Origin of the sequence: Streptoverticillium olivoreticuli subsp. olivoreticuli, assembly GCF_003391135.1 — a bacterium.
Taxonomy (GTDB): Bacteria; Actinomycetota; Actinomycetes; order Streptomycetales; family Streptomycetaceae; genus Streptomyces; species Streptomyces blastmyceticus.
The window spans coordinates 173,015-229,602 of the sequence record NZ_CP031455.1 but is presented as its reverse complement, the minus strand read 5'-3'; the positions used below and the strand labels follow the sequence as shown (position 1 = coordinate 229,602).

51 protein-coding genes and 5 pseudogenes (2 of these 56 running past the window's edge) are annotated in these 56,588 nt (G+C 68.5%); 36 read left to right on the top strand and 20 right to left on the bottom strand.

Translation table 11 applies throughout. The features are described 5' to 3' along the window. Together DXZ73_RS00920 and DXZ73_RS00915 are read right to left on the bottom strand one after the other, a co-directional pair. A protein-coding gene (locus DXZ73_RS00920; protein ID WP_425315804.1) for a serine hydrolase crosses the window boundary here: on the bottom strand, positions 1-820 show its 5' portion. The gene continues 53 nt to the left of window position 1, outside the view; only the first 820 of its 873 coding nucleotides appear in the window; the start codon lies at positions 818-820; its stop codon lies beyond the left edge, outside the window. Next, a complete protein-coding gene (locus DXZ73_RS00915) occupies positions 817-1,785 on the bottom strand; it encodes a LysR family transcriptional regulator (RefSeq protein ID WP_116209155.1) in 969 nt (322 codons plus the stop codon). Before DXZ73_RS00915 ends, DXZ73_RS00920 begins: the two co-directional genes overlap by 4 nt. A gap of 167 nt (positions 1,786-1,952) precedes the next feature. On the opposite strand from DXZ73_RS00915, the gene DXZ73_RS00910 reads away from it, so the two are divergent. From DXZ73_RS00910 to DXZ73_RS00900, 3 genes are all read left to right on the top strand, one after another. Next, positions 1,953-3,587, top strand: a complete 1,635-nt coding sequence (locus DXZ73_RS00910; RefSeq protein WP_116215339.1) for a penicillin-binding transpeptidase domain-containing protein — start codon at positions 1,953-1,955, stop codon at positions 3,585-3,587. 66 nt (positions 3,588-3,653) lie between these two features. Further along, positions 3,654-5,126 carry a peptidoglycan D,D-transpeptidase FtsI family protein gene (locus DXZ73_RS00905; RefSeq protein ID WP_116209154.1) on the top strand — a complete coding sequence of 491 codons (1,473 nt, stop codon included), beginning with the start codon at positions 3,654-3,656 and terminating at the stop codon, positions 5,124-5,126. Between the two features lie 85 nt (positions 5,127-5,211). Then, the gene (locus DXZ73_RS00900; protein WP_116209153.1) at positions 5,212-7,098 is read left to right on the top strand and encodes a D-alanyl-D-alanine carboxypeptidase; all 1,887 of its coding nucleotides are present in this window, start codon (positions 5,212-5,214) and stop codon (positions 7,096-7,098) included. Positions 7,099-7,149: 51 nt separating this feature from the next. Here the strand turns inward: DXZ73_RS00900 and DXZ73_RS00895 are convergent, their stop codons facing one another. Both DXZ73_RS00895 and DXZ73_RS38675 read right to left on the bottom strand, forming a co-directional pair. Next, positions 7,150-9,423, bottom strand: a complete 2,274-nt coding sequence (locus DXZ73_RS00895) for a transglycosylase domain-containing protein (RefSeq protein ID WP_116209152.1) — start codon at positions 9,421-9,423, stop codon at positions 7,150-7,152. Positions 9,424-9,805: 382 nt separating this feature from the next. Next, positions 9,806-10,762, bottom strand: a complete 957-nt coding sequence (locus tag DXZ73_RS38675; protein ID WP_205519072.1) for a hypothetical protein — start codon at positions 10,760-10,762, stop codon at positions 9,806-9,808. A 367-nt stretch (positions 10,763-11,129) separates the two neighbouring features. On the opposite strand from DXZ73_RS38675, the gene DXZ73_RS00885 reads away from it, so the two are divergent. After that, a complete protein-coding gene (locus tag DXZ73_RS00885; RefSeq protein WP_116209151.1) occupies positions 11,130-12,974 on the top strand; it encodes a hypothetical protein in 1,845 nt (614 codons plus the stop codon). A 972-nt stretch (positions 12,975-13,946) separates the two neighbouring features. On the opposite strand, the gene DXZ73_RS00880 is transcribed toward DXZ73_RS00885, so the two are convergent. Beyond that, positions 13,947-15,143 carry a choice-of-anchor A family protein gene (locus DXZ73_RS00880; RefSeq protein ID WP_162889929.1) on the bottom strand — a complete coding sequence of 399 codons (1,197 nt, stop codon included), beginning with the start codon at positions 15,141-15,143 and terminating at the stop codon, positions 13,947-13,949. A gap of 417 nt (positions 15,144-15,560) precedes the next feature. Here DXZ73_RS00880 and DXZ73_RS00875 point away from each other — a divergent pair, with 417 nt between their 5' ends. Further along, a complete protein-coding gene (locus DXZ73_RS00875; RefSeq protein WP_116209149.1) occupies positions 15,561-16,622 on the top strand; it encodes an Lrp/AsnC family transcriptional regulator in 1,062 nt (353 codons plus the stop codon). A 155-nt stretch (positions 16,623-16,777) separates the two neighbouring features. Further along, positions 16,778-17,407 (top strand): DedA family protein, encoded by a 630-nt coding sequence (locus DXZ73_RS00870; RefSeq protein ID WP_116209148.1) that lies wholly within the window; start codon positions 16,778-16,780, stop codon positions 17,405-17,407. Positions 17,408-17,565: 158 nt separating this feature from the next. Here the strand turns inward: DXZ73_RS00870 and DXZ73_RS00865 are convergent, their stop codons facing one another. Both DXZ73_RS00865 and DXZ73_RS00860 read right to left on the bottom strand, forming a co-directional pair. After that, on the bottom strand, positions 17,566-19,014 hold the full coding sequence (locus tag DXZ73_RS00865) for a Cys-Gln thioester bond-forming surface protein (RefSeq protein WP_162889928.1): 1,449 nt from the start codon (positions 19,012-19,014) through the stop codon (positions 17,566-17,568). Between the two features lie 414 nt (positions 19,015-19,428). Next, the gene (locus DXZ73_RS00860; RefSeq protein ID WP_116209146.1) at positions 19,429-19,836 is read right to left on the bottom strand and encodes a winged helix-turn-helix transcriptional regulator; all 408 of its coding nucleotides are present in this window, start codon (positions 19,834-19,836) and stop codon (positions 19,429-19,431) included. Between the two features lie 132 nt (positions 19,837-19,968). Here DXZ73_RS00860 and DXZ73_RS00855 point away from each other — a divergent pair, with 132 nt between their 5' ends. The 3 genes from DXZ73_RS00855 to DXZ73_RS00845 all read left to right on the top strand — a co-directional run bounded on the left by DXZ73_RS00855 (position 19,969) and on the right by DXZ73_RS00845 (position 22,796). After that, positions 19,969-20,379, top strand: a complete 411-nt coding sequence (locus tag DXZ73_RS00855; RefSeq protein WP_162889927.1) for an ester cyclase — start codon at positions 19,969-19,971, stop codon at positions 20,377-20,379. A gap of 83 nt (positions 20,380-20,462) precedes the next feature. Continuing rightward, on the top strand, positions 20,463-21,107 hold the full coding sequence (locus DXZ73_RS00850; protein ID WP_116209144.1) for a DsbA family protein: 645 nt from the start codon (positions 20,463-20,465) through the stop codon (positions 21,105-21,107). A gap of 183 nt (positions 21,108-21,290) precedes the next feature. Then, complete coding sequence (locus DXZ73_RS00845) at positions 21,291-22,796, top strand: alkaline phosphatase family protein (RefSeq protein WP_116209143.1); 1,506 nt, start codon at positions 21,291-21,293, stop codon at positions 22,794-22,796. A gap of 71 nt (positions 22,797-22,867) precedes the next feature. On the opposite strand, the gene DXZ73_RS00840 is transcribed toward DXZ73_RS00845, so the two are convergent. From DXZ73_RS00840 to DXZ73_RS00830, 3 genes are read right to left on the bottom strand one after another with little or no spacing between them, the layout of a single operon-like run. Next, a complete protein-coding gene (locus DXZ73_RS00840) occupies positions 22,868-25,195 on the bottom strand; it encodes an ABC transporter permease (RefSeq protein WP_116209142.1) in 2,328 nt (775 codons plus the stop codon). Beyond that, complete coding sequence (locus DXZ73_RS00835) at positions 25,192-25,884, bottom strand: ABC transporter ATP-binding protein (RefSeq protein WP_116209141.1); 693 nt, start codon at positions 25,882-25,884, stop codon at positions 25,192-25,194. The genes DXZ73_RS00840 and DXZ73_RS00835 overlap by 4 nt, the downstream gene beginning before the upstream one ends. After that, the gene (locus DXZ73_RS00830) at positions 25,881-26,405 is read right to left on the bottom strand and encodes a PadR family transcriptional regulator (RefSeq protein ID WP_116209140.1); all 525 of its coding nucleotides are present in this window, start codon (positions 26,403-26,405) and stop codon (positions 25,881-25,883) included. The genes DXZ73_RS00835 and DXZ73_RS00830 overlap by 4 nt, the downstream gene beginning before the upstream one ends. 496 nt (positions 26,406-26,901) lie before the next feature. Between DXZ73_RS00830 and DXZ73_RS00825 the strand changes: the two genes are divergently transcribed. The 3 genes and pseudogenes from DXZ73_RS00825 to DXZ73_RS00815 form a co-directional block, all read left to right on the top strand. After that, entirely contained in the window at positions 26,902-27,318 is a 417-nt protein-coding gene (locus tag DXZ73_RS00825; RefSeq protein WP_116209139.1) for an SSI family serine proteinase inhibitor, read from the top strand. A 367-nt stretch (positions 27,319-27,685) separates the two neighbouring features. Continuing rightward, positions 27,686-28,873: a protein-L-isoaspartate O-methyltransferase family protein gene (locus DXZ73_RS00820; RefSeq protein ID WP_240351040.1), complete on the top strand. Its 1,188-nt coding sequence runs from the start codon at positions 27,686-27,688 to the stop codon at positions 28,871-28,873. Next, a pseudogene (locus tag DXZ73_RS00815) lies at positions 28,840-29,298 on the top strand (transcriptional regulator); the annotation flags it as partial. The gene DXZ73_RS00820 and the pseudogene DXZ73_RS00815, both read left to right, overlap by 34 nt. Before the next feature lie 174 nt (positions 29,299-29,472). Here DXZ73_RS00815 and DXZ73_RS00810 read toward each other — a convergent pair. Together DXZ73_RS00810 and DXZ73_RS40430 are read right to left on the bottom strand one after the other, a co-directional pair. Next, on the bottom strand, positions 29,473-29,853 hold the full coding sequence (locus DXZ73_RS00810) for a peptidase inhibitor family I36 protein (RefSeq protein ID WP_116209138.1): 381 nt from the start codon (positions 29,851-29,853) through the stop codon (positions 29,473-29,475). Between the two features lie 658 nt (positions 29,854-30,511). Beyond that, positions 30,512-30,869: pseudogene (locus tag DXZ73_RS40430) on the bottom strand (DUF899 family protein); the annotation flags it as partial. A 199-nt stretch (positions 30,870-31,068) separates the two neighbouring features. Here DXZ73_RS40430 and DXZ73_RS00800 point away from each other — a divergent pair. After that, positions 31,069-31,951 (top strand): IS5 family transposase gene (locus DXZ73_RS00800; RefSeq protein ID WP_116209137.1). Its coding sequence is split into 2 segments (ribosomal slippage): positions 31,069-31,785 and positions 31,787-31,951, totalling 882 coding nucleotides; the frame shifts between segments, so codons are not numbered across the junction. Between the two features lie 31 nt (positions 31,952-31,982). Here DXZ73_RS00800 and DXZ73_RS00795 read toward each other — a convergent pair. Further along, positions 31,983-32,459, bottom strand: a complete 477-nt coding sequence (locus tag DXZ73_RS00795) for a CcdC protein domain-containing protein (RefSeq protein WP_116209136.1) — start codon at positions 32,457-32,459, stop codon at positions 31,983-31,985. 70 nt (positions 32,460-32,529) lie between these two features. Here DXZ73_RS00795 and DXZ73_RS00790 point away from each other — a divergent pair, with 70 nt between their 5' ends. The 10 genes and pseudogenes from DXZ73_RS00790 to DXZ73_RS00760 all read left to right on the top strand — a co-directional run bounded on the left by DXZ73_RS00790 (position 32,530) and on the right by DXZ73_RS00760 (position 40,249). After that, complete coding sequence (locus DXZ73_RS00790) at positions 32,530-33,147, top strand: TetR/AcrR family transcriptional regulator (RefSeq protein ID WP_162889926.1); 618 nt, start codon at positions 32,530-32,532, stop codon at positions 33,145-33,147. Positions 33,148-33,631: 484 nt separating this feature from the next. Beyond that, positions 33,632-34,342 carry a hypothetical protein gene (locus DXZ73_RS00785; protein WP_162889925.1) on the top strand — a complete coding sequence of 237 codons (711 nt, stop codon included), beginning with the start codon at positions 33,632-33,634 and terminating at the stop codon, positions 34,340-34,342. Positions 34,343-34,856: 514 nt separating this feature from the next. Continuing rightward, the gene (locus DXZ73_RS00780) at positions 34,857-35,138 is read left to right on the top strand and encodes a hypothetical protein (protein ID WP_162889924.1); all 282 of its coding nucleotides are present in this window, start codon (positions 34,857-34,859) and stop codon (positions 35,136-35,138) included. Between the two features lie 388 nt (positions 35,139-35,526). Continuing rightward, positions 35,527-35,682 carry a hypothetical protein gene (locus tag DXZ73_RS37780; protein WP_162889873.1) on the top strand — a complete coding sequence of 52 codons (156 nt, stop codon included), beginning with the start codon at positions 35,527-35,529 and terminating at the stop codon, positions 35,680-35,682. After that, complete coding sequence (locus DXZ73_RS00775; RefSeq protein ID WP_240351038.1) at positions 35,679-36,863, top strand: methyltransferase domain-containing protein; 1,185 nt, start codon at positions 35,679-35,681, stop codon at positions 36,861-36,863. Before DXZ73_RS37780 ends, DXZ73_RS00775 begins: the two co-directional genes overlap by 4 nt. A 560-nt stretch (positions 36,864-37,423) precedes the next feature. Next, positions 37,424-37,858 (top strand): hypothetical protein, encoded by a 435-nt coding sequence (locus tag DXZ73_RS00770; RefSeq protein ID WP_162889923.1) that lies wholly within the window; start codon positions 37,424-37,426, stop codon positions 37,856-37,858. A 191-nt stretch (positions 37,859-38,049) separates the two neighbouring features. Then, positions 38,050-38,541 (top strand): annotated as a pseudogene (locus tag DXZ73_RS00765) (helix-turn-helix domain-containing protein); the annotation flags it as partial. Between the two features lie 191 nt (positions 38,542-38,732). Beyond that, positions 38,733-39,143, top strand: a complete 411-nt coding sequence (locus tag DXZ73_RS37775; RefSeq protein ID WP_162889872.1) for a hypothetical protein — start codon at positions 38,733-38,735, stop codon at positions 39,141-39,143. A 360-nt stretch (positions 39,144-39,503) separates the two neighbouring features. After that, positions 39,504-39,950 carry a hypothetical protein gene (locus DXZ73_RS39010; RefSeq protein WP_240351037.1) on the top strand — a complete coding sequence of 149 codons (447 nt, stop codon included), beginning with the start codon at positions 39,504-39,506 and terminating at the stop codon, positions 39,948-39,950. After that, positions 39,914-40,249: a hypothetical protein gene (locus DXZ73_RS00760; protein ID WP_240351036.1), complete on the top strand. Its 336-nt coding sequence runs from the start codon at positions 39,914-39,916 to the stop codon at positions 40,247-40,249. Before DXZ73_RS39010 ends, DXZ73_RS00760 begins: the two co-directional genes overlap by 37 nt. Positions 40,250-40,529: 280 nt before the next feature. On the opposite strand, the gene DXZ73_RS00755 is transcribed toward DXZ73_RS00760, so the two are convergent. After that, positions 40,530-41,636: an IS4 family transposase gene (locus DXZ73_RS00755; protein WP_240351674.1), complete on the bottom strand. Its 1,107-nt coding sequence runs from the start codon at positions 41,634-41,636 to the stop codon at positions 40,530-40,532. Positions 41,637-41,944: 308 nt separating this feature from the next. Here DXZ73_RS00755 and DXZ73_RS00750 point away from each other — a divergent pair, with 308 nt between their 5' ends. Together DXZ73_RS00750 and istB are read left to right on the top strand one after the other, a co-directional pair. Then, the gene (locus DXZ73_RS00750) at positions 41,945-43,147 is read left to right on the top strand and encodes an IS110 family transposase (protein ID WP_116209131.1); all 1,203 of its coding nucleotides are present in this window, start codon (positions 41,945-41,947) and stop codon (positions 43,145-43,147) included. Then, positions 43,144-43,953 carry an IS21-like element helper ATPase IstB gene (gene istB / locus DXZ73_RS00745; protein ID WP_205519071.1) on the top strand — a complete coding sequence of 270 codons (810 nt, stop codon included), beginning with the start codon at positions 43,144-43,146 and terminating at the stop codon, positions 43,951-43,953. The genes DXZ73_RS00750 and istB overlap by 4 nt, the downstream gene beginning before the upstream one ends. Positions 43,954-43,976: 23 nt before the next feature. Here istB and DXZ73_RS00740 read toward each other — a convergent pair whose 3' ends face one another. Next, positions 43,977-44,306: a hypothetical protein gene (locus DXZ73_RS00740; protein ID WP_116209130.1), complete on the bottom strand. Its 330-nt coding sequence runs from the start codon at positions 44,304-44,306 to the stop codon at positions 43,977-43,979. Between the two features lie 192 nt (positions 44,307-44,498). Then, a complete protein-coding gene (locus tag DXZ73_RS00735) occupies positions 44,499-45,929 on the bottom strand; it encodes an ISL3 family transposase (RefSeq protein ID WP_240351034.1) in 1,431 nt (476 codons plus the stop codon). A 570-nt stretch (positions 45,930-46,499) separates the two neighbouring features. Between DXZ73_RS00735 and DXZ73_RS00730 the strand changes: the two genes are divergently transcribed. From DXZ73_RS00730 to DXZ73_RS40425, 4 genes are all read left to right on the top strand, one after another. Then, positions 46,500-46,886: an ester cyclase gene (locus DXZ73_RS00730; RefSeq protein ID WP_116209129.1), complete on the top strand. Its 387-nt coding sequence runs from the start codon at positions 46,500-46,502 to the stop codon at positions 46,884-46,886. Between the two features lie 682 nt (positions 46,887-47,568). Next, on the top strand, positions 47,569-48,720 hold the full coding sequence (locus DXZ73_RS00725; protein ID WP_205519070.1) for a glycosyltransferase family 39 protein: 1,152 nt from the start codon (positions 47,569-47,571) through the stop codon (positions 48,718-48,720). Next, positions 48,648-49,067 carry a hypothetical protein gene (locus DXZ73_RS38670; protein WP_205519069.1) on the top strand — a complete coding sequence of 140 codons (420 nt, stop codon included), beginning with the start codon at positions 48,648-48,650 and terminating at the stop codon, positions 49,065-49,067. Before DXZ73_RS00725 ends, DXZ73_RS38670 begins: the two co-directional genes overlap by 73 nt. 158 nt (positions 49,068-49,225) lie before the next feature. Then, positions 49,226-49,441, top strand: a complete 216-nt coding sequence (locus DXZ73_RS40425; protein ID WP_425315803.1) for a hypothetical protein — start codon at positions 49,226-49,228, stop codon at positions 49,439-49,441. A gap of 510 nt (positions 49,442-49,951) precedes the next feature. On the opposite strand, the gene DXZ73_RS00715 is transcribed toward DXZ73_RS40425, so the two are convergent. After that, complete coding sequence (locus DXZ73_RS00715; protein WP_162889922.1) at positions 49,952-50,290, bottom strand: transposase; 339 nt, start codon at positions 50,288-50,290, stop codon at positions 49,952-49,954. A gap of 131 nt (positions 50,291-50,421) precedes the next feature. Here DXZ73_RS00715 and DXZ73_RS00710 point away from each other — a divergent pair, with 131 nt between their 5' ends. From DXZ73_RS00710 to DXZ73_RS40235, 5 genes are all read left to right on the top strand, one after another. Beyond that, entirely contained in the window at positions 50,422-51,324 is a 903-nt protein-coding gene (locus DXZ73_RS00710; protein WP_116209127.1) for an SDR family oxidoreductase, read from the top strand. 488 nt (positions 51,325-51,812) lie between these two features. Continuing rightward, the gene (locus DXZ73_RS00705) at positions 51,813-52,166 is read left to right on the top strand and encodes a hypothetical protein (RefSeq protein WP_116209126.1); all 354 of its coding nucleotides are present in this window, start codon (positions 51,813-51,815) and stop codon (positions 52,164-52,166) included. A 155-nt stretch (positions 52,167-52,321) separates the two neighbouring features. Continuing rightward, positions 52,322-52,852 (top strand): hypothetical protein, encoded by a 531-nt coding sequence (locus DXZ73_RS00700; RefSeq protein ID WP_116215335.1) that lies wholly within the window; start codon positions 52,322-52,324, stop codon positions 52,850-52,852. Between the two features lie 128 nt (positions 52,853-52,980). After that, complete coding sequence (locus DXZ73_RS38665) at positions 52,981-53,151, top strand: hypothetical protein (protein ID WP_205519068.1); 171 nt, start codon at positions 52,981-52,983, stop codon at positions 53,149-53,151. Between the two features lie 97 nt (positions 53,152-53,248). Then, complete coding sequence (locus tag DXZ73_RS40235; protein ID WP_338059102.1) at positions 53,249-53,521, top strand: hypothetical protein; 273 nt, start codon at positions 53,249-53,251, stop codon at positions 53,519-53,521. Here DXZ73_RS40235 and DXZ73_RS00690 read toward each other — a convergent pair. After that, positions 53,423-53,929 (bottom strand): annotated as a pseudogene (locus tag DXZ73_RS00690) (aspartate/glutamate racemase family protein); the annotation flags it as partial. The gene DXZ73_RS40235 and the pseudogene DXZ73_RS00690 sit on opposite strands and share 99 nt — an antisense overlap. 352 nt (positions 53,930-54,281) lie before the next feature. Then, positions 54,282-55,217, bottom strand: coding sequence for an NADP-dependent oxidoreductase (locus tag DXZ73_RS00685; RefSeq protein ID WP_116209125.1), 936 nt, complete (start codon positions 55,215-55,217; stop codon positions 54,282-54,284). Between the two features lie 142 nt (positions 55,218-55,359). On the opposite strand from DXZ73_RS00685, the gene DXZ73_RS00680 reads away from it, so the two are divergent. Next, positions 55,360-56,334: a GlxA family transcriptional regulator gene (locus tag DXZ73_RS00680; protein ID WP_116215334.1), complete on the top strand. Its 975-nt coding sequence runs from the start codon at positions 55,360-55,362 to the stop codon at positions 56,332-56,334. 72 nt (positions 56,335-56,406) lie between these two features. Here the strand turns inward: DXZ73_RS00680 and DXZ73_RS40420 are convergent. Next, positions 56,407-56,497: pseudogene (locus DXZ73_RS40420) on the bottom strand (transposase); the annotation flags it as partial. A 14-nt stretch (positions 56,498-56,511) separates the two neighbouring features. On the opposite strand from DXZ73_RS40420, the gene DXZ73_RS39000 reads away from it, so the two are divergent. Beyond that, a protein-coding gene (locus tag DXZ73_RS39000) for a transposase (protein WP_240351032.1) crosses the window boundary here: on the top strand, positions 56,512-56,588 show its 5' end (the start). Its footprint extends 529 nt past the window's final position; 77 of the gene's 606 nt are visible here — the first part of the coding sequence; it begins with the start codon at positions 56,512-56,514; its stop codon lies off the right edge, out of view.

The following is a 56,588-nucleotide window of genomic DNA, read 5'->3' as shown; positions in this document are numbered from 1 at the left end:
CGTCGGCCGGGGGGAGCGTGGCGGCGGTGCTGGCGGCACGGGTGAAGACAGCGACGGCGTAGCGGCCCCCGTCGGGGTATTCGATGACGCCGACCTCGTTGCGCACGGTCGGCAGGCTTCCGGTCTTGCCCGCGACGTGGACGTCGTCGAAAGGGAAGCCCGAGGCCATGCGATGCGGCCAGACCTGCAGGCCGAGGAGGCGGCGGACCGCGGCGCAGTGTTCGGGCGCACAGGCTTCGTCACGCCAGACGGCGGCCAGCAGGCGGGTCATGTCGCGAGGGGTGCTGCGGTTGGTGCGGGCGGGGTCGAGGGCACGCAGCCGGGCGATGACGTACGGATCGGTCAGTGCCTGCGGGCCGCCGGGTCCCGCGTCCTGCCTGATGGTGGCGAGGATCCGGCCGAACGTGTGGACGGCGTGGGTATGGGTGAGGCCGAGCCGGGCGGTCGTGTCGTTGACGGCGTCGAGGCCGACGCGCTCCAGGAGGATGTCGGCGGAGGTGTTGTCGCTGACGGCCATCATCAGATAGGCGGCGTCGCGCAGGGACATGCGGACGGGGTCGAGCATGGCGGCCAGCCCGGTGGGCCCCAAGGTGCGGCCGGCCGGTGGGCACTCGATCTGTTCGGTGAGGTCGACGTGCCCTGCCGCGGCCCGCTGGTGGAGTGCGACGAGCAGACAGAGCTTGTGCACGCTGGCGGTGACGACCGGGAGATCGGCGCCCGCGTTGATCTCCGCGCCGGAGTCGATGTCGAGGGCGTGCAGCCGACCGGTGACACCGGCGGCGTCGAAGGCATCACGGATGCGGGCGAGGGTGCTGGTCACAGCCAGTACTCCGCTGCCGGGCGCAGATGGAGCGGGCGCGGGGGCGGGTCGGCACTCATGGCGGTGGTGTTCCGCAGCGCGTGCGTGGCCGCCTCGGCGAAGGCGCCGACGACCGTGTCGCTGCGCCCTTGCGGCCAGGCGACGGAGTGGCGCCAGACCAGCGGGGTCCCGGCGAGCGGGCGCCAGACGACGTCCGGATCCCGGTCGGCGGCACCCGCGGGGTGGGCGTCCCGCGGGCTGAAGGCGACGGCGTGCGCGGAGAGGATCAGGCCGCGGACGAAGCTGGCGCCCTGGCCGTGCCGGACGGCGGTGGGGGTGTAGCCGTTGCGGGCGCAGGTGGTCAGCACGTCGTCGTGCAGGGAGGGGGCGGCGGCGCGGTGGAAGAGGACCAGGTCGTATCCGGTGAGGGCGGTGAGCGGGACCTCGTCGAGCGCGGCGGCCGGGGCGTCGCGGGGGAGCAGTACCCCCACCTCGCGGTGGAGAACCGGGCCCAGCTCGAGGCCGGAGACGTCACAGGGGTGGTGGATGAGCCCGACGTCCAACTCGTGCGAGGCGAACTGGAGGAGTTGCTCGGTGGTGGACAGCTCGCGCAGCTCCAACTCCACCCCGGCATGGCGCTGCCGGAAGTCCGCCAGGATCGCGGCGACGGTCTCCCCGGGGATGTCGGGCGGCAGCGCGGCGCGCAGCAGCCCGCTCTCGCCGTCCCTGACCCGGCGGGCGGTGGCCATCAGCGCCTCGGAACGGGCGAGCAGTTCACGGGCCTCGTCCAGGAGCAGCGTCCCGGCCTTGGTGATCGTCACCTGTCGGCTGGTCCGCTCGAACAGGCGCACCCCCAGTTCGCGCTCCAGACGCTGGATGCGCTGCGACAGGGGCGGCTGGGCGATGCCCAGCCGCTCCGCGGCACGGCCGAAATGTGACTCTTCTGCAACAGCCACAAAGCACTCCAAGTGCCGCATCAGGTCCATAACCAGCAACGATATCCCAGATTAATCAATTCGAGAATGATACGGAACTTGGACACATGCCCGGGGCCGCTGCTCTTCTCCTGTTGAACACCACCAGCACGCCTCCCGATCTCTTCGCCACCCGGCAATGACGGGTGATGGATGAGCACAAGGACCAGGAATCCCCGATGCCTGAAACCCGAAAACGCACCACCTCCCGCCGCAAGCCCCGCAAAGCGGCCCGGTCGGCCACCGCGGCGGCTCTGGTGCTTGCCGTCGCCGCGGGCGGGGCGTACCTCGCCGAGCTGGGGCCCTTCGCCGCCGACTCCTCGGCCGCCGGCCCCGACCCCGCGGCCGTGGCCGAGGCACGGGCGTTCCTCGCTGACTGGGCCGGTGGCCGCATACCGAGCGCGGGCCGCCGCACCACCGACCCCGGCAAGGCCCAGGACGTGCTGCGCAATTTCACCGCCGGGCTCAGCATCGACAAACCGACCCTGACCGCGGCGAAGGCCGCGGTGTCCGGGAACGGCACCGTCAGCGTCCCCTTCACCGCCAAGATGCCCGTCACCGACCTGGGCGCCTGGACCTACGACTCGAAGCTGCCCCTGCGAAAGCAACAGGACGGCACCTGGAAGGTGGACTGGACACCGGCCCTCGTCCACCCGAAGCTGAGCAGCACCGAGAAGTTCCGTCTGGAGCGCGAGAACACCGACCGCCCCAAGATCACCGACCGCGGGGGCGCCGCCCTGTCAGGTGGAGAGCACCCTTCCCTGGCACCCGTGCTGAACCAGGTCGCCGGAGCCGCGGGAGCCGGCCCCCGTGGTGCGATCCAGCTCGTCGACCGGGCCACCGGAGAGGTCAAGGGCACGGAAGCCACCTTCGGCAAGAAGCCCGACCGCCCCACCGACCAGCCCATCCGCACCACGCTCGACTCCACCTGGCAGGCCGCCGCCGAGAAGGCCCTTGCTTCCGAGGCCAAGGGCAAGGACGCCGCACTCGTCGCCCTGCGCATCGACAACGGCGAGATCCTCGCCGTGGCGAACGCGCCTTCCTCCGGCTTCAACCGCGCCGTCTCCGGCACCTACGCGCCGGGATCCACCTGGAAGCTCGTCACCACCAGCGCACTGATGCTCAAGAACGCCGTCAAGCCGAGCGACATCGTCGACTGCCCCAAGTACCTCACCGTCGGCAAACAGTTCCACAACGTCGAGACCGGCGAACACCGCGACGCCACCTTCCTCCAGGACTTCACCGAGTCGTGCAACACCGCTTTCATCAGCCTGCGCGACAGGCTCGGTGACCGGGAGCTGGGCGACGTCGCCCGCAAGTACTTCGGAATCGGCCAGGAATGGCACACCGGCATCCCCTCGTTCGACGGCTCGGTCCCCGCGCCCCGCGACCAGACCGAGAAGGCCGCCTCGATGATCGGACAGGGCAGGGTACTGGCCAACCCGCTGCTCATGGCATCCGTCACCGCGACCGCGGTCTCCGGCACGTTCCACCAGCCCACGATCACCGGCGGAACCAAGGACACGACGACCACCGAAAAACTGCCACAGGACGTCGTCACCCAGCTGCGCGCGATGATGCGCGCCACCGTCACCGACGGCACGGCGAAGGTCCTGGCCGACCTGCCCGGCGGAGTCGGCGCGAAGACCGGCACCGCCGAGGTCACCGAGGAAGACCCCAACAACGGCTGGATCGTCGCCCACCGCGGCAATATCGCCGTGGCCTGCATCGTGGAGAAGGGGAAGACCGGCGGCGCCTCCGCGGGGCCCGTCGTCCGCAGCCTGCTGTCCGCCGTCACTGCCGACCCGTCATGACACTGCCGTTGTCGCCGGCCCTTCCCACGAAGTCGGCAACCACCGTGAGACCCCATCCGGAGAACCATGAACAAGCCACTGAGGCACATAGCCGTCTTCTGCGGGGTGCTGGTGCTGGCCCTGCTCGTGCAGGCCACATGGGTGCAGTTCGCCAGGAGCGACGAACTGGCCAGCGACCCGCACAACCGGCGGGTACGGATCGAGGCATTCTCCCAGCCCCGCGGCGACATCATCGTCGGTGGTGAATCGATCACCGGCTCCGTGCAGACCTCCGGCTCGGACTTCAAATACAAGCGCGTCTTCACGAACGGACCGATGTACGCACCGGTCACCGGCTACTTCTCCCAGGCCCAGGGCGCGACCTTCCTCGAAGGCGTCCACAGCGACGTACTCGGCGGCAAGGACAGCAGGCTCCTCAGCAGTCCCCTCTCCCTGCTGACCGGCGAGAAGCCGCATGGCGGCGATGTCGTCACCACCATCGACCCCAAGGCACAGAAAGCCGCCTACAAAGGGCTGACCGACCTCGACGCCAAGGGCGCGGTGGTCGCCCTCGACCCGCGCACCGGCAAGATCCTCGCCATGGTGAGCACGCCGTCCTACGACCCCTCCGTCTTCGCCGGTATGTCGGGCAAGGAAGGGGAGGAATTCCAGAGGCTGGACAAGAACAAGGACAAACCACTGAGCAACCGGGCGATCCGCGAGACCTACCCGCCCGGCTCGACCTTCAAGATCCTCACAGCGGCGGCCGCCCTCGAACACGGCACGGTCACCGACATCAACGCCCCCTCGGGCATTCCGGCGCCCTACCAGCTGCCGCTGAGCCGCACGAAGATCGGCAACGTCGTCCCCGACGCCCAGTGCGACAAGGTCTCGATGAAAACCGGCATGCAGTGGTCCTGCAACAACATCTTCCTCGACGCCGCCCACAAGACCGGCAAGGACCAGATGCGCGAGACCGCGGAGAAGTTCGGCTTCAACAAGGAGCAGTTCACCCCCGTCCGCACGGCCGCCAGTGGCTATCCCGGCGAACTGGACCAGCCCCAGACCGCGTTGACCGGCATGGGCCAGGGCAGCGTGACCAGCACACCGCTGCAGATGGCCATGGTCACCGCAGGGCTCGCCAACGACGGCAAGGTGATGAAGCCGTACATGGTGGACGAGCTGCGCGGCCCCGACCTGTCGACGATCGAGAAGGCCGAACCCGAGGAGCTGAACCAGGCCGTCTCCGACAGCGCCGCGAAAAAGGTGCAGGAGATGATGGAGTACACCGTGAGCGACGGCACCGGAAGCAAGGTGAAGATCGACGGCGTCACGGTCGGCGGCAAGCCCGGCACCGCCCAGCACGGCGCCAACGTCAATGACGAGCGACCGTACGCCTGGTTCGTGTCCTACGCCAAGCAGAGCGACGGCTCCTCCCCGGTCGCGGTCGCCGTCCTCGTCGACCCCAAGGACATGAACATCTCCCGCTCCGACATCGCGGGCGGCCGACTGGGCGCACCGATCGCCAAGGCGGTCATGGAAGCGGTGCTGAAGCGGTGAGCCGTCCCCGTACGAGGGATGGCCGAGCAACACGGGATCACTGGCTGGACCCGGGCCAGGCAAGCACAAGGCGGCAGCGCGACAGATGAGTGAGACACCAGCGGTGGGCGAGGAACCCGACAAGGCGGAGCAGAAGCGGCCCCCGGAGGGGACGTCGGCGAGCGGACACGATCCGCGAACCGCACCCACCCGCACACCGGAACAGCAACCGTCGGACTCGCCGGAACCCGAGAAGGATCCGGCAACCGAAAGCGGCGAGCGCGCTGCGCCCGATGAGCAGGCCGGGGTGTGTGACACCGAAGCCGGGGATCCAGCCGGGACGGAGGCCGGGGCGGCCGGACAGGACGCCGCGGCCACTGCCGGCGCCGAGGAGAGTCCTGCAACCGTCGCCCCTCACGGCGTGGACCGCTCGGGAGAGGACGAGGGCGAGGCCGCAGCAGAGAGCGACCCGAACGACGACGCCGAGGACGACAACGACGGCGAGCAGGCCGGCTCCGCCATCACCGACCACGGTAGCGAGCCGGCCCCGGAGAAACCCGGCCGCCCCGGTCAGCCTAGTGCGGCACATGAGAAAAAGACGATGGTCGCCGAGCCCGTCCAGAGGCCCGGGGGCGCCGCCGCGGCTCAGCCCAGCCCGCAGCCCGAGGCCGAGCAGCCCCCGCCGCCGACCCCCCTGGACCTGCTCGCACAGCTCACCAACACCCCGCCGCCGCCCGAGACCCCGGCCCGGACCATCGTCCGGCGGCTCAAGATCTGGACGCCGATCGCCGTGGCCCTGGCCGCCGTCCTCATGGCCGTGCAGGCGGTACGCCCCCTGCCCGACGCGACGCTCGAACTCGCCGGTGCGACCTCCTCCTACACCTTCGACGGACGGTTCGACATCCCGTGGCCCGAGAAGGGACAGGGCGCCGTCCAGGCCCAGGGCATGGGCAGCCTCGGCACCTTCGGGGAGCAGAAGCCCGTGCCGATCGCGAGTGTCGCCAAGGTGATGACGGCGTATGTGCTCCTCAAGGAGCATCCGCTCAAGAAGGACGAGGCGGGCCCGGAGATCGAGGTCGACGACAAGGCCGTGCAGGACGGCATGTCGGAGGACGAGTCACGCGTCGAAGGCCTGACGGCCGGCACGAAGTTCAGCCAGCAGGACATGCTGAAGATGCTCATGATCCCCTCGGGCAACAACATCGCCCGGCTACTGGCCCGTTGGGATACAGGAAGCGACACCGAGGCCGCGTTCGTACGGAAGATGAACGACGCGGCCAAGGCGCTCGGCATGAAGGACACCACTTACACCGACCCCAGCGGCCTCGACGCCGAAACCGTGAGCACCGCTGTCGACCAGCTCAGGCTGGCCGAGGCGATCATGAGGTTCGACGCGTTCCGGCCGATCGTCGCGCTGCCGAACACCACCATCGAGGGCCTGCCCCAGCCGATCATCAACAACAACGACAACCTCCTGCTCGCGGGCCTGAGCATCACCGGCATCAAGACCGGATCCAACACGGCGGCAGGCGGCGCCTTGATGTGGGCCGCCTACAAAACGGTCGACGACGGGACTCCGCTGGTCCTCGGCACGTTGCTCGACCAGCGCGTCGACGGCCCGGACCCCAACGGCGCCAACAGCCTCGTCCTGGTCAAGGACAACAGCAAGAAGGTCATCGAGGCCGTCCGTAGCGCACTGACCTCCTCCGTCGCCGTCGACAAGGGCCAGGTCGTCGGCCATCTCGACGACGGACTCGGCGGCCGGACCCCCCTCGTCGCGGCCAAGGACCTCAAGGTCCTCGGCGTGCCGGGCCACAAGCTGGACCTCCGCCTCGACGACGACGGCAAATCCCTCCCGCGCACAGCCAAGGCAGGAACCGAGGTCGGTGTACTGACGGCGGGCAGCGGGCCCGACACGTTGAAGGTACCGGTGGCCCTCCAGACGGATCTGGCCGAACCTTCCATCGGGTCGAAACTGACGCGATTGGGGTGACGTCCGCCCCGACGGATCCTGCTGTGTGCTTCAACCACCGGTGTTCTCAGATCAGTTGCCGCCAGGCGGTGGATCGACTGTCGGGTTGTGCGTCGGGCCGGTCGGGCCGCCCGTCGGGCGGCCCGGCGGTGTCTCCGTCGGCGGGTTCGTCGGGGGAGTCGGCGGGTTGTCCGGCAGGGTGGACGGGGTGTTCGGTGGGGGCGTGGGCGTCGGGACGCTGTCCGGCGTTCTCGACGGCAGGGGCTCCTCCGGCGTATCGGTGATCGTCGGGGTCGGTTCGGTTCCGGAGCCCTGGTCGGCCTCCAGGTCGAACTTGGCATGGTCGCCCCGCACCGCGTCGAAAGCGTAGGCCGCCCAGATCCTGGCCGGGTAGCTGCCACCGGCGATCCGGCCGTCGGCGCCCGCCGCGCCCGAGATGGTGACCTGACCACCCTTCGGGACGGTCACCATCTTGCCGTCCACCTTCATCTCACGGGGCCCGGCGGCCTGGCCCCACAGACCGACCGAGGTGACCAGGTTCGGGGTGTAGCCGACGAACCAGGCCGACTTGTTGTCGTCGGAGGTTCCGGTCTTGCCGGCCACCTGCCGGCCGCCCCGGTTGCGGGCGTCCCGCACCGACTCCTTGGCCGTGCCGTCGTTGACCACACCGGTGAGCACCGACGTGACGCCGTCCGCGGCCTCCCGGCTGATCACCTGATCGCCGATGGCACGCTGCGGGCTGTAGGAACGCGTCGGGTGCTGGGCTTCCTTGATGATGGTCGGGGTGACCTTCTCGCCGTGATTGGCGAGCGTGGCGTACACACCGGCCATCTGCATGGGGCTGGCCCCGTAGGAGCCCAGTGTGATGGCCGGGTGTGCCTTCTGCCCCTTGATGTCGGCCATGCCGAGCTCGTAAGCGTCATCCTGGACCTGGTCGAGCCCCACATCCACACCCATCTGGGCGAAGACCGTGTTGACCGACTCGTCCATGGCCTTCTGGACGGTGATGGGACCGTAGGAGATGTCGTCCTCGTTGGGCGGGGCGTAGCCGTTGCCGCCGGGACCCTTGACCGGCTGCTCGGTGTCACCGTTGTAGATGGTGTCGGCCGTGATCGGCTTGCCGTCCTGGGTCCGGGAGCCCGCGTTGAACGCGGCGGCGAGAATCGCGGGCTTGAAGGTGGAGGCGGGCTGATAGGTCGTGTTGGTCGCGTTGCTCAGCTGATGCTTGGCGAAGTCCTGACCGCCGTAGAGGGCGAGGATCTCGCCGTTGTTCGGGTCCACCGAGACCGCGCCGGCCTGAATGTCCGCGTCGACCTTGCGCTTGGCCGGGTCCAGCTTGCGGGTGAGTTCCTTGACGACCGCGTCCTCCAGCAGCTTCTGCTTCTTCCGGTCGATGTTGAGGGTGATCGTCCAGCCGCCCTGCTGCAACTCCTGATCGCTCACGCCCTGCCTGCGCATCTCGGCATTGGCCGCCTGCACCAGATAGCCGTTCTGGCCCCCGAGCCCGGCGGCGGGCTTGGCTTCGACGGGCGTCGGGAACTTCATCCCCGCGCGCTGCCCGGCGTCGAGCTCCTTCATCTTGACCATGTTGTCGAGCACATAGTTCCAGCGGTTGGTCACCAGCTTCTTGCCGGTGTCGGTGGCCACCGCCCAGTCGTACTGACTGGGGGCCTGGAGCACCGCCGCGAGATAGGCACCCTGCTCGACGGTCAGCTTGGTGGAATCGACTCCGTAGTATTCCTGCGCCGCGGCCTGGATGCCGTAGGCGCCGCGGCCGAAGTAGCTGGTGTTGATGTAGCCGGCGAGGATCTCGTCCTTGCCGAAGCGCTGGTCGACCTTGAAGGAGATCACCAGTTCCTTGAGCTTGCGGGTGACCGTCTGGTCCTGGTTCAGGTAGTAGTTCTTGACGTACTGCTGGGTGATGGTCGAGCCGCCCTGTTTGCCACGGCCGGAGAGGGTGTTCCACAGAGCGCGGGTGATCCCCTTGAGGTCGACGCCGTTGTCCTCGTAGAAGGACTTGTTCTCGGAGGCGACGAAGGTCTTCTGGACCGGTTCGGGGATCTCGTCCAGGCCGACGATGTCACGGTTGACCTGACCGGCCCGCGCGAGGACCTTGCCGTCGGCGTACCTGTAGACGTTGTTCTCACGCTTGGCCATCGCGTTCGCCTCGGGGATCGGCACCAACAGATGGAGGACGTAGAGGCCGCCCATCGCGAGCAGGCAGAGCCCGAAGAACGTGCCGAGCACCTTCTTCCAGGTGAAGAACCGCCGTATCCCCTTTTTCTTCCGCTGCCTGCCTCGGCGCACATCGCGCCGCCGGGCCCGCTGCCCTTCCACTCGCCCCATAACCTCAGTCGCTCGCCTTCACTTCGACTCGCCGGAGAACAGCTTTGACGGCCGCCCATGGAGAGTGCCCCTGGTTCGGCGGCTTTCATGTGGCGAGGGTGAATCCTCGATCAGCCGTCCCATCTATATCGCACCGGGCCTCAACTTCTCGACTTGATCAGCCAATTGGATCCGAAAGTGGATTCATGGCGCCGAAGGATGACACCTTCCCGGGATTTCCCGGGGCGAATGGCGCTGCCGCTGAGGGAAATACCGTGTGGGGAGCCGACGGGATCACCCGAGGGCGACCACCCGCAGTGCGTGTCGGTGACCCTGTTGTCACGGAATCGGGGAGCACCGGGCGATTCCCTGTGCTCCCCGAGGAGTTATGGAGTGTTCGTTGCTAAGGGGCGACCCCCTGCGATCCCGCGCCCGTGACGTCCGCGGCATTTTGGCCCTGCGGCGGCTTGGGATCAGTGGTGTGGCCGTCGGAAGTGTCCACACCACCCGTGCCGGTGCTGTCGTCCGCCCTGCCGCTGTCCGGTGTATGGCCGGGAACGCCGGGATCCGACTCGGCGTACGGGGTGGAATCGTCGCCGGGCGAGGGGGACGTCGAGGGGGACGGCGATTCGGTCCCCGTGCCGCCGTCGTGCTGTGAGGCGCTTGGGTTCGGTGTCGGGTCGTCGTTCTTCGGATTCTCCTTGCCGCTCCCGCTTTCCCGGCCGCCATCCTGGGAATGGCCCGGGGCAGGGGTCCGCTGGGGCATCGGGTCCTTCTTGTCCGGCGTCCCGCCGAAGATCCGGCTGACCGACGTACTGCCCTTGCCGCCCGACGCGTCCGAGCCCTTCGCCCACTCGACCATGGTGACCGCCCCCATGGCGACGACGAAGATCACGCCGGCGGCCAGCAGCGGGCGCTTCCATCCTCGCAACCGCGTTCCGTGCGTCGTCCTCTCCGTGAACTCATCGGAACGGCGGTCGAATTGCTCGTCAGCGCGCGTTGTGGAATACGCGCCTGAATCCCTGCCGATCCCGGACGCGGGGGAAGCGCCCGGCAACAGCCGGGTCGCGTCCTCGGCCGGGAGCACCTGCGTGGCGTCCATTCGGTGCGGCACCGTCGTCGCGGCGTCGCTCCTGCCCGCGTGGCGCGGTTTCGGCTTCGTCGCCAGGCCCGTGGCCTCACGGATCTGCTCACCCGTCCGCTTGAAAACATGCTGGAAGATCGTGCCGCCGGAGGTGGCCACGACGCTCACGACACCGGCGCCGATGACGGTGCCGTACACACCGAGTTGGCCCGCGAGCAGCGCGGCCACCACCGCGGCCAAGGCACTCCCGGAGACCTGGGCGAAGCTCAACTCCATGCGCTTGTTCTTCGGTTTTGCCTCGCTATCGGCTCTGCCGTCCATCTCCTGCCTCTGTTAGTTATTCATGATCGGACAGGAGATACGGTAGAGCGTCATGAACAGTTCCAACTCGGGCGAATGTGTGAGTCGCAACACGTGTGTCACGATGTAGTTGCCTGTGGCGAAGCCTCGCGGTGAACTTCTGGAATGCCGACCGCAGTAGAGACGTCAACTTGCGTCAATGCCAAAACGACTATAGGTGATACATCGTCAGTTCGTGGCACTTGTAGCGTTCCTGGTTCAGGCCACTGCCAATCGCAGGGGGTCTTTTCAGTGCGGCCGTCCGCCGTCGGTGCCGGCCCTGTTTTCGCGAGGGAGCAGAGAGATGAGCCAGGAAGAGTCTTACTCCTACGAGACGGATTACGACGTCTCCGTGCGCTATGACGAAGAAGGCGGTGAGCTCTACTGCCACGTCGGTGGTGTGGGCAGCGGGTACCGTTGGAAGACATCAGGGGTGGGCACACAGCACACCGTCATCATGCCGGAGCACTGCGAGCTCGGATGGGACGACCAGAAGGTCACCGTCAAGTGCGCGGAGAATGATTTCTACACGCAGGTGGAGATCACCGTCATGGCGAGTATGGGCGGCTTCAGCTTCGGTGGCAGTGGGCTGCTGGAGGCCGACGGCAGTGAGTACGCGGTGCAGCTCATCTCGGTCGACGGCGGTAGCGTATACGGCGGCCTGGACAAGGTGTTCAGCGCGTCCGAATGGCACAGCAGGATTCACTGTTTCCCCATTTCGGGTGATGTACCTTCCGGTCATTACGACCGGCAGGATGTCAAGGGATATGTCTCCGTGGCTGCCGCTTCCGCGGTTCGGGAATCAACCATCCAGGCTCCCGATGCCTCTTCGGATCTCAGCACATACGATCAGCAGGGCCGACTGGGCAAGGTCGTGCCCGTACTGGACCCGTCCGATCTGCTGGAGACGTTTGCCGAAGCCGGCAAGCAGACGATTGGCTACCTAGCCAGGAGGAACCCGGGGGCATTCACAGATGCCGCGGGCAGACCCATTCCGGCGGAGCAAGTGGTGGAGAAGCTGGAGGAGGCGTACAAGGAAGCGCTGCCGGCTCTTTCCAAGATCAAGCTGCGCACGGTCGTCATAAGGAGCGCGGGCGCGGGTGCCTCCAACGTGATCGGCGGCTGGGGCGTCTACTCGGCATTCTCCAACGACGACATGACGGCCTTGGATAAGGCGTCTGCGATAACTGGCCTACTTTCTTCGGGGCTTGATGCTGCGGCTGCGGCCGCCAAGGGGGTGGAGGCAGGTACGGTCGCCTTCAAGGGCACCGCAAAGGCTACCGGAAAGATTTTGGGCAACGTGGCCTATGGGGTCGGGGGCCTATCAGACTTTTTCGCCCTCTGGAGTGCGTACAATAAAGGCGATCAAGAGGCGATTGCGCTGGACGGGGCGTCTCTGGCGGGAAACCTCCTTTCGCGAATATTTCCCCCCGCCCTGCTGCTCAGTGTTCCGGCGTTGTACATGAGCCTTGAATCGCTCTTCTCCGACAAGGTGCCGGTAACCAAAAAAGACTTCCTTGACATGCTGGAGATCCGGGAAGAGCTGACCAAGAGCGTCATCGAGCAGGCCACCTCCCCGAAGGAGGACGTCATCACGCGGGCAACGGCGTACATGACCTACCAGAAGTTGGTGGCGTCGAAAATCATCGAGCTGCAGACGGAGCAGGAGCGTTCCGGCCTCGCCGGCGACCAGGCCGCCGTGACCGCGCTCGACAGCGAAGAGGAGCAGGCGCGGACCATCCTGGCGAGCAACGACTGGCCCGCGCAAGCTGTACGCGAGGTTGCCCGGGCTCACGTGGAGGCGGTGTGCGGCAACCACGATCTGGTCATGGAGGTCGTCTATGACGTCATGGACAAGCGGATCGATGGTTGGACCATCCCGCCCAGCATGGCTGTCCGCCTCGACATGGCGTCCCGTAAGCAGGGCCACGGGCCGGTTCCCGTCGGCGACGCGAATCGCCTCTACCGGCATCTCGTGAAGCAGGCCATTCGTCTGCACCCGGAGAAGCAGTTCAGGCCCGCGGCAACGGACCCGATGTTCACCTCCGTTGTGGAGTCCTGGGTGACCGCGGCACGGAACGGCCGGGACGACTCCGTCACTTGGCCTCTTCTGGAGGATCACACGGGTTCGTCTTGCATTCCCAAGTGAGCAAGTCTCGGTGATCGAGGGCGAGATCTGAACCAGCCACCTTTCGGTGTCCGGTGTCAACCTTCGGTCCGCTTGCTTGATCCACAAGACCACGCACAATGAAAGCGACCGGGGCGCCGGGGACTTGACCGGTAGGGGACTGTCGGCAGGTTTCCCGTTCGCCCGGGTCCTCTCGCCACCGGGTCGTGTTCCACTCCATGTACGCACACATAGGAGCACGGCCCGGTGGTCTGCCGAAACGCCTCTCAGCCGTACGTTGGACGGCCGCGGATGAAGCCGAACGCCCGGCCGCCCACTTGGTGGGACGGTCAGCGGCGTCTCGGGCGGCGAAAGGCGAGCAGCGCTCCGACGGAGAGCAGCACTGTAGCCAGGTCGAAGTACAGCGGCAGGTAGCCGTTGTCCGTCGTGGCGGGGTCTTCCGCGGGTGTGGCACCGGGCGAAGGCTCCGACGCCCTGGGGTTGCTCTGCGGCTGTGTGCTGCCAGAGCTCGTTTTCGCGCGCTCCGCATGTGAGTCCGGTTGTGACGGTCGCGCGTCGGAGCCCGAGTATCGACCGAGCGGCCCTGCCGAGACCGGTCGGCCTTCCGCTGGGTCGGCCTGTGCCGTCATGCGGAACGGACCCATCAGAAGCACACTGCTGACGATGAGCAGGGCGAAGGAAGAACGCGCGAACATATCGGGTTTCCCTGGAAGACAGAGGTTGCCGGGCCGATGGTAGGCACGTGCTCGGGCTCCCTCGGAGCGCCGATGGTCGACACTTCACTGCGAGAGTCGACCTTTGGCCCACTCCGCCGAAGACCGGCCGGCCCCAGTCTGCCCGGCTCCCGCGACGAGGCCGGGCCGTGTGGCCGGTGATCGAGCTCCTGCCCCGTCCCGCACGTCACGTCACGGGTCGGTCGGCGTCCAGCGGCGTCATCGCCGCCGGACGGACGAGGACCGTCCCGGTGCCGGTCGGCACCAGGGGCCCGCGTACCTACTGGGACGTTCCGCGCCGCTTCGCGTACCGGATGGCGAGCAGCGTACCGGCGGCGATCATCGATCCGCCCAGGCCCATGTACAGGAGCATGCTGTCCCCGCCGGTCGAGGCAAGGTTCCCCACAGGGGCGGCACTGGGGGAGTGCTGCTCGGACGGCTCAGGATCAGGGTTGTCCTCCGGGCCCGGCCTGTCCGGGCTCGGAGTGCCGGGCTTCTCGGGATCAGGCTTCTCCGGCCTTTCCGGATCAGGCGTGCCCGGCTTCTCCGGGGTCGGCGTCTCGGGATCGGGCGTTTCAGGGTCGGGCTTCCCCGGCTTCTCCGGGTCGGGTATACAGCCTCGGAACGACATGTGATGGGTCTCCGCACCGGAGATGCTGGTCATCTCCTTGGCGATGACGGACCCGTTGACATGACCGGGGCCGACCTCGCCGCCCTGACCCGTTCGGCCCAGCGCCACGGAGGTGTTCGGCGCAAGGATCGTCCCGGGCCAAGAGGTGTAGTTCTTGAGGACCTTGGTGGCTTGGGGGAAGTTCCACAGCAGCTTGCTGCGTGCGGACTTGAAGGCGTCGCTTCCCGCCTGGTAGTCGTCCTGCACGTACCGTCCCGCGGTGTGGTCCCACAGAGAGACGCCGTAGGTGGCGTTCGCATGCATGTTGTACGACGAGCCAAGGACGTTCACCAGAGCGGTGGCCCCCAGTGGAACCTTGATCTTGATGTGCCGGGCCTTTTCCAGCTCGGCGGCCTGGACGGAGAAGACGTTGAATCTCTGGTCACCCTCGAGCACCAGGGTGTCCGGCTGCTCACTGCGCACCGTCCCGGTGGCCGCCAGCTCGCCCCACGCGGAGGAGCTCGACCTGAGCTGCGAGAATTCCTTCGCGAAGTCGATGGGGGAGGGCCCGGCCTGATGCGGCCCGTCGATCGCGAAACTCGCACCGGGGGCCTCGATGAGCTTCTGGTAGACCGCCTTGCCCCGCTTGATCACGACTTGATTCGCCGTCAGCTCGCCGCCGACCACCAGGGAAGCACCACCGGGCAGCGCCGAGACCTCGCTCCCACTGAGCCGGCTGCCGATGGAGAAGCCCTCCTTGCGCTCCGGATCGCCGAGGGCCGCGTCGCCGCCGATGGCGACCGCGCCTTCCGAGTCCGAGACGCGACGTGAGGATTCGGCGACGAACTCGGCGTACTGGCCCGCCAATCCCAGAGGTGACGGCAGACAGGTGTCCGTCGGGGCGGCCTGAGCCGTTCCGCTGAGCGGGCCTGTGAGGAGCCCGCCGCCAACGGCTAGCAGGGCCAAGGATGAACGCGCGAGCATGAGGGACTTCCCGGTAGAACGGCGGTTGGCGGACCCGAGGCTACGCGCGCGCCCCGGCTCTGATGATCACCGATGGTCGACACCATGGTGGCGAGGGTTGACCGGTGAGGCACTCGACGGTCAATCACGCGGCTCACGTTCGGTGCGCCCCAGCCGATCCGGCAACTCCGTCAGGCAGAAGGGGCATTGGAACGGAGATGCTCCGGACGGCTCGGCCTGTTGCGCCCGCCATGTGTACATACCTGCCCCCTTCCTTCATATACAGGGTGAAATGGTAGGTAGCGGCTACGCTGATCCTTGATGGATTCCTCCCGTATCACTCCAATTGACCTCAGGATCCTGCATGCGCTGCAGATCTACCCCCGGGCCTCCTGGGCTCTCCTGGGGGAGGCCCTGGGGATCAGCCCTGCCACCGTGGCCCGGCGTTGGGCGCGGATGAAGGAAACAGGTCTGGCCTGGACGAGCGCCTACCCTTCCCGGGTGCGCGACGGCGCGGCCGACATCGCCGGCGCGTACGTGTTCGCGTCGTGTGCGCCCGGTACCGCGCTGGAGACGGCCAGTGCTCTGGCCCAGCACCCCGAGGCGCTGTCGGTGGAGCTGACCGTGGGCGAGCGGGACCTGTTCATCACGATCGCCGCACCCAACCGCGTCGCCCTCGGGGAGTACCTGCTCGGACCGCTGTCGACGGTTCCAGGACTGCTCTCCTTCGACACCACTCTGCTGGCCAGACTCCATCTGGAGGGCAGCCAATGGCGACTGCGTGCCCTGCCCCCGGACATCGCCCACAACCTGCGCGCGGCGGCAGGACGGCATGAACGGGTTCCGCCCCGACGCCCCGCGGACGAGGTGGACCAGCAGGTGCTGGACGTCCTCGGCGAGGACGGCCGCGCCTCGTACGCCGTGATCGCCGCCGCATGCGGGATCAGCGAGAGCATGGCCCGGCGCCGTACCGAGTCACTGCTGGCGAGCGGTGGAATAACGGTGCGCTGTGATGTGGCCTGGGAGATCGCGGGCTGGCCGGTCTCGACGACACTCGCGGCGCGCGTACCGCCCGAGCGACTGCCGGAGACGGTGCGGGCCTTCACGGTGCTCCCCGAGGCGCGGTTGGTGGCGTCCTGCGTAGGAGTGGCGGACCTGCTGGTGAGCCTGTGGCTGCCCTCGGTCCAGGACATCCCCCGGATGGCGGCCGCGATCGCCGGCCGTTTCCCCGACACCGAGACGCGCCGGTGGCTGACGGGAGTGCGCGCCGTCAAACGTGTCGGCCGCCTGCTGGACGCGCAGGGTCGGGCGACGGGTTGGGTGGCACCGTTCCAGCCCGCTGCCCCGCCCCCACAGGAGGAGATGAATGGGCGGGCCGGATGAGATGATCGCGCGGAGTGCGCGCATCGCTCGTGGAAAAACGACTGGCTCTGGTATCGGAGACTGCCCATGAAAAGGCGAACGCCCGGCCGGGGTGGTCAAGCGAGCCGGGGCCGCGCGCGAAAGGGCGGCCAGGGACCGGGAGCCACCGGCCCGTGATGTCCACGACCGTGTTCACCTCCGACCTCTCGTGGCTGAGCCCCCACCACCTGATCGGTGAGTTCGGGCTCATCGGGATCCTCGCCGTCGTCTTCACCGAATCCGGCCTGCCGATCGGCTTCCTCCTGCCCGGCGACTCGCTGCTGTTCACGACCGGTCTGCTGGTCACCACCGGTGGGATCGAGGAGCCTCTGTGGCTGGTGTGCCTGCTGGTGGTGATCGCGGCGATCCTGGGGGATCAGGCCGGATACCTCCTCGGCCGCAAGGCAGGCCCCGCCATCTTCAAACGCTCCGACTCTCGACTCTTCAGAGAGGAGAACCTCCGCAGGAGCCGCCGGTTCTTCGACAGACACGGGAAGAAATCCATCATCCTGGCCCGCTTCGTAGCGGTGATCCGTACCTTCACACCGATCGTCGCCGGCATGAGCGGGATGGACTACCGCTCCTTCCTCACCTACAACGTCATCGGCGGCATCATCTGGGGCGCCGGGCTGACTCTGCTGGGCGCCGGACTGGGCACCATCGCATTCGTTCGTGAACACCTTGAGCTGATCATTATCGCCATCGTGCTGCTCGCGGCCCTGCCGATCGTCACCGAGCTGCTCCGCTCCCGTTCGAAGAAGGGGTGACGTCCGTCAGTTGACGCGGGGGTTCATGGCGAATCCGCCGCCCTGGCCGGCCCCGGCTCTGGTCCGGCAGTCGCCTTTTCGGCCTTACGGCGATGGTCTGTGTAGCGAGCGAGGTCCCGGCTGCCGAGGTGAAAGCAGCCGGGAGCCTCAGGGGGCGATCAGTCCCGGGTGGCCTTGCGGCGCTTGCGATTGAGGAACACTGCGGTTCCCCCGCCCAGGATCAGGAAAGCGGCCAGAGCCGCCAGGGGCGTGGTGAGGCTGTTGCCGCCGGTGGCGGCCAGGCTGCCGTCCACGTCCTCCTCGTCCGAAGGACGGTCGGTCGGGCCCGTACCCGAGGTCGTGTCCGCGCTCGGCGTGGGAGAGGGCTTGCCGCCGCCGTTGCCACCACCGGATGCGCCTTCACCGGGCTTGCCCTCGGTTTCGCAGTCCAGGATGCCGCTGAACTCCTGGGTCTTGCCGCCAGGCAGGGTGACCACGATGCGGTAGGTCCGGTCCTCGCCAACCGGGACGGTCACGGTCCTGGAGCCGCCGGGCGCGACGGTGTGGCTCTTGCCCTCCACGGAGAAGGTGTACTGCACGTCACCCTTGTTCGTCGCTGTGATGTCGACGCCGCCCTTGGCGCAGTTCTTCTTCGCGGACACGGCCGGCACAGGGGTCGGCTTGTTGCCCTCGATCCAGTTCACCGTCGTCGACGCCGTGACGGTGCTGGTGGTGGAGCCCGCGAGGATCATCGTCTGGCTGCCCTTGTGCTGGCCGATGCCGGTGAACACGCATCCGATGGGCACCCTCGTGGTGGCCGTGGCCTTGATCGCGGCCGCGCCCCCGGCGGTGCCCTGGGGGATGTCGACGTACAGCCGGGAGCCGTTGGCGGCGGAGGTGACGGGCTTGCCGTCGCCGCCCACCAGGGTCACCTTGTCGCCCGCGGCGTCCGTCTCCAGTGACACGTCCACCGTGTCGGCGCTGGTCTCCACCGACACCGGTCCGAGCTTTTCACCGCTCTTGCCGGACAGCGTCCGGGGGTCCAGCGCCAGCGACGCGACGGGTTCTGTCAGCGGCTGGGCCTTCTCGTGCAGATACATGGCGAGCTTCTGCGCCACCGGATCCTTGGCCCGGGCGTCAATGTGATCGGAGTAGCGCCAGATCGCGGCCTGAGTACCGGCGGCAGCCTGCTGTGCGGTGAGAGCGGGGACGCCCGCGGCGGCGGCGAGCGCGCCCAGGTCGTTCTTCTGCGGGTAGGAGTTCTGCAGAATCCAGCGGATCTTGCCCGCGTCCGGGTTGTTGTGGAGCGAACTCTCCTTCCACGGTGTCTCCTGGTAACGGGCCCTGGGCTGGGTGGGGTTGAAGGCGTCGATGCAGTATGTCTGCAGCGTGCCCCCGCCGTCCACGGCGAGGTCGAAGAGCCCTCCCTGCACGGTGCGCCACTTGGCGCCCTCCTTCAACTCCACGTCTCCGTAGGTCTTGAGACCGCCCAGGGTCGCGGTGGCGCCGTCGTCGTCCCGTCCATCAGCCGACGCCGGGGCGGCCGTGGAGAGCAGGAGCGACGCCAGAGCGACCGCCGTCACAGCAGCGGACTTGCGAAAGCGCTGCTTTTTGTGGGCACAGAGCATGGGTTTCCCTCACAAGAAACAAATGAGCGTCAGTCGGGGGCTGAAAGGGGACGTGGACCGTGCATACGTCACCAAGAGACACCCCCGGCCGGACGGCGGGCCTGCTCGTCCGGCATCACGGACCGGGCGCACAGCCCGTCGCATCCCTGCGCGGCCCGGTCGATGGAAATGCTATGAGGGCATTCCGGAGAGCCGGTCTCCCATGGGAACAGAGCGGCGGCCAAAGGATGACAGCGTTCACGTCGATCGGTCGGCCTCGTGGCTGTCGAGGGGCGGGCCGACTTGTCTGTCCGTCAGTTCACCTCGGCATGCCGCCTGTTCGGCTCGGGTCCGGTGCCTTGGCCGGCCAGTCACACGGGGCTGTTCGCCGGATGGCCTTCATCAACCCTGCCCAGTGGCCTGCGCGGCCTGTGGTCAACGGGGTTTCTGAGCCGCCTGGTCGTGGGCGGTGCGGTTGCGGTGGATTTCGGTGGCGTGGGTTTCGGCCCATTCCTGGACGGCGAGGAACGGCTCGATCAGGCTGGCTCCGAGCGGGGTGAGGGTGTACTCGGTGCGCGGCGGGACCTCGGCGTAGACGGTGCGGGTCACCAGGCCGTCGCGCTCCAGGTCGCGGAGGTTGGCGGTCAGGACCTTGGCGGAGATGCCGACGACTTCGTCGCGCAGGGCGGAGAAACGGCGGGTGCCCGAGGCCAGCGTCAGGATGATCAGGACGCTCCACTTGCCGCCGAGACGGTCCAGCGCGTCCCGGCTCGGGCAGTCGGGGTTGCGTAGATCCCCCCTACTGGGGAGCCCTGCACCCGCTCTGACCTCATTGGTTTCCATTTGGGAACTTTAGCACTTTGAAGATATTAGTTCCCTTGAGTAACCATGCAGGAGTGGGGCCGGTTCGAACCGGCTGCGGGACCGTGTTCCGCATACCTCATCGCTCCGTTTTTCGTTCGCAAGGAGTTCTCCATGAGCACGATTACCGACCCTCGCGCTGTCGCCGCCCGCGTCTACCAGCTCTTCGACGCCGGCGACGTCGCCGGTCTCGACGAGGTCCTGGCCCCCGGCCTGGTCGATCACAACCCCGTCCCCGGGGCGGCCTCGGGCATCGAGGGCATGCGCATGCTGGTCGCGGCCGTCCGTGACGGATTCACCGGCACTCGCCACGAGGTGATCCACCAGGGCGAGACCGGAGACGGCTGGGTGGTCAGCCACTGGCGCATGACCGCCACCCACACCGGCGATTGGTTCGGCACCCCCGCCACCGGACGCCCGGTCTCCTTCACCGGTACCGACCTCATGCGCGTCACCTACGGCAAGATCACCGAGATCCGTCACGTCGAGGAACTCCTGCAGCTCCACCACCAGCTCACCGTCTGACCCACCCCGACCGCGGGGCGCCGGCGCCTGTCGGCGCCCCGCGGTTCGCACCCCCCGCCACCACCCACAGATCCGGAGAACCCATGGTGAACCCCGTCCGAGGCCATGTGACCTACGTATTCGACGCCTACTGCGGCTGGTGCCACGGCTTCACCCCATGGCTGCGCGAGGCGCTCGCCGACCGCCCGGAGGTGACAGTGGAGGTGGTGTCCGGTGGCCTGTTCACCGGCGCCCGGCGCGTACCCATCCGCGAACTCACCCACATCCCCACCGCCTGGCACCGCGTCACCCAGGTCACGGGCGCGGCTTTCGGCCCCTCCTTCCTGAAGCTCCTGGAGCAAGGGGACTTCGTCATGGACTCCCAGGACGCTGCTACCGGCCTGGCCGGGCTGCGTGCTCTGGCCCCGGCCAGGGCCCTGGACTTCGCGGCCGAGATGAGCCACGCCTTCTACATGGAGGGCCTGAGCCTGTCCGACCCCGCCACCTACGCCACCCTCGCCACTCGGCACGGCCTCGATGCCGCCACCGCGGCGGCCGCGCTGAGCGACCCGGATCACCGCCGACGAGCGCACGCCGAGTTCACCCGGGCCCGGGAACTGGGAGCCGATGCCTTCCCCACGATCTTCACCGACAACGGCACCGGGCCGCAGCGCCTGCACGGCCTGGGCGCCTCCCCGAAGGACCTCGGCCGGCACACCGACACCGCACTTGCCCCGGCGGGCGCTTGAGGGCGGCGTATTGTCTGAACGCGGCTCAGGTGCATGCCGCGAGGGTTGCTGCGCGGCCTGGAACGGACGCGCACGCTACATCCGCCGGATGTGAGCCATTCACCTGCACGTTCCGGAAGATCCCCAGGGTCATGAATTAGAGCCTTCTGAGGCGAATTCTCTATATCTACCTGATGGGTTGCAATGTCCAAAACGCTCTCTCGTCGTACCGTCCTCGCCACCACAGCCTCCGCTGCCGTCCTGGCGGCAACTGGCTCCTTCGCGGCCCCTGCCGGTGCTTCCGTGCATGGCCGCAGCCGGAACAAGGTGCTTGTCGTCGGCATGGACGGCCTGTGTCACGACCGGCTCGACCGGGCGGAGACACCGCACATCGACTTCCTGATCGCTGGTGGGACGTTCGGCACCAGTCTGTTGTACGCCCGGCCGATGGCCAATACGGATTCGGGGCCCGGCTGGTCGACAATCTCCTGCGGAGTATGGCCCGACAAACACCGTGTGACCGACAACGGCTTCGGAGGTGACTACGGCACCTACCCGCCCTTCATGACCCGTCTCGCCGAGGTGCGTCCCGAGCTGTCGACCTATGCCGGCCTGTCCTGGACCCCGCTCAAGGACCACGGCACCTTCGCCGGTGCCAAAGAGATCTACGCACCTTCCGGGGCAACCCTCGAGAAGGACAGGCTGGTCACTCAGCGCACCGTGCGACTGCTACGGGAGGAAGAACCCGACGTCCTCTTCGTGCACCTCGACAACACCGACTCGGTGGCGCACGCGTCCGGTGTCAACGGCGTCGACTACTTCCGGGCCATGGCCACCGCGGACGCACTGCTCGGCGAGATGCTGGAGGCCATTGCCTCCCGCCCCGACCGGGATCGTTGGACCGTGATCGTCGCCACCGACCACGGACACGTCCCCCAAGGCGGTCACGGCGGCAGCTCCATCGACGAACGCTCCACCTTCGTTCTGGCGAAGGGGCCGGGCATCCCGGCCGGCGCCCGCCCACGCGACACCCGGCTCGTCGATGTCGCGGCCACGGTGTTCCACCAGCTCGGCATCGTTCCGGACAGCCGGTGGGAGTTGGACGGCAAGCCCCTCCAGCAGCGTGCCGACGACGACTTCGAGGCGCTGTACGCCCGTCTGCGCGCACGCAAGGACGAAGACGGGATCCCCAAGGGCATACGTGGTTGGACTCATGCCGCACCGTCGGGCTGGTCGGTGATCAACAAGGCGATGGGCAAGGGTGGAACCGCTGAATGGCGTGGCTGGTCCTTCGCCACCGACGATTTCTGGAGCCGCACCCGGCGCGACGAGCAGCGCGAGCTGAACATCCGCGCTCGTGGCATCTTCGCTGTCGCCGATGCCTCAGGCTGGGCCTCCCGCAGCCACTCCGGCCGTTTCGATTCCACGCTGGTGAGCCCGGCCTACCCCGTGCGCGGCGAGGGACGTGTGCGTCTCGAATACACCTCGCTCTACCGGCACGTCGACGGCCAGAGCGCCGAGGTGCTCGCCTCCTTCAACGGCCGGACTCCCGTGGTGATCGACACCCTCACGGAGGACTGGCGTTCCAAGGTCCGTTCGGTGACTGTTCCCGTACCGGGGGAGGCGTCGGCCGTCAGCTTCCACTTCCGTCTCACCGGGGACAGAAGCTGGTTCTGGACGGTCGGCACGGTCGAGGTCAGCGCGGTGTGACCCCGACCGACAACGCGCGATGGGTGCGCTGCTGAGGCAGGACGGTCGGCGATCTGCCTCAGCAGCGGTGGCTACTCCGTACGCAGGCCGTCCGGTCGCATCAGGCGCCACAGCGGTGGCAGCGACAGCGCGGTGACCAGCAGGACGACTCCACCGCCCATTCCGGCTGTCGCCGCCACCGGCAGCCAGTCCACCGTGACGGGTCGGCCGGTCATCCGCAGCAGTACCGCCCCGAGGACGAGGCCGATGCCCGTTGCCAGAGCGAGGCCGAGCATTACCGGGACAGTGGTCTGCCACAGGACCGACCAGCTCAGCGTGGTGCGGCGGGTGCCGAAGGCGACCAGTGCGGAGAGCAGCTTCTTGCGGTCGCGCAGCTGCTCCAGCATGGAGACGAGCAGGCTCGCCCCGATCAGGATCAGCACGGCAGTCGCTCCGATGTACAGCCCGTCGCGCACGTTGGCGAACTGGTGCGTGGTCCCGTACTCGCGCAGCACCCGGGCCCGCTCCAGCGGGTCGTTCGCGGCGGCCGCGTTCAGCACCCGGTCTTGAGCCTGCCCGTCGTGAGGGTCGAGCTGCACGTACGTGGTGTAGAACACGGGTGTCCTCATGGCGTTCGCCACCGCACCCGGGGTGGCGAGGATGCCGCTCCGGTGTGCGCCCGCCGGGTCGGGCCGCGTCTGCGCGTCCCGAATGTTCGCCGGTACTGTCCAGGGGAGCGCGATGCCCTTGTGGTCGTCGAGCGAGGGGTCGAAGTAGAGCTTGGCTCCGGAGCGGACAGGGTTACTGGAAGACGCTCCGCCCTGTGCGAGGAAGACGTCTCCGTCCTGGCAGGAGGGCAGCTCGGCGACTTCGCTCAGCTCCGTACAGCTGCCTATGGTCATGTCGGTGGGGAGGCTCGGGTCCCTCGGCCTGTCTCCGAGCTCGGCGCTGCCCAGCGTAGTGGTGCCGGTGACGCCCTTGGTTTCCTGGAGCGTCCTGATCTGCCGGGACTTCTCGACGGGGGTTAGGTGGCCCATCGGTACTTCCATCTGGGCGCGGCTGGTGTCCGCTCCGGTGCGCTTCACGTATTCGGCCTCGAGCGCGCTGAACAGCATCTGCAGCGCGATGGCCCCCGCCACCGCGACGGCGATGCCGTTGGTCAGCCGGGCCGCTGTGCCGGAGGACATCTGGAGCCTGCGGACGGCGAGTTGCCAGCTGACACCGCCGCCGCTGCCGAGCCTTCGCACCACCGCCTCCACCAGCCATGGCAGGAGCGCGGTGACACCGATCAGGAGGAGTGCGGCGCCGGAGACCACCTGGACCTGGTTGAAGGTGCCGTGATCGCGGCCCCGACCCATCAGCGGGGCGAGCATGCCGAGTCCGGCCAGCGGCGGCAGCAGCCGCCACCACATGCGGCGTCGGCGTGGCGTCGAGGCACGCACGACACCGAGCGGCTCGATCACCACGCCGCGCAGCGCCAACAGGGTGACCCCGACCGCCGCCGAGGGGACCGCCAGCGCGACCAGCATGGCGAGCAGCGGGCTCGGGTCTACGTCGCGCGGGAAGACGTTGAGGTCGCCGACCGAGATGTCACCAACGAACTGGCGGCCCATCAAGAAGAATGCCGTGCCCAGCGCGAGGCCGAGCACCGAGCCCGCGAGGGCTTCGCCCGCCGCGATCCGGCGGGCGCCACGGCGGTCCGCGCCGACCAGGCGCAGGGCCGCCAGACGCCGGTCGCGCCGCTCGCCGCCGAAACGCACGGCCGCCGCGATGAACACCGCCACGGGCATCAACAGCACCACGAAGATGATGACGATCAGCAGCGCGAGGACGGGGTCGATCTTCTGCTGCGCGCCCTGACTGTCAAACGCCTTCACCCGGGTGATCCCGCTCCTGTCGCCGCTCGCCGCCTTGCGGGAGGCGAGGGTGTCGCTGCCCGCGTAGTAGGCCATCTCGCGTGGGCCGAGCAGTCCGGCGTCCTTGATCGTGCCGGTCACCCGGTACGGCAGCCGTTCACGCAGCAGTGCGCCACCGGGAGAGTCCAGTACGGACTTGAGCGCCGGTGAGACCACCATTTCGCTCTTGCCGGGCAGAGCGGTGACCCCTGGTGGCACGGGTGCTTCGGGGCCCTCGGGCTGCAGCAGTCGGCCGCGGATCCACTTGCCCTGGTAGGACGTTTCGGCGAGGCCGATGAGCAGGGTGTCGGCGCCGGAGCCGGCACCGACACCTGCCGTGGGGACCTCGCGGGCGGTGTTCCGGGCCGCCCGCTCGCTCAGGGCGCCGGGGATCGCGGTCGTCGCGAGCAGCAGCGCCACTCCGAGCCCGACGCCGACCGCGGTGAGCAGCGTACGGGTCCAGCCTTCGCGGCCGCCGAAGAGCGCGAACCTGGCCCCGAGCACGAGGGCGGAGAGCCGGCTCATTTGGTGCGCTCCAGCGTCATGTCACGGGCCTTTCCGTCCCGTACGACGACCTCGCGGTCCGAGTAGGCGGCCACCCGTACCTCGTGGGTGACGAGGACGACGGCCGTGTTCGAAGACCGGGCTGCTTCAGTCAGCAGCGTCATCACACGCTCGCCGTTGAACGAGTCGAGCGCGCCGGTCGGCTCGTCGGCGAAGATCACCCGCGGCGAGGTCACGAGCGAGCGGGCCACAGCCACCCGCTGGCCTTGGCCGCCGGACACCTCACCAGGGCGCTTCGGGCCGAGATCGGCGACCTCCAAGCGGTCCATCCAGTGCAGCGCCGTACGCTCGGCCTCCCTGCGCTTGACGCCGGTCAGCCGCAGCGGCAGCGCGACATTCTCCACGCACGTCAACTCCGGTACCAGTTGGCCAAATTGGAAGATGAATCCGAATTCGGTGCGGCGCAGGGCGGAGCGCTCGGCGTCCGGCATCGCGGACAACCCGCGGCCGTCGTACGTGACGGTGCCGGAGTCCGGTGTCACGATCCCGGCGAGGCAGTGCAGCAGGGTCGACTTGCCGGAGCCGGACGGACCCATCACAGCGACGACCTCACCCGTGCGGACGGAGAACTCCGCGCCGTCGAGAGCCGGCGTCGGCCCGTACGACTTGCGGAGCTCGCGGGCTACGAGCAGGGGGCCGCCGGACATCATGCGCGCACCTCCGCGGTGAGCTGGTCGAGGCGTGCGGCGGTCAGTTCGAGCCAGCGCAGGTCGGCTTCGAGGTGGAACAGGGCGTGGTCGCAGATGAGTTGGTCGGAGAGGTCCCCGTGCCGCTTGCGTTCGGTGAGGGTGCGCATCAGTCGCAGATGCTCGGCCCGCTGGGCATCGAGCAGGTCGCTCGCGCCGCGCCCGGTGAGCAGGGCGAGGACGACCTTGGTGTAGAGGGTCGACTGCAGATACGGATCGGGCTTCTCGGGTTGTTCGAGCCACTTCTCCACATCGGTGACACCGGCGGCGGTGATGGCGTACCTCTTACGCTCGGGTCCGCCTCCCGCCTCGATGCCGTCGACCTCGACCAGGCCGTTCTTCAGCAGCCGGGACATGGTCGCGTAGACCTGCCCATAGTGCAGCGGCCGGTCGTGCCCGAACCTCTCGTCGAAGGCCCGCTTGAGGTCGTACCCGTGGCGTGGGCCCGACTCGAGCAGCCCGAGGAGGGTATGGCCGATGGACATGGAGTTGAGCCTTTCCGTTGGTCGTGCCACCGATGACTTCCGTGGGCCTGCGCGGGAGTCGTTCGCGCGGAGGAGCGCCGCATCGGGTGGTTGCGCGTCCGGGTTTCGTGGCCGCCGGGGAGAGCGCGTCATGTGCCGGGGCCGTCGTGAGAGTTGCACACCCAGGGTGTACGTCGTGTGTATACCTGGAATGTATAGCACTGTATCCGGCTTCAATAGGTGGAAGTGAACGGGCAGATGCCATACGGGAAATGCGCGGTATTCGTTCCACCGTATTGAAAGGGCTGAGTCAATTAGCCATAAGTTGATTCTTCGTAGACCTTGTTGGATCGACGTGAAGCTTCTGGGCGCCGGGAGTCGCATACGTGAAATTCAAGGTCGGGGAAACTCTCGACAGTCGGTTGCACGAGTGGTTTGATCATGGCCGTCCGTGACCTTCCGGTCCGGGAATCAAGTCGAGCGGGGCACGTCCCGTACGGCCCTGCAAGGAGGTTTCATGTCCATTCGCTGCTCCGGAGCCGGGCGTCTCATATCGCTCGCCTCGATGGTGACCGCGGCCCTCGCGGTGCTCGCGGTCACGCCGGCCCAGGCCGCGACGGCTCAGGCCCCGTCGGCCGAACTGGGCATCCTGGTGTTCCACGGGGACGACATCCGCCAGTACTCCCTGGACTGCGGCCCTGACGATGGTTCGCATCCGGATCCGCGCACGGCCTGCGGCCAGTTGCGGAAGGTCGACGGTGACCTGACCACGCTCCGCCCCGGGGCCGACCCGTCCTGCAAGGCACCCGAGACCGACCCGGTGGACGTCGAGATCATGGGCACGTGGAACGGCATGATCACGGTGTTCAACGAGCGCTACCCCAACCCCGCCTGCGCACAAGCCTCCGCGGGCCTGGTCGTCCCGATCCACTAGGGAATTTCAGCGTTGCTTTCCGAGCCTGTGGGGAGTAACCCTTCACGGGCTCGGTATCACCGGCAGCGCTCACCCGGCATTCGCCACTGAAGGTTCCGTTGTCGGGAACGGCCGACTCGATCACTGCGGACGGATGCGTGGTGTGCGGCTGATGGCATCCTGGCTGGAATCCGGGCTCTGCGGTGGACCGGAAGGTCTGCGGGGGCCCGCTGTATTCCTCTACCGTGGGCGGGAGACCCGGGGAGGCAGACGTGGACGTCGTGCAGGCCAAGCACCGCTCGCCTATCGGAGATGACGGGCATCAGCCCAACCGGCCCGTCCCTCCACCTCCGCCTCCGCCGGCCCCGGAGAAGAAGTAGCCACCGCCGTGAAGACCTCCCCGGCTGCGCCCACAGCTCACGCCGACCGTCTGCTGGCCGATGTCACCGAACTCCTGGGTCGGCAGCTGCCGCCCGGATATGAGCGCGCGCTGCGCACGGTTCCACGGCACCTGTTCCTGCCCGGCCGACTGTGGCTGCGCGACGGCGAAGGCGGCTACCGGCTCTGCGACCGTTCGACGGACCCGGACGGGTGGCTCACCGCGGCCTATTTGGACATCCCGCTGGTCACCCAGTTCACCGACGGGCTCCCGTCGTCGTCGGCTTCCATGCCGTCCATGGTGCTGCGCACCCTGCTGCTCGCCGGTCTCGATGGCGGCGGGGCCGGGGCGGGGAGGGTACTGGAGCTGGGCACCGGCACCGGCTTCAACGCCGCACTGTTGTGCGCGTTCCTGGGCGAAGGCGTGGTGAGCACGGTGGAACTGGACCCTGTGCTCGCCGCACAGGGGGAGCGGAACCTGGAAGCCGCAGGTTTCGCACCAGCGGTTTCCTGCGGCGACGCGGCTGAGGGCTGGCCGCCCGGAGCGCCCTACGAGCGGGTGATCGCGACGTTCTCCGTCGACCGGGTACCTCCGGCCTGGCTGGAGCAGACCACGGCGGGCGGACGCATCGTCACCCCGTGGACATCGGCCTGGTGCCGCTACGGAACCCTCGAGCTGACAACCGGCCGGGACGGCACCGCCCACGGCCGGTTCCACGCGTTCGCCTCGTTCATGCCCATGCAACGCCCCCGGTCCTGTCAGGGCACGGGCCCTGCCGCCCCCGGGCACGCGCAGCACAGGGGGGTGACGAGCCTGTCGCCGTGGCGGGTTGCGGGCGGAGACCTCGATGCGGAGTTCCACCTCGGCCTGACGGTTCCGGGCGCGTCTTTCGCCTGGGACACCAGCGGTGAATACGCCCCCACCCGCCTGCACATCGCCGATGAGGAAAGCCCGTCCTGGGCAGCCGTCGACTACGACGGCCGCAGCGCCGACCGGTTCACGGTCACCCAAGCAGGTCCGAGGCTGCTCTGGGACGAGATCACCACCGGATACACCTGCTGGGAGATGCTTGAGCGCCCCCGCATCGGACAGTACAGACTGAGCGTGAACATGGCTGGTGATCACACAGTGACGGTGGAGACAGGACGCGGCACATCAGAGATCGCCAACCCCACATGGCGCGCCTGCATTACCTGACGAAGTCGGCCCACGCGCGCAACGCCGCACAGGACGCGGGGCTGACGGTGACCGACCGCACCTTGAAGACATGGCTGGAGGGCAGACGGTCATCATCAAAGGCCAGCCTGGGCAGGATCGACGCGGTGTACCGGGCAGTGCGCCGTCACAACGTCGCCCGCCACCTCCTCAAGCGCCTGAACCGTGACGGACGTGGCACTCGGGTGGAGATCCACCCGCTCGATCAGTCCCGGGTCGTCCGGCCGTTGCAGCGGGTGGTGGCGTACCGGACGATGGACGTGCGCCGTTGGGACAGGATCGTCGGTTCCTGGGCCGTCGGCGACTACCAGGGCCTGGACGATGTGTGGACCACCGATGTGCTACCGGATTTGGGCTCGCAGTGGGGCCAGTACGAGTTCTGTGCCGGCGTCGGCTTCGCGGCGTAGAAGCCGCTGGCGGGAGGTGATCTCCGGCGCCCGTTGTAATGGCGTGCGGTGGGGGCTGCCGGCGTGGGGTGGAGCAGCTCGGTGGCTCGCTGAGCTCATGACCCGGAGGTCTTTGAACCGGCGAACAGGCGGCCGCCCCCGGGCTGTGCGGCACGGGGGCGGAGCGCGGGCCCTTCAGCAGTTGGTGACCGACCAGACGGGACGCCAGTTGCCGTGGGTGTCGTGGGAGCCGGGGCCGTCGTCCGAGTAGACCCACTCGCCGTTCTTGCCGTACATCGAGGCGATCATCGTCCATTGTGTCTGGTTGTTGTACCAGGACCCCGACCCGCCCCAGCCGGACCCCAGCAGTGGGTGGTTCCCGCAGGGCCCCATCCGCTGTTCCTTGCCGGTGTAGTTGACGCCCGTGTAGGCGCAGAAGTCCCCGTAGGGGCAGACGTATGCCGTCACGCTGGTCACGGGGCCGCGCGTGGTCGCCAGGTCGCGTACGTACTTCTCGCCAGGCACGACCAGCCGCACCGAGACGCCGTGGCCCATGTCGATGAGGTTCGCCGCCACCTGCCGGCCTCCGGACTCTGCGATGGTGGCATCTGCCTGCCGCTGTAGCTCTGCGTTTTGCTTTTCGGTCAGTCCGGCCTGCCGGCTTTGCGCCGCGAACACGGAGTGTGTGCCGGGAGTGGCCGACGCCATGGCGGCAGGTGTGGCAAACGCGCCTATGGTCGCCACCAGGGCTGCCGCTGTGATGGAAGTGCGCAACCGAAGTCTCACTTCGGCGCTCCTCTCGTTTGCTTTCACGGGAAGCATTCGGAACGTGCCGTTCGCCGTAGGGCACTGTTGGCCACGCTTGTTGCCGCTGTCCGCCGACGACCAGACGGAGGGTAGACCTCTGGGCTGGCAGCGCAACAGGGACGTGCGAGTCAAACCAGCCACCGTGCTTACCGGGCAGTCGGTCCGTTCGCGGTCGCCGCAGATGGCGGTTGCCCGTTGTGGCCAGTTGGCCAGGGACGATGTCGAGTGCAAGGACCAGGGGATGAAGCTGGCTCAGCTCGGTGTGTTGACCGGTTTCTCCGCGGCCCGGGTCTCCCTGTACGGGCGCGGCCTCTCGCTTTGGCGGACGTCACAGTGCTGGGGGTCTTCGCCGACGTGCTCGGCATTGCCGCCCCGGGTTCTCGGCCTCGTTCCTCAGCCGGATGTTCGACATGGGTGCGAGATCGGGTCAACCGTCATATATCCCCGGCTCCTGGGTGGCGGGTATGGCTGGACGGGGAGGGTGATGAGGGCCCGGTGTGGCGACGGTAGTTGCCGGCATGCCTGGCGGCCACGGCTGCCGCAGCCGCAGGTGCTCCCGTCTTGACCAGCGGAACCAGCATGCCTGGTGGCCCTCGGACGGGTACCCCTCGCGGACATCGCCGATCACGGGCCGGCCCTCGGAGTTGTCCTCCCATGCCTCGCCGCGGCCGTAGGGCATCATGTCGAGCAGGCCGAGGGACCCTGACGGGCTCGCCGCGGTCCGTCGTGGAGTAGGTGAGGTACGCGCGGTCGCCGTCGCGTAGGAAACAGGTGGTGTGTCCCATTCCGTCGCACGACGTACGACGGTCACCGGAACGGACTCGCGACCCGGCCGGAACTTCATCGCGGCATGGGGCGCCCTCGGTCGAGCCTGCACGGACCACGTCGGGCTGACAAGTTCACAGACGCGCTCTGGCTGGGGGTGCTAGGCAGTGTCCGATGGGTCGTGTGACCAGGGCCAGCATTCATATCGTTCCGGCTGTTGTGGGGCGGGGTGATCTGTTGGATCAGGAGTGGGCGTGGCTGGAGCTGCACTTGCCGAGGAACGTGGGGCGGGGCGGGTGTTGGAAGAGTCATCGCGGGGTGATCAACGGCGTTCTCTTCCGGCAGCGGACCGGTGTCCCGTGGCGTGGTCCGCCGGCACGGTTCGGGAAGTGGAAGGCCGTGCACGACAGGCATCGCAGGTGGTCGGCGGGCGGCACGTGGGAGAGGATCCTGCGGGCCGTCCAGGCCGACGCCGATACCGAAGGCCGGATCGACCGGAGCATGGCCAGTGTGGACTCGGCCTCGGGCCGTGCCCATCAGCACGCCGCGGGCGCCCGCACCGACGCGCCGCGTACCCGTGGACGACGCGGCCGACCTGTTCAGCATCGTCCGGACGAGGCCCTGGGCCGCTCCCGTGGCGGGCTCACCTGCAAGATCCACCTGGCTGGTGAGGGCGGCCGACGTCCGCTCGCGTTCGTCATCACCCCAGGCCAGCGGGGCGACGCCCCGCAACTGATCCCGGTCCTCGAACGCATCCGCGTCCCACGCCGGGGCGGCGGTCATCCGCGCACCCGCCCCGGTCACCTGGGCGGCGGCAAAGCGCACTCGTCCCGCCGGAACCGCCGGTACCTACGGCGCCGGCAGATCAAGCACACCATCCCCGAACGCAAGGACCAGCGGGCCAACCGCCGACGCCGCGGCAGCGCGGGCGGCCGCCCCCGCCGGCTTCGACAAGACGATCTACAAACGCCGCAACGAAGCCGGGCGAACGATCAACGCCCTGAAGGGCTTCCGCGCCGTAGCCACCCGCTTCAACGAAAGGGTGTACATCTTCCACGGCACCGTGACCGTCGCTGCCATCCGCCTCTGGCTCCGACCGTGACCCGCCGGACGGTGCGGGGTATGGCGGTGAGTCAGCGAGTACGTGCCGGGGCGAAGGGGATCCCTGAAGCCATGCCGCGCCAGCCGACCATGAGGGACTCGCCGAGGAAGCTCACGCCGATGGAGAGCTGGAGGGGGCGTGCGTTCTCGTGCATGCCCATCTTCACCGCCAGGACATTGAAGCCGGCCGTGACCGCCAGGGCGCCGATCAGGGTGAGGAAGGTGCGGCCGGTGTATCGCTGCCACAGGACGCCTCCCTTGTCGCTGAGTTGGATGGTGGCGCCGCGGAGTGCGCCGAGTGCCACACCGAGGACGGCGCCCGTGATGACCCAGGTGAGGTCGGCCCCGGTCAGATCCGTCTTCTTGACGAGGGACAGGATGCCTATCCCGGTCAGGATCGCCGGGGTGATGAAGAGGTCCTTCGCATTGACCGGTTCACCGATCATTCGTTTGATCACGACCACGATCACGACCGCCGCGATGATCGCAGCGAGCAGCCAGGGGTTCACGCAGATACCATCCATCCTTGTAGCACGGTTGCGCTAAAAAAATTTAGCTCGGTCGTGCTATAAAGGCAAGGTGCCAAAGATCGTTGATCCCGTGGCCCGCCGCAGGGCGGTGGCGCAGGCCGTCCTGTCCGTCGCCGCCCGGCATGGGCTGGAGCATGCGTCGCTGCGCAACGTCGCCGATGAAGCCGGACTCGCCATCGGCTCGGTCCGCCATTACTTCGCCGACCACGACGAGTTGATGGCCTTCACGATGAGGGAGCTGAGCCGGCGCATCGGCGACCGTATCCGCACCCACGCCGAGCGGCTCCTGGCTCCCGACGGCGGCATCGACCGCCGGGCCGGAACAGAAGAGCTCCTGGCCGAGTTCCTCCCCCTGGACGAGGCCCGCCGCCAGGAGTCCGCACTCTGGCTCGCCTTCACTGCCGCAGCACACACCCGCCCCGAACTGCGGCCCTGCGCTGCCGAGATGCAAGCCGACCTGCACACCCTGATGATGCGCGTGCTGCACGAAGCCCGACGCGTCGGCGGGCTGCCAGGCAGCATGGACATCGAACTGGAAGGCACGCGACTGGCCGCCCTCCTCGACGGACTCAATCTCCAGGCAACGCTGCTGCCGGACCGCTATCCACCCAAGCTGCTCCGGCAGGTACTGCGACGGCACCTGGACGCCCTCAGGACCGGCAACTGACCTCCGGCCAACGCGTTTCGCGTGCACGCTTCGCAGGCGCCAAGGGCTCACCGATCACCCGGCCGGCACTTCCTCGCGGTTCGCCACCGTGCCGGTGTGACAGGCAGTAGCCCGCAGTCTCCACATCGACTGTCGACCAGCGCGGGCAGTACCGCGGTGCGATGCTGCCCGTCGGCTTCACTCCCTCACTGAGGACGGGCAGCGCAACCTCAGCACGCTCGGCGTCGACCATATGCGTCCGAGCCGCTTGGCATGGAGGCCGATCCCCGGTCGGCCCGTCGCCACTCGCACGACGGTCTGACCCATTGGACAGGGCCTGGTTGGGTGGGCTGATCACAGTGTTCGGCAGGATTTGGACCTGTGGCCTGGGGCCTGATCGGGGAGGCTCGTTCTTCATGGGTGGGTGGGGCGTGAGGGGGAGAGCGTGATCGAGCTCGTTTTCAGTGTGCAGGATGTGGCGCGGACCCGGTTCAGCAGTTCACCGATGGATCATTTGCTCCTGGGCGCCATCGGGGCAGGTCGGGATCATTACGTCGGTGTTTCGGGTGCCCGGGAGCGGTGGTGGCGGCGGGTACGGGCGAATGTGCCCTGGAGGGCAGCTCCGTTCATCGAGCTGGTCAATGCGAGCCGTGAGGGGATGCCGGACTTCCTCGGCGCGGACGTCCCCACCGGCCGTCGGCGCCTGGGTGACGAACTGGACCACATCGTCGCTGTCTGCGATGACAGAGTCCGAGGCGACCTGGCCAGGTACGACGACATGCCGCAGGTACCCGGAATCGTCCAGGAGCTGCGTGACGAAGGTGGCCGGGGCCTGCGCCGTGTGGCGGACGCGGCCTGGGCGCTGCACCGTGCGTGCCTGGCCCCGGACTGGCACGACATGGAGCGTGTGATTCAGGCCGATACCCAGCGGCGGGCCCGCACCATGGCCGAGCAGGGCGTCGGCAGGATGCTCGATACCCTCCACCCCCGGCTCGCCTGGCACGACCGCGGTGTGTTGGAGTACGCCGAGCCGTCCGGATTCGACGAAGGTGTCTGGTCCGTCCCCCTGGAAGGGCGCGGTCTGGAACTCCGCCCCTGCCTGTTCCTCCAGGATGGCGTCGGCTTCCTGCTCCAGGACGGCCGTCGGCCAGCCCTGTTCTATCCCGTCGCACCCGACTTCCACCAGGACCGGCCATCACCCGCGGCCGACGCCTGATCGCGCTCCTCGGTCCGGCCAAGGCCAGGGCGCTGCGAGCCGTCGGCCCCGGCGTGGGCACTGCCGAACTCGCCGCGTGTCTGGGCATCAAGCCTCCGGCGGCCTCAGCACACGCAGCGGCGCTCCGCACGGCCGGACTGGTGGCCACCGTCCGGCAGGGACGCAGCGTGCGACACACACTCACCCCACTGGGTGCCGGACTGCTCGATGCCAACCCTGGGTGAAGTCCCCTTTCCTGGCAGAACTATTCGCTGCTGATCCGAATAGATGGCCCCGTCCGCCGGCCTGCGGTGCAATGTCACCGGGCGATCTGAAAGAGCGTCACGTGGGTCCCCAGGCCCAGTCAAGGCTTCGGCGTCGTCAGGCTCTGGCCGGGCCGCCCTCATCGTTGGTTCTTCTTCGCCGGGAGGCAGATATGTGGTTCAAGCTCGGACATCGCACCGCGATAGTCGCCGCGCTCACCGCGGGCGGATTGGCACTTGCCGTCGGGAGTGCGTCGGCAACGGTTCCGGTCGTGAACATCGCCCTGACCGCAGGTCACAATGTGGGGGTCTACCAGGAGTCCACAAGCATCAGTCCCAAGACGGCCTCGGACGTCATCCAGCCCGGTTACGTCAGCGCCGACTGCTGGAAGAGAGGCCAGGACATCAACGACCTGGGCAACGTCTGGTACCACGTCTTCCAGGAGCACTACAGCAACGGCAGCACGCAATACCAGTACGGCTACGTGTACGGGGGCTACGCGGACAACAACAAGACGTTCCACGACAACGTGATTGTGGAATGCCCCTGGTAGGGCTCTTCCTCCTGCGCATCTATGGTCGGAATCCTTTCATGGCTGACAGTCGCCTCTCATCGGCTGTCCGGCCCGACGCGTCGCTTGCAAGGCCGTCCGTCTCGACGGCATCGGGGCCCGGGGCTGCCGGGGACGGCCGCAGACCAGAGGGAGTACGGCCGTCCTCCGGCACGTCGGCCGTTGGCAACGGAGGCGACGCCGTCTTCCCGGCGTCCGCCTGGCCGCGCCGGGGACACCCGCCTGGACCCCCGGTCGCTCGTTGCGCACCTCCAAAGCCCCTGGGGGCTTGGGCTTTTGCGTGCGGCTGGACCTGTCCTCCGGTCTCCGACGGCGCCTCCGACGCGTGGTCTTTCCTGCACTCCGCCCCGCCCGTACTGTGGTCTGCCTCATGCGACGGGATGAGGTGGGGCACATGGGCCGGCACGACAAGCAGGATGACAGCGGCAAGGGTGACAAGTTGCCGGGTCAGCCGTGGACACCGCCGAAGGAGCCGCCCACGACGGACGGCGGCTCCCCCGACGGTGGTGGGAAGCACGGGAAGTGACCACCACGGGCAGCTGGCGGGGGCTGGTCGCGCGCCTTGCCGCGGACGGTATGCTGGCCGCCGGGTGGCGGCCGGTGTTCGAGGGCCTGCCCCGGGCCGGGTTCCTGCCCGATGTCATCTGGCAACACCGCGTGCGGACCGGGGACGTGGAAGCCGTGGAGCGGGCCCGGGAGCCGGAGCGGTGGCGGGCGGCGGCCGAGTCCGACGATCCGCTGGTGACGCAGTGGGACGACGGCGGACACCAGGGGCTGGAGCAGGGGCGGGTGGCGTCGTCGTCGGCGTCCGCTCCGTCCGTCGTCGCCGCGATGCTCGCCGATCTCGACGTGTACCCCGGGCAGCGGGTCCTGGAGGTCGGCACTGGCACGGGGTGGAACGCCGGTCTCCTGCACCGGTTCGGGGCCGGGGCGGTGACCACGGTCGAGGTGGACCGGGCCCTCGCGGACGCCGCCCGGGCGGCCCTTGAGCGGCAGAGCCTGGGGGCGGTCACGGTGGTGTGCGGGGACGGCTTCCAGGGGCATCCTGCCGGAGCACCGTATGACCGGGTCATCGCCACCTGCGGCGTGCACACCATCCCCGGCGCCTGGCTGGAGCAGTGCCGGCCGGGGGGCCGGATCGTGGTGCCGTGGGGCACGCGCTTCACCCGCACCGAGGCGACGGTCGCGCTCACAGTCGCCGCGGACGGGCGGACCGCGAGCGGCATGCTCACCGCGCTGGTGCAGTTCATGAGCCTGCGCGCCCAGCGCCAGGACCTCCCCGCGTACGGGGACTACGTGACCGCCGAGTCCCGGGAGAAGGCCGAGCGGGGCACCACGGTGCTCACTCTGGGCGCGACGCTCGCGGGCGAGTGGGACATCTCCCGGTTCGTCCTCGGCCTCCTCGTCCCGGACTGTGCGGTCGTCTTCGACGCGCCGCAGGACGGCCGGCAGCCGGTGTGGCTGTGCAGCCTCGGCGGCGACCGGTCCTGGGCGTGCGTGCTGTTCCGCGAGGACGAGAAGTCGTCCACGGTGTACCAGTACGGCGGCCGCCGGCTGTGGGACGAGGCCGAGGCCGCTCACGCCTGGTGGGACGGGCAGGGCCGACCCGGGCTCGGCCGCCTCGGCCTGACGGTCGACGGCCATGGCCGGCAGCACATCTGGGTGGACACTCCGGACCACGTCGTGGGGCTCCCGAGCGCAGTCTGACCCTGCGGCCCGTGCCGGGGCCGGACCGGCAGGGCATGGAGGGCAGGCAGGTTACCCGAACCGCCCCGGCAACCCGGCACATCAGACGCCGGTGCAGGGCCCGGGCCTTGTGAACCCGTTATCCGCCAGACACCAGCCACCCAACGCCCCCCAGGAGACCAGCGGCCTTCACGCCCCGGCCTTCCCCTCGGCAGGACGCAAGAACGCCGGCCCGTCCCGGACAAGCGGCTCCACGAGCCTGCCCAGCTCCAGGACCCGGACTTCGTCCAGCGGTACCGGCTCACCGCCGAGCGACTGCGTACAGCGCTCGACAGCCGGCCCGTCCGCGAGCCCGTGGGCGGCGGTGGTCGGCCGCCGAACTCGTAGTGCCTGGCGGGCTCCAGGAGCCGTGCCGGAACCTGCGATTCGTAGGCTGCTGGTCGGTGCTCACGAGCTCCGGGAGGGTTGCGGTGAGCTCCTTGGGGTGACGATTGGGCTGATCAGGTGACCTCTGATCTCTTGAACCGTTTATCGCAGCGTGGGCGAGGAGTGGTTCCTCGTCATGTCTGCGAAGGAGCGAAATGTCCAACAGGACGACCTGTGTCGGCGCGTCCATGCTCGCCGTGGCTGCATTGTTCAGTGCAGCCGCCACGGCTCAGGCACATCCGGCCGGCTGGGAGGAGCGGCCTCACCCGACGCGTCTGGTGACCTACCAGGCTGCCGTCAACGTCCTGCCCCTCAGCACGGCCGGGCTCAAGGCGCTCCTCATCGACGCCCTCACCAACAAGCCGGTGGCGGGAAAGCTCGTCACGTTCACCAACAGCGGCGGCGGCGAGATCTGCCGTGACGTGACCGACACCAATGGCGAAGCCAAGTGCAACGGGCCGGCGATCCTCGGGCCTGGCGTGGTGGACACGGTTGCCAACGGCTACTGGGCCAACTTCGAGGGCAGCGAGCACTACCTGCCCTCGAAGAAGCACGGACTGATGAACCTGACCGCTGACCCGGCACTCTGACGCCATGCCCTGCCGTCTTAATCAACGCGGAGACGAGTCGGTCAGTCGGTTGGCGTTGCGGCGGGCTCCTGGCCCACACCGGTGGGCCAGGCGGGAAGACCGCGACGGTTAGGCGGCAGCATTCACGAAGAGCCCCGGGCCCTCACTTAGGTTCTAGTGGTCGTTGCAACACCCCAGCTCAGGGGATTGCGATGGACCATCAGATCCGGGAGGACCGGAGGCCGCAGGGACGGAAGAAGCTGATCGCTGAGCGGACGGCATACTTCCAGCTCATGCGGCAGGGCTACAGCAACAAAGAGGCGTGCCGGATCGTGGGTATCAACCCGCGGACCGGCAAGGTGTGGCGCAACGGCCGCCATGCTCACAAGGGCTTGTCGAAGGCGCGTCCCCCGGTCCACCGGGAGCCGTCTTCGGCAGGCCCTGGCCGCTATCTGCGGGAGTCCGAGCGCATCCATATCGCTGACCGGCGGCGGGAGAAGGCGTCCATCCGGACCATCGCGGCCGAGCTGGGCCGCAGCCCCTCAACAATCAGCCGGGAGATACGCCGCAACGGCATACCGCTGCACAGGGGCGGCTCCGGCTGGGCCTACCGGCCTCACGCCGCACAGGCCCGTGCTGATGCCCGCCGGCCCCGTCCGAAGCCCGGGAAGATCGGCCAGAACCCGGAATTGCGGGACTCCATCGGACCTGACTCGAAGTCAATGCTGTTGATCTGTAGCGAGGTTGGCTGTCACGTACAGTGCCGGCCGGCGGCTCAATCGCAGAGGGATGACAAGTTGGCGGGGGCGTTCCAGCCTTGCGGGGAGCCGCTCAGCGCGGCCCCATGCCGGCCGCCATCCACGGCTGCGGGGCCACCATCCGTCAAGGGGGGACCATGCGCAAGAGCATCAAAGCATTCGCCACCGTGGCAGCGGCCGTAGCGTCGACCAGCCTGGCCGTCGCTCCGGCATTCGCCGACTCCTACAGCCGGTATCAAGGTGGCGTCGTGGCTGGCTACACAAGCCACTGCACAGTCTTGATCGACAGTATGTACAACGACACCAAGAACTATTGGGTGGCTCGCGCCGCTTACCAGGCAACGTACGGCGGAGTCTGTCGTGGTGAGTTACTCCGGCAGAGAAGCGGAAGCGAGACCTGGGAGCAGATCGGCAGCGTGCGCGTCTTCGGTCCGGGAAAACAGTGGTCCCGCACTGACTGGATCTGGGATGGCCCCGGCGCAAAGGTCCAAGCCTGCATATGGGCAGATGGGGACCCGGGCGACAGCGCTTGCACCCTCCCTTACTAACGACCTTGTCCACGCCGTACGGGCTGCGCCATGCTGAGGCGGCGTTCCCAGATGCCGGGGAGGGGCACTGCCAGTATGCGTTCGGTCTGCGCGGTGAGGCCGGCTGCGGTGCGTGGTTCTCCCCAGTCTGCGGCGGTCTGGGACATGAGCTCGGCCGGTCCTCGTGCCCCGGCTCGGCGGCGAGCGCGCGGCGCAGGGCGGCCAGGACCTTCCACAGGGCGTCGAGCTCCCAGGCGGGTACGGCCAGTGCATACACCGTGCGCAGCGTGGTGCCATCCGGGGCGGTGTGCCTGTGGTGGATGGGGCGGCAGATCGATGTAGCTGCTGCCTGGACGCTGTGGTGGGAGGTGTCCGATGCGGATGAGGGATATTCGTGTCGGGGGTACGTACGTCGTCAATGTGCCCCAGCGGGTCCCGCCCGCGGTGGGGGACCGGGTGCGGCGCGGCCGGGAGGAGTTCGCTGCGGGCATGCGGCTGCATCTGCACCGTGGCCGGCGGTTCGAGATCACGGTCACCGAGGTGCATGCGGACACGCGCACGGTGGACGGGTTCGAGTCGGTGACCACCAGCAAGGTCGCGCTCCCGCTGACCGCCGAGCAGGCCGAGGCCCTCGGGCTGCCGGAGTCGGAGGAGGCATACAGGATCGAGGGCCTGGTCCTGGACGGCGAGGGCGCAAGCCCGGCGCCCTGCCGGGAGCGACCGCGCTCGACCAGGCCCGCTCCGCAGGCAGATTCACCCCGGTCCATGACGCCTGGTGGGCGGCAGCGGTCATGGCCCACGGCGAACGCGACGGCACCCGCGCGTTGATCGAGGTCCTCCTTCTCGGCCGCCACCTACCGCACGAACACCTGGTCACCGGGCTCGCGGCGGCCCTGAAGACGGGCGCGCTGACCGCGGACGCCGTCGCACTTGAGGCCCGCAAGGCGGCGGAGGAGGACGGCCATGCCCCGGCGGAACCTGTTCCGCCCACGGCCGGCCGGTCAAATGTCACGTCCCTGACCTCACGCCGCCTGACTCACCTGCCACCCGACAAGCGGCCGCTTTCCTCGGTTGCCCACTACGACCAGTTGCTGCGACTACGTCGGCCGGACCGCCCCACCCTCTGAAAGAGAACGACTGTGACCTTCCCCCCGTTATGTTTTCCGTGGTCCTGCAAGAGGGCCGCTGGCCTTCGGGCCCGGCATGACTGTTCCCCCCTGTCGAACGGATGACAATGCCGTTGCTTTTGACGGTTACTGCCATCTGTGGTTCACGGTGATGGTGACCGCCGGGCGGCGCTGGCTGGCGGGTTCGTCGGGGGCCTTGCTGCCGAACGGGGTGATCGACGATTTGAGCTTCCGGGGGCAGTCGCGGGAGCGTCGTCGTGGCAGCAGTGCCAGTCCGATCTCAGCGAGGCCGAGGCGGCGGTCCCGCGTGCGGGCCGAGGGGGGAAAAGCCGCACGGCGCGATCACCGAACGGCGGACAACATGCAGAGCACGAGTGAACGAGGTCCGATCAGCACTGGTCTGAGCGAGCTGTGCTGCTTCGTTGAGCAGGTCCCGGGTCGCGTGGTGGACGATCAGGTGGGCGAAGATCTCCTGCCGCACTCCGTCCGGGGTCTGCGACCGCAGGACGGGTCTGTCTCGCTGATGGGTCTTGATCTCGTCGAAGACCAGCTCAATCTCCCAGCGCCGGGCGTAGAGCACGGCGAGTTCAGCGGCCGGGTACTGCTCGTGGTCCGTCAGGCTGGTGATGAGCCGGATCACGTCCGCCTGGCCGTCGATGCGGTACTCGATCACCCGCACCAGCGCCGGCGGGGCTTTGACCGTCCCGGCCGCTTTACTGTGCTTGTTCGCCTGGATCCGGGCCAGGTAACTCCCGTCCGGCAGAACGTCCTTGACTCTGCGGGCCTTGCGCCGCTCGATCCTCCACAGCAGATGAGCGCCACGGTTGCGGAAGTAATGCCACCGGGCCAGGCCCCACAGCCCTCGATCGGCCAGCACCAGCGTCCCGGCACAGATATGGGCCTCCAGCCCGTCGGAGACGATCCGTTCCGAGTCCTTCCAGCCACCGATCACCGCGTCCAGCACTGCATGCGACGAGCACTCCGCCAGTGCGACCACCCGCGCCTGCGGGTATCCGATCGGGCTGCGCTGCGAACCGGACTTGCCGAAGGCCTCCCGGTTGCCGGGAGAATCGGGGACGGCGAGCATCATCCCGTCCATAGCCAGGACACGCAGCCCGTGGAAGAGCTCCGCGCTCCTGCCCAGCGGCCGGGCCACGCACTGGAACAGGTCACGCATCACCGGCCAGCCCAGCCGCTGCCGGGCCCGAGTCAGGGAAGACTTGTTCACCCCCGTCCATGGCCTCAGCACCGGCTCACCTGCCTTCACCAGTCGCAGCACTTCCAGGTAGTCGGCCTGCGGGAACAGGCACAGCGCGAGCACGAAGTACACCGTGAACCGGGCCGACAGGAGACGGCGGCGCTTCTCCACGCAACCCGCCTTGCCCACGACCCGGTCCACCAGTTCAGCGGGACACGACCGGGTCAGAATCCCCAGCCCTAGACGCTCCAGACGCGACACCAACACGGATGGCTCAACACCCCGTGCACCCCAAAAGCAACGGCATTGGAACGGATGACCTGGGGGGTGGTGTCACCGGGCCCGAGGGGTGCCGTCGGAGACGCTGATAAGAGGTCCGGCCACCGTCCGGTCCGGTGCAACGCCGGGCAGTCCGCGGACGGCAGGTCTGCATAACGTGGATGCGCGTGTACGACACCGACGCCAGGGCCAGCCGCACCAAAGGAGCTGAGCGCACGATGTTCGACACCGGCGACGTGGGCATCTTCCTCGGCCTGGACGTCGGCAAGACCGCCCACCACGGCCACGGGCTGACCCCGGCCGGCAAGAAGGTCTTCGACAAACCCCTGCCCAACAGCGAACCGAAACTGCGGGCCGTCTTCGACAAGCTGGCCGCGAAGTTCGGCACCGTCCTGGTGATCGTGGACCAGCCGGCTTCGATCGGCGCCCTGCCGCTGACGGTCGCGAGGGACGCGGGCTGCAAGGTCGCCTACCTGCCAGGACTTGCCATGCGGAGGATCGCCGATCTCTACCCGGGCGAGGCCAAGACCGACGCGAAAGACGCCGCGGTGATCGCGGACGCCGCCCGCACCATGCCGCACACCCTGCGCTCGCTGGAACTGACCGACGAGATCACCGCCGAACTGACCGTCCTGACCGGCTTCGACCAGGACCTCGCCGCCGAGGCCACCCGCACCAGCAACCGCATCCGCGGCCTGCTCACCCAGTTCCACCCCAGCCTCGAACGTGTCCTCGGGCCCCGGCTCGACCACCAGGCCGTCACCCGGCTCCTCGAACGCCACGGCTCCCCGGCCGCCCTGCGAAAAGTCGGACGCCGCAGGCTCGTGGAAGTCATCCGGCCCAAGGCCCCCAGGATGGCCACCCGCCTGATCGACGAGGTCTTCGACGCGCTCGACGAGCAGACTGTCGTGGTCCCGGGAACCGGCACTCTCGACGTCGTCATCCCGTCGCTGGCCCGCTCGCTCGCCGCCGTCCATGAGCAACGACGAGCCCTGGAAACCCAGATCGGCCAGCTGCTGGAGGCTCACCCTCTTTCCCCGGTCCTGACCTCGATGCCGGGGGTCGCGGTCAGGACCGCCGCCACCTTGCTGGTCACCGTCGGCGACGGTACCAGCTTCCCCACCGCCGCCCACCTCGCCTCCTACGCCGGCCTCGCCCCGACTACGAAGTCCTCCGGGGCCTCGATCCACGGCGAACACGCACCCCGCGGGGGAAACAGACAGCTCAAACGCGCGATGTTCCTGTCCGCGTTCGCTGCCCTGCACGATCCCGCCTCCCGCACCTACTACGACAAGTGCCGGGCCCGCGGAAAGACCCATACCCAGGCTCTCCTCCGCCTCGCCCGGCACCGCATCAGCGTGCTGTTCGCGATGCTCCGCGACGGCACCTTCTACGAACCGAAAACCCCACGCCTCGCTTGACGAAAGACATAGAGGCACCCCCCCGCCAGCGAGGACTCACCGAGCAGGCCGCCACCGCGGCGGTCGACCAGGCCTGCAGGATGCTGCGGCTGCCGACCATCCGTAACCAGTTCCCCGAACTCGCCGAGACCGCCAGCCGCGAGCAGATGTCCTACCTCGGCTTCCTCGCTGAACTTCTGCTGGCGGAGTGTGACGACCGGGCCCGGCGCCGCTCCGAGAGGCGCATCAAGGCCGCCGGCTTTCCCCGCGACAAGTCGCTTCGCAAGTTCGACTTCGACGCCAACCCCAACATCGACGCGGCGTTGATCCACACCCTCGCCAAGTGCGAGTGGATCAAGAAGAGCCTGCCGCTCTGTCTCATCGGCGACTCCGGCACCGGCAAGTCCCACCTGCTGATCGCGCTCGGCACCGAAGCCGCGATGGCCGGCTACCGGGTCAAGTATGTGCTGGCCACGAAGCTGGTCAACGAGCTCGTCGAGGCCGCAGACGAGAGGCAGCTGACCAAGACGATTGCCCGCTACGGCCGTGTGGATCTTTTGTGCATCGATGAGCTCGGCTACATGGAGCTCGACCGGCGCGGCGCCGAACTCCTCTTCCAGGTTTTGACCGAGCGGGAGGAAAAGAACAGCGTGGCCATCGCCTCGAACGAGTCGTTCTCCGGCTGGACCAAGACCTTCACCGACCCCCGGCTCTGCGCGGCCATCGTCGACCGCCTCACCTTCGGCGGCAACATCATCGAGACCGGCACCGACTCCTACCGCCTCGCCGCCACCCGCGCACGCGCCGAACAGCAGGCCGTCGGCTGATCCACTGCCCGCACCACTCGACGCTACCGGGCGTTGGCGTTCCCGAGTTCGACAGCCAACGCAGCCATGTCCCGCAGGTGTTTGTAGTACTCGGTCGCGCCGTCCTCATCATCGATCGAGGGCAAGAGCTTCTCAACGGCCGCGAGGCAGATGAGAAGGATCTTGCGGCGCTTCTCATCAAGGGGCCCGGACAGCGACGAGAGGACACAGCCGGCGATGTCCGCGTCGAGCAGCACCATGTCTTCGCCTTCGATCTCTCGACCGCGCATGTGTGGTGGGAATGGCGCGTGCATGTGCTCTTCCCACAGCCGTGAGAGCAGGTCCAGTTCCGATTCGCTCATGTTCGCGATCATGCCTTACAGGCCAGGCTCTGCGGGAGAGAGCTCCTGCGGGGCCGTCGGATGACCGCTCGACACGCTTCCTCGGCCTCGGCCAGGCAGCCCGGCTGCCGACGTGCCGGTGCTGCCAGATCTCGACAACATTTTCCCGGCGCCAGGTCATCGTCCGCTCTCGGAACCTGCTGACAAGTGCTCTCCGTTGTCGGATCAGGCATACATTCCGTGAGGACGATCACCGGGGTTGTCGTTGGTTACTGGCGGTGGCGGCGGCCGGAATGCGGTGAGCAGGACGCGCTTGCGAAGCAGAGGAAGCTTCGCGCGACCGAACATCTGGCGCTTGACCATCTTGATGTGGTTTACCCGGCCTTCGACTGGCCCGGAGTTCCAGTGGGTGGTCAGGCCCTGGAGGACGGCGTCCCAGTCTTTCTCCAGGCCGGTGACGAAGGTGTGCAGGCCTGGCAGGTCTTCGGCGCGGGTGGCGACGGCCCAGTCCTTGAGGTGCTGGCCGGAGCGGGTGGTGAGGATGTCGGCGAAGGCCCGGACGAGCCGGTCGGCGGCGGCCAGCTCTGGGCAGCGGGCGAGGATCACGTTGAACTGCCGGCGCTCGTCATCTCGGAGGTGGTCTGGGTGCCGCATCATCCAGCCGGTGACCTGGCGGGCTCCGGGCGGGGCCGGTCCGACGACGCGGATGCGTTGTCGGCGGCGGGGTCGCAGGTAGTCGCTGATGATCTGGTAGTTGCCCCGGTAGCCGAGCTCGGCGAGTTCGGCATGCAGACGAATGGCGTTTGTGACTCCCTCGGCCCAGCGTTTGTCCAGGTAGGCTTTGTAGGGGTCGAGTTGGCTGGGCCGGGGCTGTTGCCGTCCCGTCAGCAGTTGCTCAGGGGTTTCGGCGTGGGCCGTCCGGCGGACGGTGTTGCCGCCCATATGTAGCTCCCGGGCGATCTCGCGGATGCCGTGCCCCTGGTCCAGAAGGGAGTGCACGATCGCGTGACGTTCCCGGATGCGGGCTTCGATCGGTGACATCGCCTTCGCTATGCTCGGCGCGTCGGCGAGGGAACTGTTCGCGAGGACGCCCGGCTCGTTCTCCGCCCGTTTGAGGCACGCATGGTGCTGGCGCACGCAGCGTTCGACCGCGGTGCCGAGGTTCTGCCACAGATGAAAACGGTCTGCGACCTGCACCGCTTGAGGTGCACCGGTGCGAGCCCCGTCAGCGTAGGCGCCTGCCCGGTCACGGCAGATGATCTCAGTACCGGGGTGGTCGCGCAGCCAGGAGGCCAGCGTCTCGGCGTCCCGTCCGAGCAGCAGGTCGAGGGGCTGACCGGATTCGCAGTCAATGAGCACGGTGCCGTAGTGCTGTCCGCGACGGGTGGCGAAGTCGTCGACCCCCAGCACTTTCGGCATCGTCCAGGCCGGATCTGGCAGGGCCACCACCAGCCGCAGCAGCGTCGTCCGACTGACGAGGCTGTGCAGTACCACAGCGAAACGACTCCCGGCCCGGCCGGCGAGAGCGACGGCCACCGCCTCCAGAACCCGGCGGGAAGTTGGCGTCCGCCTGCCGTAACGGACCGTCAGCCCCTCGACCTGCTCGACGAACGTACGCCGTGGACAAGCTGCGTTCTCGCAGTACAGCCGACGCACGGTCAACCCGCACCGCCTGGCCGCCGACCGGGGTATCGGCCAGCCGCCGCTCGTAGGAGCTGTGCACCCGGTTTGACCACATCGCGCAGTCCGGGCACCGCACCACGTGATCCCGCGTTCTGGCCACAACTCTGACCGCCCCGCTCTCAAGGAACACCCGCTCCACCAGTACAGCTCTGAAGTGCGGAAACAGAACCGCTACGAAGTCATCACACCGCACCACGATCCCAGATGACGCTATGTCACGAGGACGGAACCCGGTGATCGTCCTCACGGAATGTGTGCCTGATCCCCGTTGTCACCTATGCAGCCACCCGGCCCGCACTCCGGGTCGCTCCCGCAGTCAGCGCAACCTTCCCGGCCGGCGCCTTCCCCCCCCGCCCATAGCTGTGCTCCCGCTTGTGATCCTGGTGTTGTCCTGAGAAGTCATAGCGGAAGCGTGCCCGTAATAGGACAGGAAACGTCCTAATGTCTGATCAACCAGCGACTTAGGGATATAGGACATGAATTGGCCTATATCAATGCCAGCCTGTGCATACGACTTCACGAGGCACGGAAAGGCTGGCAGTCATGAGCAGCAACGCGGACGTCAACGAGCTCGTTCACGAGTGGGTGGACGCCTGTAACCGGCAGGACTTCGACCGGTTCGGGGCGGTGCTCACCGACGACGTCGTCTGTGCCTGCGGGGCTTTCGGGCTCGCCTTCACCGGCCGGGATGCCTTCGTAGGCCACATCCGGGAGTACGCGGGCGCGGTTGCGGACCGGACCCTGACGCTCGAGCGGGTCATCGCCGAAGGGGACGCCGTCGCCGTCGAAACCGGCTTCGCGGGCGCCGGCTCCGGGGCGCACCCGGGCCTGCCCCCGGCCGGGCGGCCGGTCACCGCCGGCTTCTGCATCATCCTGCACCTGCGCGGAGGCCGGATCGCCTCGCAGGCCGACTGCCTCGGCGGGCAGTAACCCTTCCACGAGAAGGCTGCTGCGACCACACGTACACGGTCGTCGCAGCGAACCCACCCCCGCCTTCCTCGTGAGCTGGAGCGGCCATCGGAAATGCGGTCCGCTCGCCGCCCCCACACCGCGGTCCCCGTCCTGATGGCCGCGCTTGCCCGCACTACCCGGCGCCAGGCCGCGGACCGCGAGCAGGCCGGCGAAGTCACGCCCGCCCCGCTTCCTGGCCCGTCACGGCTGAAGAGCCGGGGGTAGCACGACGGAGCAAAAAGCGCCCTGCTCTTCTCCGGCGGCAACTGGCGCGGCGACACCCCCTGGCAACGCGGCCATCACGTTCGCAGGGGCCTCATCGTGCTACCGAGCCGGCGAGGGGCGCCCGCATCGCACTCCCGCCGCTGCCCAGGCTCGCGTCTGTCCCCGCCCTTGCCGCTGCGCGCCGCCCGGGCCTTCCCGCCTGCCCCGCTCCGGGGCCCACCGGCAATACCGCAAAGAAAGCATCACCATGCCCCCTTCCGCTCATGCCACCACGCCTGCCGTCCCCCGCGCACCCGCCGGTCCCATCCCGGGAGGAGCTATGGCCCAGGAGGGCCTTCTCGGCCATAGCCGGCACGCCATCCTCCCGAAGTGGCGGCCCGCCGACAGTGCGGCCAGTGGGATGGGAACGTCTCTTCTCCGCATCATTCGTACGCTGTTGCCCAGCTGGGACCGGGCGACTGTGTGGGCGTCGGCGCTGGTCGGGCTCGGTCTTGGGCTGTGGGGGATCGCGGACCCGTCCGCGTGGACCGACGAGATCGTCACCCTGGACGTGGCACATCGGTCCTGGCCGCAGCTGATGGAGCTGCTGGGGCACGTGGACGCGGTGCACGGCCTGCACTACGTACTGATGTACCTGGTCGGACAGGCCGCCGGGGTCAGCGAGTTCACGATGCGACTGCCCTCCGCAGTGGCGGTGGCCGTCGCGGCGGCCGGTCTGTCCTGGCTGGGGCGGCTGCTCGGCGGTCCGCGTCTCGGTCTGTACGCGGGGCTGCTGCTCGCTGTGCTGCCCACCGCGTCGCGGTACGCGCAAGAAGCCCGCTCGTTCGCCTTCGTCATGGCGGTGGCGGTCCTGGCCACCGGCGCCATGGTGAAGGCCCTGTCCGGCCACGCACGTTGGGTGGCCGGCTACGCCGTGCTGATCGCCCTGCTGGGCTGGTTCAACGTGATGGGACTGCTGCTGGTGGTCGCCCACGCGGTCACGGTGGCCCTGCGGCGTCCCGGCCGCCGCGTGCTCATACGCCTGCTGGCGGCCCAGGCCGTGGGCATCACCGCCGTCATCCCACTGCTGATCCTCGGCTTTTCCCAGCGCTCCGCCGTCGGCGAGGCCCCACCGGTCACCGCCACAACCCCGTACAACTACCTCACCTGGCTGCTCACCCCCGGCCAGGACACCCTCCCCACCGCCCTGAAACTCCTCCTCACCCTCACCGCCCTCACCGCCGTCGCCCTCCTCATAGCCCGCCGGCGCAAGACCCCGTCCCTGGCCCTCGCCGTCGGCGCGCCCTGGCTGGCCATCCCCCCGCTGCTCCTCCTGGGCCTCTCCCTCGACCAGCCCCTCTTCGCCTACCGCTACCTGCTCTTCTGCCTGCCCGCCCTGGCACTGCTCCTCGCCGCGGCCGCCACCGTCCTCCCACGGCCCAAGCAGCTACTGCTCGCACTCTTGCTGACGCCCCGATCGCCGTATCCCACCTCGCCATACGCCAGCAGGACAGCCGGCACTGGGACACCACCGCCGTGCTCACCACACTGCGGAGCCACGCCGCCCCCGGGGACGGAGTCCTCTTCAGCGGCGGCCGGTGCGACCTGATCCCCTCCGCCTACCCGGAAGTCTTCGCCCACCTCCCCGACCTGGGCACGACCGAGACGGCCGCCGAACGCGGCACCCTGGACAACCAGCCCGCCGACCCGGCCCTCCTGCACCAGCGCCTCGCCCACGCACCCCGCGTCTGGCACATCACCTGCCGACACCTCTCCACCGGCTCCCGCCAGACCGCCGCCCGCACAGCGGCGTCCCAGGAACACACCCTCACCCGCGCCGGCCTGTCCCCGGCCTACCACCACACCGCCCGCGACCTGGAAATCACCCTCTACCAACGCCGACCCACCGCCGGGCAGCCAGCGGGGGACCCATTCGCCGAGCCTGGGCGAAGGTGAGGGAACAACACCTCGGATCTACCTGGTGGTTTGCTTGACAGCACTGGATAACGAGCGCCGGGTCGGCGTCCGCGCGGCCGGCGACGGCGCCCCCGTCGCCCGTCTGCAGGGCCAGGACATAGTCGAAGGCATGCTCCACCTGCTCTTCGGTCAGCGGCTTGCAGGGCGGGATCAGGTACGGCATACGGATCTCCTCACAGGTGGTCGCCGCGTGGATCACGACGACGCGCTCCGAGGATCCGGGGGTGGGCCTGTGGAGAGCGGCCGGGGACGAGCAGGGCCTGGACGACGCGTGGACCACGGAGGTGCTCCCGGACCTGGGCAGTCAGTGGGGGGCTTACGAGTACTGCACCAGCGTCGGCTTCGCCGCGTAAAGACGCGGCACGGCCCACGTACCGCCATGGCCTCGGCTCCGGTGGCTGCTCTGTCCGGTGGCGCGCCGTGATGAGTGGAGAAGGCCTCCTTCCGATGGTGCGGACTGCTGGTCCGGGCGGTCTGTGCCGGGGCCTGTAGTCGGGTCTGGTGGTTTTGAAGGCGCGCCTGCGCTCTGGTGTCTGTTTTTCGAAGGCAGTCTGGTGATCTTGCTTTGTTTTCGATGGAGTGCAGAGGAGGGGGGAGGGGGCGGGTCTGCCGGCGTGTGGTCGGGTGTGGTCCGGCAGTTGGTCATGGATGATTCCGGGTCCCGGATCAGGGCGCCGTGCACCGATGAAGGAGTGCCGTTCATGCCCGGGGGCTCGTACGCCGGTGACCGGGCCGGCCGCCCGGCAGGGGGTGTGCCTGCGAAGGCGGCAAGGACGAGGGGGCTTTGCGGAAGCGACGACGGCGGTCCCTGCATGCCCGTGACGGGCGCGGGAAGCAGCGCCATGTCTCGTTTGGTGAGTCCCTCAGCGGTGGACGCGGAGTGCTGCACACTCGTGGATCGTCCTGGTCCAGGCGGCGAGCGCCGGGGTGTGGGACGTCGTCTCGCTGAGGTTCTGCCACAGATTCGCACTGCTCCAGCGGGTGAACCAGCGGTGGGCCGTAGGTACGCTGACCCCGAACGAGGAGGGCAGCTGCTGCCACGCGCAGCCGCTGGTGACCACGTAGACGACGGCGACCATGACCCTGCGCGCGTCAGCCGCGGCCCTGCCACCGCCCTGGGGCCGCAACGGCAGGGCGGGCAGGAGCGGACGAGTCGCCGCCCACATCTCGTCGGGGACCAGGCGCTGAGCGAGTGCCTCCATTCCCGTGATCGTACGCGCCCGTGATGAGTCACCCTGCTGATCCACCAAATGAGATGTGCGCACAAGAGCCATACGGGCCTATCGTCGGCCGCCCGCCGACGGGTTCGGCACCCACAAGCGAAGGGGAATCCATGACCATTCTCGTAACGGGCGCGACGGGAAGGACCGGCCGCGCCCTGGTCGACCGGCTGCTCGGGGCCGGACAGCGAGTGCGGGCCCTGACCAGGAACCCGGAAGACGCTCAACTTCCTGATGCCGTCGAGGTGGTAGCGGGCAACCTCACCGACCTCACAGGAGCCGCGACGGCACTCGACGGAGTGGATGGCGTCTACTACCTGTCCGGAGCACTCGGCCCGCAACGTGCGATACAGCAGGCCCGCGCCTTCGTGGAGCTCGCCACGGACGCGGGGGCCAGGCGCATCGTCAACCTCTCCGGCCTCGCCGTCACCGTACGGCGGCCGGGCAGCTACGAAATGCTGCGCGACGTCGAGGAGGTCATCGAAGCCTCGGGTCTGGAATGGACGCACATTCGGCCGGGCGAGTTCGCCAGTAACAAGCTGGACATGTGGGGCGCCTCGATCCGCGCGGAGAGCACGGTGCGCAGCGCCTTCCCCGACGCGCTCGGTGTCCCCGTCCACGAGGCGGACATCGCCGAGGTGGCCGCTGCCGCGCTCCTTTCGGACGGCCACGCCGGGCACGCGTACTCGCTGAGTGGGCCACAGCAGCTCACGCACCGGGAGCAGGCCGCGGCGATCGCTCAGGGCCTGGGCAGGCCGCTGAGCTTCGAGCCGGTGACGTACGGCCAGGCCCGCGCCGCATACATCACGGCCGGGATGCCGTGGGACATCGCCGAATACCTGCTGGGCTACCAGGCCGAGTACGCGCAGGAGCCGCCCGAGGTTCGGCCCGACGTCGAACGAGTCCTGGGCAGGCCGGGCCGCACGCTGGCGCAGTGGGCCGCAGATCATGCATCCGACCTCTCGGATGATCCCGTGCGGCAGGCGAAGGACCCGGCCGGCACTGTCACGGGCTGACCCGACGCGTTCTCCTCGTTCCCGGCGCCGCAGGTTCCCGGGCTGACGGCCCGTCTTCGACATTGGTCGGGTCGCCCAAGGCTGAGACGCCCCGGGCGACCCGACCGATGAAGTTGGGGGTTGGGCCGTAGAGCCTTGTGGGATGGCCGGTGCCCCGGGTGCTCGTCGTGACGCCGGGGTGTTCGCCTGTCCGGCGCAACACGACGGGCACCTGGCATGGGATGCGCCTAGCGTGAGGCGGTGGCCGTAGCTGTTCCGGCTCCCGACGCCTCGGCGGGATCGCCGAGGAGAGCGGGAGGCAGGCGCCAGGCGCACTGCACGGACGCCCACAGCACGCACTGCCGAACACCCCTCCGGCGGGCCGCTGAAGGCAATTTGCCCGCTTCACGCACAGCACCGGGTGAGAACCCGCCCGGGAGCGCTTGTGCGGCGGTACCCCTGAAACGGCACGGCATCCATGCAGTCCCCGACCCAGGAGGAACAAAATCATGAATCGCCTCGTCACGGCGCTGGCCCCGCTCGGTGCCGCGCTCTCGCTCACCGTCGCCGTGCCCTCAAGCGCCAGCGCCTCGATCCACTTCTATGTCTACAGCCACCCCAGCAACAACAGGGCGGAACTGATCAACGTCGTCAGCCGGGTCGCGGGACAGGGAGAACACCAGGCCGGTCACTGCAAGAACGTGCAGGGCGGGAGAGACTTCTACAACGACAGCGGACACACCGTCCGCATCTACACCCTCGCCGACTGCGCCCAGGGCGTCGGCCACGCCTACCGTGAAATCCCTGCCGGGGAACACCGCTCCAACATGACGCACGGATTCCAGTCGGTTCGGGTCTTCTGACGGATCCAACGCCCAGCCGCAAACCCGCCCGGGCAAGCCCCTGTTCCACGCCGGAAAAGGGGCTTGCCCGGGGGCCGGGGCGGCTTGCCGGGCGCGGGCGCTGCGGCCGGGCTTGCGTCCGCCTGCAGAGGACGGCCTTTCGTAGGGTGTTGCCCATGGACGAAGACCAGCGGATTCTCGATCTGCTCCACGCCGTGGACCGGCTGCCAGGGCCGGACCATCTCGAGTTCCCCGATGGGTACGACTACGCGCGGGCCAGGTCGCGGGCGGCCCGGCTGACCGGGCGGTTGAACACGGAGCTCGCGCGGCCTTGCGTCATCGCAGACACGGCGGAGGACGCCAGTTACTCCTTCATGGTGCGTATCCCCGCTGCGGCGACCGGGGCGGGCGTGCCGCTCGCCGTCCGGCTGAGTAACTTCGGCGACCTGGCTGTGGTGACCACGCCGGCGCCCGACAGTCACGACGACCTGGACCACGCCGTGGCTGACGGCGCGGTCTCCGAAACGGATCGCCGGCGGATCGAGTCGGCGCTGTCCGACCTGGGGTACGTACTGGTTCCCCAGCGATTGCTGCACTCTCCCTATGACGGAGTGACCTGGCTGGCCGACGAGACGGGAACGGTGATCAGCTACGGCGCACACCGTGGCCGGGCAACATGGTGGACCAGGCTCTTCGAACACCTGTGACCGGGATCGCGCCCAGGCGGTGCCTGAGGCGGCCGGACCGGGACGGCCTCGGCCGCGCCGTGAACGGACCGGCTGCCCGGGCTCGCGGCCCGCCCGCCGGGCGTCGACACGGCCGGGGCGGTGATCGCGTGAGCACCGGGTTGAGCGGGGTCGACCTCGCGCGCCGGGCTCTGGTCGCTGCCCGGGAGGCGGCGGGGAAGAACGGCGCCACCCGCAAGGAGAAGACGAAGCAGCGCACCGGCACGGCCGTACGCCGTGACAGCCACGAGCCCTCGGGCTCGGCGCGACGATCGGCATGATGATGACCGAGCGCGGCATGGCCGCCCCGGCCGTCGGCGGAAACGTCCTCGCCCGCTTCGATGGTCTGCCCTCCAACTGTGGTCTGGGTTCAGGCCGTTGACAGCCGTGTTCTGTGGCTTCTGCCGGATGATCGGGCCGGCGGTGCAGGTCGGCTGTCAGCGGGGTGCGGATGCGGTTGGTCTGTCGTTCTGGGTGCCGGACAGGGCCTGTGTGCACGGTGGCCGCAGCGTGGAGTCGTGCGGTGGGGAAGAGCGGGACGGGACTGTCCTTGGAACCGATGAGAAGCTCGATTTCGGTGCAGCCCAAAATGATGCCTTCCGCGCCGCCGGCGGCCAGGTCCGTGATGACCTCCTGGCAGGCGGCGTGTGACTCCTCCCGCACGATGCCTGGGCAGAGCTCCTCGTGGATCACGTGGTGAACGATCGTGCGCCCGTCAGTGTCCGGGATGTGCACATCGGGTCCGCCGGCTTCGGGACGGTCTCGGTGGAAATCCTGCTCCATGGTGGACGCGGTGCCCGGCAGGCCGGCTCGGTGCGGGCCCGGCGCCCGTACGGCCTCTGCGGTGGCATCGGCTGGGTGCAGCAGGGGGGTGGAGACCGTCGCCTCGATGTGGTCGGCGGCCTTGTGCATGGTGTTGGTGCAGATCAGCGCCGTCTCTGCGGCGGCACGGCATGCTGGAGAAGATCCGAGGGGCGGCACGGACCGGCCGGAAGGTTGCACTCGCGGAGCAAGGCTCGTAGAGCGTGCCCTGCACGGTGAGGTTGCGGAAGTGTTTGCAGCAGCCGAGGGCGGTCGCCGGCCCGGGAAACGTGAGGTAGTTGCCCGGGTGGCGCTCGTAGCGGTGGTTGAGCCTGCGGTGACCGTTCAGCCAGGAGATGTTGGCCCAGCGGTGTCGGCCGAGTCGTTCGCTGGGGTGGATGTCCTGAACGGTGAGTTCGCGGATGACGGCTTGAAAGCCGTACCCGGGGTCTTCTGGGCCTTACGACGGCCCGTCCAGCCCACGAAACAAGGTAGGACCGCATGACCCGGCCCGTGCCGCCGGGTGGCATCCACGGCGGACGGACACGCTCGGACGAGGTCCCCGCGATGCTGGGCGGGGATCGTGCGGACCCTCACCGTGGCCGAAAGATCAGTCGGCCACGGTGAGAACGAGTTTGCCGGCCGTACGGCGGGTCTCGCCGCGCCGGTGCGCCTCGGCGGCTTGCTCCAGTGGCAGTACGCTCTCGCTCTCGGCGCGCAGGAGGCCTTTGCCGGCCAGCGCGGCGATAGCCGTCATGCCGGCGTGGTCGGCTTCGACGGTCAGGTATTCCAGCCGGACGCCACGTTCCTCGGCCGCTGACTTCATGTATTCGACATGCGAGAAGACGATGGCGACGAGGATGCCGCCCGGGCGCAGGGTTCGCAGCGAGCGTGGGCCGTAGTCACCGCCGACCGCGTCGAGCACGACGTCGACGTCCCGCACCGCCTCGGCGAAATCGGTCCGGGTGTAGTCGATCACTTCATCGGCGCCCAGACGGCGGACGAAGTCGTGTTTGGGCGCGCTGGCGGTACCGATCACATGCGCGCCGCGGGCCTTGGCGAGTTGCACGGCGAGGTGGCCCACCCCGCCTGCCGCGGCGTGGATGAGCACGCGCTGGCCGGGCTGGACGTCAGCGGTGTCCACCAGGGCCTGCCAGGCGGTGAGTGCGGCCACCGGCAGCGCGGCGGCCTGTGTGTGGTCGATCCCGGCCGGCTTGAGGGCGAAGTTCCGGGACGGGGCGGCCACGTATTCGGCGTAGGCGCCGGCGCCTCGCGGGTAGTCGAGCATGCCGAAGACTTCCTCGCCCGGCTTGCGCAGCGTGACGCCCGCGCCGACTGCCTCGACGACGCCGGACACGTCCCAGCCCAGGACGAACGGCGGCGCGCCCAGGTAAAGCCCTGTCGCGCGGTGCAACCAGTCGGTCGGGTTGACGCCGGCGGCGTGAACCCGCACCAGGATGTCGGTGGGACCGGGCGCCGGCCGGTCGAGCTCGACGACCGTGAGGACCTCCGGGCCGCCCAGGGCCTCTTGGCTGATCGCGCGCATGGGTTTCCTTCCTCGTGGCACGTTCCATGCGTACGCCTTCCTCGCGGCATGTTCCGCGTGCGTACGACGACTGCGATCAGTGTGCTGGCGTCGGTGGACGGCAGAAAGTGGCCTGATGGCCATGATGTGCAAGGATCTGGTCATGCATCGTGTCGTCGTACTCGTCCTGGAGAACGTCTATCCGTTCGAGCTGGGGATCCCCGCGCGGATCTTCGGCGCGGCCCGGGGCCCTGCAGGTGAGCGGCTCTACGAGGTGATCACGTGTTCGCTCGACGGCGGCCCGGTCACCACCTCCGCCGATTTCGCCATCGCGGTGGAACACGGCATCGAAGCGCTCGAGACCGCCGACACCCTGATCATCCCGCCGTTCGTGTGGGAGCCCGCGGACGAGGAGGACCCGCTCGTACTGCAGCCGGGCCTGTTCGCCACGTTGCGGCCGGGCACCCGCGTGGTGTCGATCTGCACAGCGGCCGTCCTGCTCGCCGCGGCCGGCATGCTCAACGGCCGCCCCGCGACCACGCACTGGCAGGAGGCCGAGCGCTGTCGACGGCTGTTCCCCCAGGTCCGATGGGACGCGGACGTGCTGTTCGTGGACGACGGGGACGTGCTCACCTCCGCCGGGGTGGCCGCCGGTGTCGATCTGTGCATGCACATCGTCCGGCGTGACCACGGCAGCGCGGTCGCCAACCGTACGGCCCGCCACTGCGTCGTGCCGCCCTGGCGCGACGGTGGGCAGGCGCAATACATCGAACAACCGGTGCCAGGCCCGTCGACGGCCGCGACCGCGGCCACTCGGGCCTGGGCGCTGCAACGGCTGGAGCGTCCGCTGCCGCTGAGCGAACTCGCCCGGCACGCCCAGGTGAGCGTGAGGACCTTCAGCCGCCGTTTCCGGCAGGAAGTCGGGATGAGCCCCGGCGACTGGCTGATCCGGCAGCGGGTGGAGCTCGCTCGCCACCTGCTGGAGGCCAGCGATCTCCCCATCGACCAGATCGCCCGCCGCGCCGGGTTCGGCACGGCCGCCTCGCTCCGCCAGCACCTGCATGCCGCGATCGGCGTATCGCCGCTCGCTTATCGGCGGACGTTCCGCATGGCCGACGGATCCGCGGACCAGCCATGAAGCGGTTGACCTTGATCACGTGGTCGGCTGGGTCGGGTCGCCGGGTGGGGGTGGTGGTTGGTGTGCGGGGTGGGGTGTGGATCTTGGGTATCGCCAGGTCCAGGTCCCCGGCCTGCGTCGTGAGCGGCTTCTCGCGGTGCCCGTTGCGCCAGGTCGTGCGCGTCGCAGGTCAGGCTTGTGGCACTGGTGGAATGCGGGACCCACGCGGTGTTCGCCGCGGCAACGGGACCGCTGTCGGTGCACGGACAGCACCT

Bases quoted from the DNA above. Each gene is read 5' to 3' on its own strand.
- DXZ73_RS00915 (WP_116209155.1), bottom strand. From the start codon at position 1,785: ATGGACCTGATGCGGCACTTGGAGTGCTTTGTGGCTGTTGCAGAAGAG.
- DXZ73_RS00910 (WP_116215339.1), top strand. From the start codon at position 1,953: ATGCCTGAAACCCGAAAACGCACCACCTCCCGCCGCAAGCCCCGCAAA.
- DXZ73_RS00905 (WP_116209154.1), top strand. From the start codon at position 3,654: ATGAACAAGCCACTGAGGCACATAGCCGTCTTCTGCGGGGTGCTGGTG.
- DXZ73_RS00900 (WP_116209153.1), top strand. From the start codon at position 5,212: ATGAGTGAGACACCAGCGGTGGGCGAGGAACCCGACAAGGCGGAGCAG.
- DXZ73_RS00895 (WP_116209152.1), bottom strand. From the start codon at position 9,423: ATGGGGCGAGTGGAAGGGCAGCGGGCCCGGCGGCGCGATGTGCGCCGA.
- DXZ73_RS38675 (WP_205519072.1), bottom strand. From the start codon at position 10,762: ATGGAGTTGAGCTTCGCCCAGGTCTCCGGGAGTGCCTTGGCCGCGGTG.
- DXZ73_RS00885 (WP_116209151.1), top strand. From the start codon at position 11,130: ATGAGCCAGGAAGAGTCTTACTCCTACGAGACGGATTACGACGTCTCC.
- DXZ73_RS00875 (WP_116209149.1), top strand. From the start codon at position 15,561: ATGGATTCCTCCCGTATCACTCCAATTGACCTCAGGATCCTGCATGCG.
- DXZ73_RS00870 (WP_116209148.1), top strand. From the start codon at position 16,778: ATGTCCACGACCGTGTTCACCTCCGACCTCTCGTGGCTGAGCCCCCAC.
- DXZ73_RS00865 (WP_162889928.1), bottom strand. From the start codon at position 19,014: ATGCTCTGTGCCCACAAAAAGCAGCGCTTTCGCAAGTCCGCTGCTGTG.
- DXZ73_RS00860 (WP_116209146.1), bottom strand. From the start codon at position 19,836: ATGGAAACCAATGAGGTCAGAGCGGGTGCAGGGCTCCCCAGTAGGGGG.
- DXZ73_RS00855 (WP_162889927.1), top strand. From the start codon at position 19,969: ATGAGCACGATTACCGACCCTCGCGCTGTCGCCGCCCGCGTCTACCAG.
- DXZ73_RS00850 (WP_116209144.1), top strand. From the start codon at position 20,463: ATGGTGAACCCCGTCCGAGGCCATGTGACCTACGTATTCGACGCCTAC.
- DXZ73_RS00845 (WP_116209143.1), top strand. From the start codon at position 21,291: ATGTCCAAAACGCTCTCTCGTCGTACCGTCCTCGCCACCACAGCCTCC.
- DXZ73_RS00840 (WP_116209142.1), bottom strand. From the start codon at position 25,195: ATGAGCCGGCTCTCCGCCCTCGTGCTCGGGGCCAGGTTCGCGCTCTTC.
- DXZ73_RS00835 (WP_116209141.1), bottom strand. From the start codon at position 25,884: ATGATGTCCGGCGGCCCCCTGCTCGTAGCCCGCGAGCTCCGCAAGTCG.
- DXZ73_RS00830 (WP_116209140.1), bottom strand. From the start codon at position 26,405: ATGTCCATCGGCCATACCCTCCTCGGGCTGCTCGAGTCGGGCCCACGC.
- DXZ73_RS00825 (WP_116209139.1), top strand. From the start codon at position 26,902: ATGTCCATTCGCTGCTCCGGAGCCGGGCGTCTCATATCGCTCGCCTCG.
- DXZ73_RS00785 (WP_162889925.1), top strand. From the start codon at position 33,632: ATGGATCATTTGCTCCTGGGCGCCATCGGGGCAGGTCGGGATCATTAC.
- DXZ73_RS37780 (WP_162889873.1), top strand. From the start codon at position 35,527: ATGCGACGGGATGAGGTGGGGCACATGGGCCGGCACGACAAGCAGGAT.
- DXZ73_RS00770 (WP_162889923.1), top strand. From the start codon at position 37,424: ATGTCCAACAGGACGACCTGTGTCGGCGCGTCCATGCTCGCCGTGGCT.
- DXZ73_RS37775 (WP_162889872.1), top strand. From the start codon at position 38,733: ATGCGCAAGAGCATCAAAGCATTCGCCACCGTGGCAGCGGCCGTAGCG.
- DXZ73_RS39010 (WP_240351037.1), top strand. From the start codon at position 39,504: ATGAGGGATATTCGTGTCGGGGGTACGTACGTCGTCAATGTGCCCCAG.
- DXZ73_RS00760 (WP_240351036.1), top strand. From the start codon at position 39,914: ATGGCCCACGGCGAACGCGACGGCACCCGCGCGTTGATCGAGGTCCTC.
- DXZ73_RS00750 (WP_116209131.1), top strand. From the start codon at position 41,945: ATGTTCGACACCGGCGACGTGGGCATCTTCCTCGGCCTGGACGTCGGC.
- DXZ73_RS00740 (WP_116209130.1), bottom strand. From the start codon at position 44,306: ATGATCGCGAACATGAGCGAATCGGAACTGGACCTGCTCTCACGGCTG.
- DXZ73_RS00730 (WP_116209129.1), top strand. From the start codon at position 46,500: ATGAGCAGCAACGCGGACGTCAACGAGCTCGTTCACGAGTGGGTGGAC.
- DXZ73_RS00715 (WP_162889922.1), bottom strand. From the start codon at position 50,290: ATGGAGGCACTCGCTCAGCGCCTGGTCCCCGACGAGATGTGGGCGGCG.
- DXZ73_RS00710 (WP_116209127.1), top strand. From the start codon at position 50,422: ATGACCATTCTCGTAACGGGCGCGACGGGAAGGACCGGCCGCGCCCTG.
- DXZ73_RS00705 (WP_116209126.1), top strand. From the start codon at position 51,813: ATGAATCGCCTCGTCACGGCGCTGGCCCCGCTCGGTGCCGCGCTCTCG.
- DXZ73_RS00700 (WP_116215335.1), top strand. From the start codon at position 52,322: ATGGACGAAGACCAGCGGATTCTCGATCTGCTCCACGCCGTGGACCGG.
- DXZ73_RS00685 (WP_116209125.1), bottom strand. From the start codon at position 55,217: ATGCGCGCGATCAGCCAAGAGGCCCTGGGCGGCCCGGAGGTCCTCACG.
- DXZ73_RS00680 (WP_116215334.1), top strand. From the start codon at position 55,360: ATGCATCGTGTCGTCGTACTCGTCCTGGAGAACGTCTATCCGTTCGAG.